The 57671-nt window shown below is 39.0% G+C and carries 61 protein-coding genes and 2 tRNA genes (2 of these 63 cut by a window edge); 46 read left to right on the top strand and 17 right to left on the bottom strand.

The window, feature by feature from the left end:
* Positions 1-401: the final stretch of a putative bifunctional diguanylate cyclase/phosphodiesterase gene (locus BS34_RS0110920; protein ID WP_029408545.1), read on the top strand. It extends 1138 nt beyond the left edge of the window; the window shows 401 of its 1539 coding nt (coding positions 1139-1539); the start codon falls outside the window, past its left edge; the stop codon is at positions 399-401.
* 583 nt (positions 402-984) lie between these two features.
* Positions 985-1596 carry a DUF2238 domain-containing protein gene (locus BS34_RS0110915; protein ID WP_029408544.1) on the top strand — a complete coding sequence of 204 codons (612 nt, stop codon included), beginning with the start codon at positions 985-987 and terminating at the stop codon, positions 1594-1596.
* A gap of 107 nt (positions 1597-1703) precedes the next feature.
* Here BS34_RS0110915 and mtnN read toward each other — a convergent pair whose 3' ends face one another.
* Genes mtnN through BS34_RS0110900 form a run of 3 tightly spaced genes read right to left on the bottom strand, consistent with a single transcriptional unit; the run spans position 1704 to position 3409 of the window.
* The gene (gene mtnN, locus BS34_RS0110910) at positions 1704-2396 is read right to left on the bottom strand and encodes a 5'-methylthioadenosine/S-adenosylhomocysteine nucleosidase (RefSeq protein WP_029408543.1); all 693 of its coding nucleotides are present in this window, start codon (positions 2394-2396) and stop codon (positions 1704-1706) included.
* Between the two features lie 13 nt (positions 2397-2409).
* The gene (luxS, locus tag BS34_RS0110905) at positions 2410-2931 is read right to left on the bottom strand and encodes an S-ribosylhomocysteine lyase (protein ID WP_029408542.1); all 522 of its coding nucleotides are present in this window, start codon (positions 2929-2931) and stop codon (positions 2410-2412) included.
* 13 nt (positions 2932-2944) lie between these two features.
* Positions 2945-3409: a hypothetical protein gene (locus tag BS34_RS0110900; protein ID WP_029408541.1), complete on the bottom strand. Its 465-nt coding sequence runs from the start codon at positions 3407-3409 to the stop codon at positions 2945-2947.
* Between the two features lie 789 nt (positions 3410-4198).
* Here BS34_RS0110900 and BS34_RS0110895 point away from each other — a divergent pair.
* The 6 genes from BS34_RS0110895 (at position 4199) to pgl (ending at position 11915) form a co-directional block, all read left to right on the top strand.
* Entirely contained in the window at positions 4199-5038 is an 840-nt protein-coding gene (locus BS34_RS0110895; RefSeq protein ID WP_029408540.1) for an HAD-IIB family hydrolase, read from the top strand.
* 67 nt (positions 5039-5105) lie between these two features.
* Positions 5106-6344, top strand: a complete 1239-nt coding sequence (locus BS34_RS0110890; RefSeq protein WP_029408539.1) for a glycosyltransferase family protein — start codon at positions 5106-5108, stop codon at positions 6342-6344.
* A gap of 15 nt (positions 6345-6359) precedes the next feature.
* Positions 6360-8114: an alpha-amylase family glycosyl hydrolase gene (locus BS34_RS0110885; protein ID WP_029408538.1), complete on the top strand. Its 1755-nt coding sequence runs from the start codon at positions 6360-6362 to the stop codon at positions 8112-8114.
* A 110-nt stretch (positions 8115-8224) separates the two neighbouring features.
* Positions 8225-9682: a decarboxylating NADP(+)-dependent phosphogluconate dehydrogenase gene (gene gnd / locus BS34_RS0110880; RefSeq protein ID WP_029408537.1), complete on the top strand. Its 1458-nt coding sequence runs from the start codon at positions 8225-8227 to the stop codon at positions 9680-9682.
* Positions 9683-9684: 2 nt separating this feature from the next.
* Positions 9685-11169, top strand: coding sequence for a glucose-6-phosphate dehydrogenase (gene zwf, locus BS34_RS0110875; protein WP_029408536.1), 1485 nt, complete (start codon positions 9685-9687; stop codon positions 11167-11169).
* Positions 11170-11174: 5 nt separating this feature from the next.
* On the top strand, positions 11175-11915 hold the full coding sequence (gene pgl, locus BS34_RS0110870) for a 6-phosphogluconolactonase (protein WP_029408535.1): 741 nt from the start codon (positions 11175-11177) through the stop codon (positions 11913-11915).
* 288 nt (positions 11916-12203) lie between these two features.
* On the opposite strand, the gene BS34_RS0110865 is transcribed toward pgl, so the two are convergent.
* Positions 12204-12287 (bottom strand) — tRNA-Leu (locus BS34_RS0110865).
* A 40-nt stretch (positions 12288-12327) separates the two neighbouring features.
* A tRNA-Phe gene (locus BS34_RS0110860) sits at positions 12328-12403 on the bottom strand.
* A gap of 341 nt (positions 12404-12744) precedes the next feature.
* Between BS34_RS0110860 and BS34_RS12740 the strand changes: the two genes are divergently transcribed.
* Positions 12745-13692, top strand: a complete 948-nt coding sequence (locus BS34_RS12740; protein WP_051640864.1) for a TraI domain-containing protein — start codon at positions 12745-12747, stop codon at positions 13690-13692.
* Between the two features lie 116 nt (positions 13693-13808).
* Positions 13809-14057 (top strand): hypothetical protein, encoded by a 249-nt coding sequence (locus BS34_RS0110850; RefSeq protein ID WP_029408533.1) that lies wholly within the window; start codon positions 13809-13811, stop codon positions 14055-14057.
* 358 nt (positions 14058-14415) lie between these two features.
* Here BS34_RS0110850 and BS34_RS0110845 read toward each other — a convergent pair whose 3' ends face one another.
* The gene (locus BS34_RS0110845) at positions 14416-14892 is read right to left on the bottom strand and encodes an arsenate reductase ArsC (RefSeq protein WP_029408532.1); all 477 of its coding nucleotides are present in this window, start codon (positions 14890-14892) and stop codon (positions 14416-14418) included.
* A 67-nt stretch (positions 14893-14959) separates the two neighbouring features.
* Complete coding sequence (locus tag BS34_RS0110840) at positions 14960-15976, bottom strand: ArsJ-associated glyceraldehyde-3-phosphate dehydrogenase (protein WP_029408531.1); 1017 nt, start codon at positions 15974-15976, stop codon at positions 14960-14962.
* A gap of 92 nt (positions 15977-16068) precedes the next feature.
* Here BS34_RS0110840 and BS34_RS0110835 point away from each other — a divergent pair, with 92 nt between their 5' ends.
* The 15 genes from BS34_RS0110835 to BS34_RS0110770 all read left to right on the top strand — a co-directional run bounded on the left by BS34_RS0110835 (position 16069) and on the right by BS34_RS0110770 (position 26324).
* Complete coding sequence (locus BS34_RS0110835; RefSeq protein ID WP_051640863.1) at positions 16069-16452, top strand: ArsR/SmtB family transcription factor; 384 nt, start codon at positions 16069-16071, stop codon at positions 16450-16452.
* Positions 16453-16579: 127 nt separating this feature from the next.
* On the top strand, positions 16580-17551 hold the full coding sequence (locus BS34_RS0110830) for a permease (RefSeq protein ID WP_199774100.1): 972 nt from the start codon (positions 16580-16582) through the stop codon (positions 17549-17551).
* A 19-nt stretch (positions 17552-17570) separates the two neighbouring features.
* Entirely contained in the window at positions 17571-18185 is a 615-nt protein-coding gene (locus tag BS34_RS12895) for a thioredoxin family protein (RefSeq protein WP_084151647.1), read from the top strand.
* A gap of 144 nt (positions 18186-18329) precedes the next feature.
* On the top strand, positions 18330-19304 hold the full coding sequence (locus tag BS34_RS0110820; protein WP_029408527.1) for a hypothetical protein: 975 nt from the start codon (positions 18330-18332) through the stop codon (positions 19302-19304).
* A gap of 133 nt (positions 19305-19437) precedes the next feature.
* Positions 19438-20145, top strand: coding sequence for a hypothetical protein (locus BS34_RS0110815; RefSeq protein ID WP_029408526.1), 708 nt, complete (start codon positions 19438-19440; stop codon positions 20143-20145).
* A 138-nt stretch (positions 20146-20283) separates the two neighbouring features.
* Positions 20284-20610, top strand: coding sequence for a hypothetical protein (locus BS34_RS0110810; RefSeq protein WP_029408525.1), 327 nt, complete (start codon positions 20284-20286; stop codon positions 20608-20610).
* Positions 20611-20640: 30 nt separating this feature from the next.
* Positions 20641-21018 (top strand): carboxymuconolactone decarboxylase family protein, encoded by a 378-nt coding sequence (locus BS34_RS0110805; RefSeq protein WP_029408524.1) that lies wholly within the window; start codon positions 20641-20643, stop codon positions 21016-21018.
* Between the two features lies 1 nt (position 21019).
* The gene (locus BS34_RS0110800) at positions 21020-21715 is read left to right on the top strand and encodes a VIT1/CCC1 transporter family protein (RefSeq protein ID WP_029408523.1); all 696 of its coding nucleotides are present in this window, start codon (positions 21020-21022) and stop codon (positions 21713-21715) included.
* A gap of 169 nt (positions 21716-21884) precedes the next feature.
* Positions 21885-22889: an IS4 family transposase gene (locus BS34_RS12380; RefSeq protein ID WP_051640615.1), complete on the top strand. Its 1005-nt coding sequence runs from the start codon at positions 21885-21887 to the stop codon at positions 22887-22889.
* A 336-nt stretch (positions 22890-23225) separates the two neighbouring features.
* Positions 23226-24413, top strand: a complete 1188-nt coding sequence (locus tag BS34_RS0110790; protein WP_051640862.1) for a cation diffusion facilitator family transporter — start codon at positions 23226-23228, stop codon at positions 24411-24413.
* Positions 24414-24566: 153 nt separating this feature from the next.
* Positions 24567-25220: a ferritin family protein gene (locus BS34_RS0110785; RefSeq protein WP_029408521.1), complete on the top strand. Its 654-nt coding sequence runs from the start codon at positions 24567-24569 to the stop codon at positions 25218-25220.
* A 5-nt stretch (positions 25221-25225) separates the two neighbouring features.
* The gene (locus tag BS34_RS0110780; RefSeq protein ID WP_038126705.1) at positions 25226-25543 is read left to right on the top strand and encodes a hypothetical protein; all 318 of its coding nucleotides are present in this window, start codon (positions 25226-25228) and stop codon (positions 25541-25543) included.
* Between the two features lie 48 nt (positions 25544-25591).
* A complete protein-coding gene (locus tag BS34_RS13255; RefSeq protein WP_199774102.1) occupies positions 25592-25717 on the top strand; it encodes a cation efflux transmembrane domain-containing protein in 126 nt (41 codons plus the stop codon).
* Between the two features lie 24 nt (positions 25718-25741).
* On the top strand, positions 25742-25870 hold the full coding sequence (locus BS34_RS13170; RefSeq protein WP_255327161.1) for a hypothetical protein: 129 nt from the start codon (positions 25742-25744) through the stop codon (positions 25868-25870).
* A gap of 49 nt (positions 25871-25919) precedes the next feature.
* Entirely contained in the window at positions 25920-26324 is a 405-nt protein-coding gene (locus BS34_RS0110770) for an OsmC family protein (RefSeq protein ID WP_029408519.1), read from the top strand.
* Positions 26325-26548: 224 nt separating this feature from the next.
* Here BS34_RS0110770 and BS34_RS0110765 read toward each other — a convergent pair whose 3' ends face one another.
* The 6 genes from BS34_RS0110765 to BS34_RS0110740 form a co-directional block, all read right to left on the bottom strand.
* The gene (locus tag BS34_RS0110765; protein WP_029408518.1) at positions 26549-27526 is read right to left on the bottom strand and encodes a sulfurtransferase; all 978 of its coding nucleotides are present in this window, start codon (positions 27524-27526) and stop codon (positions 26549-26551) included.
* A 267-nt stretch (positions 27527-27793) separates the two neighbouring features.
* Complete coding sequence (locus BS34_RS0110760) at positions 27794-28030, bottom strand: hypothetical protein (RefSeq protein ID WP_029408517.1); 237 nt, start codon at positions 28028-28030, stop codon at positions 27794-27796.
* A 1-nt stretch (position 28031) separates the two neighbouring features.
* Complete coding sequence (locus BS34_RS0110755) at positions 28032-28784, bottom strand: sulfite exporter TauE/SafE family protein (protein ID WP_029408516.1); 753 nt, start codon at positions 28782-28784, stop codon at positions 28032-28034.
* 2 nt (positions 28785-28786) lie between these two features.
* Complete coding sequence (locus tag BS34_RS0110750) at positions 28787-29149, bottom strand: rhodanese-like domain-containing protein (RefSeq protein WP_029408515.1); 363 nt, start codon at positions 29147-29149, stop codon at positions 28787-28789.
* Positions 29150-29153: 4 nt separating this feature from the next.
* Complete coding sequence (locus BS34_RS0110745; RefSeq protein ID WP_029408514.1) at positions 29154-29543, bottom strand: rhodanese-like domain-containing protein; 390 nt, start codon at positions 29541-29543, stop codon at positions 29154-29156.
* 452 nt (positions 29544-29995) lie between these two features.
* Entirely contained in the window at positions 29996-30868 is an 873-nt protein-coding gene (locus BS34_RS0110740; protein WP_051640861.1) for a phosphate/phosphite/phosphonate ABC transporter substrate-binding protein, read from the bottom strand.
* Positions 30869-31418: 550 nt separating this feature from the next.
* Here BS34_RS0110740 and BS34_RS0110735 point away from each other — a divergent pair.
* The 6 genes from BS34_RS0110735 to BS34_RS0110710 all read left to right on the top strand — a co-directional run bounded on the left by BS34_RS0110735 (position 31419) and on the right by BS34_RS0110710 (position 38467).
* Positions 31419-32507, top strand: coding sequence for a porin (locus tag BS34_RS0110735; RefSeq protein WP_029408512.1), 1089 nt, complete (start codon positions 31419-31421; stop codon positions 32505-32507).
* 228 nt (positions 32508-32735) lie between these two features.
* Positions 32736-34172, top strand: a complete 1437-nt coding sequence (locus BS34_RS0110730) for a sensor histidine kinase (protein WP_029408511.1) — start codon at positions 32736-32738, stop codon at positions 34170-34172.
* Positions 34165-35529 (top strand): sigma-54-dependent transcriptional regulator, encoded by a 1365-nt coding sequence (locus BS34_RS0110725; protein WP_029408510.1) that lies wholly within the window; start codon positions 34165-34167, stop codon positions 35527-35529. Before BS34_RS0110730 ends, BS34_RS0110725 begins: the two co-directional genes overlap by 8 nt.
* Positions 35530-35844: 315 nt before the next feature.
* Positions 35845-36639: a sulfur oxidation c-type cytochrome SoxA gene (soxA, locus tag BS34_RS0110720; RefSeq protein ID WP_029408509.1), complete on the top strand. Its 795-nt coding sequence runs from the start codon at positions 35845-35847 to the stop codon at positions 36637-36639.
* Positions 36640-36662: 23 nt separating this feature from the next.
* Positions 36663-37328 (top strand): sulfur oxidation c-type cytochrome SoxX, encoded by a 666-nt coding sequence (gene soxX, locus BS34_RS0110715; RefSeq protein WP_029408508.1) that lies wholly within the window; start codon positions 36663-36665, stop codon positions 37326-37328.
* Positions 37329-37537: 209 nt separating this feature from the next.
* Positions 37538-38467 carry an MBL fold metallo-hydrolase gene (locus BS34_RS0110710; RefSeq protein WP_029408507.1) on the top strand — a complete coding sequence of 310 codons (930 nt, stop codon included), beginning with the start codon at positions 37538-37540 and terminating at the stop codon, positions 38465-38467.
* Between the two features lie 377 nt (positions 38468-38844).
* Here the strand turns inward: BS34_RS0110710 and BS34_RS0110705 are convergent, their stop codons facing one another.
* Positions 38845-39153: a hypothetical protein gene (locus BS34_RS0110705; protein ID WP_029408506.1), complete on the bottom strand. Its 309-nt coding sequence runs from the start codon at positions 39151-39153 to the stop codon at positions 38845-38847.
* 471 nt (positions 39154-39624) lie between these two features.
* On the opposite strand from BS34_RS0110705, the gene BS34_RS0110700 reads away from it, so the two are divergent.
* From BS34_RS0110700 to BS34_RS0110665, 8 genes are all read left to right on the top strand, one after another.
* Positions 39625-40344, top strand: coding sequence for a histidine phosphatase family protein (locus tag BS34_RS0110700; RefSeq protein ID WP_029408505.1), 720 nt, complete (start codon positions 39625-39627; stop codon positions 40342-40344).
* Positions 40345-40356: 12 nt separating this feature from the next.
* Positions 40357-41577: a hypothetical protein gene (locus BS34_RS0110695; protein ID WP_038126700.1), complete on the top strand. Its 1221-nt coding sequence runs from the start codon at positions 40357-40359 to the stop codon at positions 41575-41577.
* Between the two features lie 46 nt (positions 41578-41623).
* Positions 41624-41917, top strand: a complete 294-nt coding sequence (locus BS34_RS0110690; RefSeq protein ID WP_029408503.1) for an amphi-Trp domain-containing protein — start codon at positions 41624-41626, stop codon at positions 41915-41917.
* A gap of 9 nt (positions 41918-41926) precedes the next feature.
* Positions 41927-43570 carry an aminoglycoside phosphotransferase family protein gene (locus BS34_RS0110685; RefSeq protein WP_029408502.1) on the top strand — a complete coding sequence of 548 codons (1644 nt, stop codon included), beginning with the start codon at positions 41927-41929 and terminating at the stop codon, positions 43568-43570.
* Positions 43563-44462, top strand: coding sequence for a GAK system ATP-grasp enzyme (locus BS34_RS0110680; RefSeq protein WP_038126698.1), 900 nt, complete (start codon positions 43563-43565; stop codon positions 44460-44462). The genes BS34_RS0110685 and BS34_RS0110680 overlap by 8 nt, the downstream gene beginning before the upstream one ends.
* Before the next feature lie 8 nt (positions 44463-44470).
* The gene (locus BS34_RS0110675; RefSeq protein ID WP_051640860.1) at positions 44471-45580 is read left to right on the top strand and encodes an HprK-related kinase B; all 1110 of its coding nucleotides are present in this window, start codon (positions 44471-44473) and stop codon (positions 45578-45580) included.
* Between the two features lie 82 nt (positions 45581-45662).
* The gene (locus BS34_RS0110670) at positions 45663-47042 is read left to right on the top strand and encodes a phosphomannomutase/phosphoglucomutase (RefSeq protein ID WP_029408499.1); all 1380 of its coding nucleotides are present in this window, start codon (positions 45663-45665) and stop codon (positions 47040-47042) included.
* Positions 47043-47228: 186 nt separating this feature from the next.
* On the top strand, positions 47229-48218 hold the full coding sequence (locus tag BS34_RS0110665; RefSeq protein WP_051640859.1) for a LysR family transcriptional regulator: 990 nt from the start codon (positions 47229-47231) through the stop codon (positions 48216-48218).
* Between the two features lie 70 nt (positions 48219-48288).
* Here the strand turns inward: BS34_RS0110665 and BS34_RS0110660 are convergent, their stop codons facing one another.
* The 3 genes from BS34_RS0110660 to BS34_RS0110650 all read right to left on the bottom strand — a co-directional run bounded on the left by BS34_RS0110660 (position 48289) and on the right by BS34_RS0110650 (position 50840).
* Positions 48289-49551: an MFS transporter gene (locus BS34_RS0110660; RefSeq protein ID WP_051640858.1), complete on the bottom strand. Its 1263-nt coding sequence runs from the start codon at positions 49549-49551 to the stop codon at positions 48289-48291.
* Positions 49552-49615: 64 nt separating this feature from the next.
* Positions 49616-50044: a nuclear transport factor 2 family protein gene (locus BS34_RS0110655; RefSeq protein WP_029408496.1), complete on the bottom strand. Its 429-nt coding sequence runs from the start codon at positions 50042-50044 to the stop codon at positions 49616-49618.
* Positions 50034-50840 (bottom strand): SDR family NAD(P)-dependent oxidoreductase, encoded by an 807-nt coding sequence (locus BS34_RS0110650; protein WP_029408495.1) that lies wholly within the window; start codon positions 50838-50840, stop codon positions 50034-50036. Before BS34_RS0110650 ends, BS34_RS0110655 begins: the two co-directional genes overlap by 11 nt.
* Positions 50841-50950: 110 nt before the next feature.
* On the opposite strand from BS34_RS0110650, the gene BS34_RS0110645 reads away from it, so the two are divergent.
* The 7 genes from BS34_RS0110645 to BS34_RS12735 form a co-directional block, all read left to right on the top strand.
* Positions 50951-52429 (top strand): NAD(P)/FAD-dependent oxidoreductase, encoded by a 1479-nt coding sequence (locus tag BS34_RS0110645; RefSeq protein WP_084151644.1) that lies wholly within the window; start codon positions 50951-50953, stop codon positions 52427-52429.
* The gene (locus BS34_RS0110640; protein WP_029408493.1) at positions 52422-53207 is read left to right on the top strand and encodes a DUF1365 domain-containing protein; all 786 of its coding nucleotides are present in this window, start codon (positions 52422-52424) and stop codon (positions 53205-53207) included. The genes BS34_RS0110645 and BS34_RS0110640 overlap by 8 nt, the downstream gene beginning before the upstream one ends.
* Positions 53201-54433 (top strand): SAM-dependent methyltransferase, encoded by a 1233-nt coding sequence (locus BS34_RS0110635; RefSeq protein WP_029408492.1) that lies wholly within the window; start codon positions 53201-53203, stop codon positions 54431-54433. Before BS34_RS0110640 ends, BS34_RS0110635 begins: the two co-directional genes overlap by 7 nt.
* An 8-nt stretch (positions 54434-54441) precedes the next feature.
* Positions 54442-54987, top strand: coding sequence for a DUF3833 domain-containing protein (locus tag BS34_RS0110630; protein WP_029408491.1), 546 nt, complete (start codon positions 54442-54444; stop codon positions 54985-54987).
* Between the two features lie 48 nt (positions 54988-55035).
* On the top strand, positions 55036-55587 hold the full coding sequence (locus tag BS34_RS0110625; RefSeq protein ID WP_158661012.1) for a chalcone isomerase family protein: 552 nt from the start codon (positions 55036-55038) through the stop codon (positions 55585-55587).
* Positions 55588-57066 (top strand): cryptochrome/photolyase family protein, encoded by a 1479-nt coding sequence (locus tag BS34_RS0110620; RefSeq protein WP_051640856.1) that lies wholly within the window; start codon positions 55588-55590, stop codon positions 57064-57066. It begins immediately after the preceding gene.
* A gap of 127 nt (positions 57067-57193) precedes the next feature.
* On the top strand, positions 57194-57671 hold the 5' portion of the coding sequence (locus BS34_RS12735) for a MerR family transcriptional regulator (protein ID WP_051640855.1). 362 nt of this gene lie beyond the right edge of the window; 478 of the gene's 840 nt are visible here — the first part of the coding sequence; the start codon lies at positions 57194-57196; its stop codon lies beyond the right edge, outside the window.

The raw sequence follows: 57671 nt of genomic DNA, 5'->3' as shown, positions 1-57671 counted from the left end.
TAGAGTTTGCCGTTCCTTCATTAAATGAGAATAATGCATTACAAGCCGTTTTAAATGGTTTAACCGAATCCGGTTATCAAGTGACCTTAAGTGAAGTAGGTAAATGCCCACTAGATTTAGCCTCGCTTCCCCAGTTAAATTTGCAAGAGCTTAAATTAAACCGTGACTGGTTATTGAGCAATATGAATAATGCAAAAGGAAAAAAATGGGTGCAAGCTTTAGTACAAATGGCCAAAACATTAGACGTTTGTGTGATTGCTACCGGAGTAGAAACTCCAGAGCAAGCGGCTGAATATAAAGCGATGGGTTGTTCAATGGCTCAAGGTAATCATTGGTCAGCACCTATAGATGCTGAGACCTTTAAGCAACAAATTCAACAACAGCTTCCCGTGATTGCTTAATCTTAAAGCACTCTAGTCAGTGTAGCATGTCATCAATAAACCCCGTTTACGGGGTTTTTTATTTGAAAAAAATTGAACTTAATCTGACAGGACAACAGTTAATTACGATTCTAATTTAATAACCAATTAAAATGAGATAAGAGTTTTCTTAACTTTTTTGATGATTAATATTGAAGCGTGGACAAACGCCTTAAGTCCCCTTGTTATAAATGGTGCAAGGTTCTTAGCGTAGAGAACGGTAAAAAAACGCTGCTGTTTGAGCGAAGCGAGTTCAGCGTTTTCAGTTCACAAGCTTAGAACTTGCCCATTTCTGGAGTGGGGTTTGTTTTTTGGTTACTTTTTTGCCAAATTGCAAAAAGTAACGGGAAGCCTGCGTGACAAAATTTAAGGCAAAGGCTCAATATTTAAAAAGGCTTTTCAATCATTGTACTGTCTGATTAAATCCAAACTTTTATATTTTATTAACTAGCTTCAACTTATACCGTTCGACTATAGGTTTAAATTTACCGTATTTTCATTGACCAGGCCTGGTGTAATCGGTAGGATTTAAGTTCTGTTTTATGGGGTAACTAGAGATAAAGCCATGTTAAACCAATTTAAGCTTAATCATGCTTTATGGCTAGCCACTTTTTTTGTGGTATTTGTTTGGTCTGCAATCGCTCCTAAAGACATGTTTACTTGGTTTTTAGAAGTTGTACCTGCGATGATTGGTATTGTTTTACTGGCTTTTACCTTTCGCAGTTTTCATTTAACCTCACTCTTATATTCTCTAATTTTAATTCACTGCATTATTCTTATGGTGGGTGGACATTACACTTACGCTGAAGTGCCCATGTTTGATTGGCTTAAATTAGAGTTTGACTGGTCACGAAATAACTACGATAAATTGGGACACTTTGCGCAGGGCTTTGTTCCAGTATTAATAGCAAGAGAAATTCTAATACGTAAACAGGTGGTAAATGGGATAGGCTGGACAAACTTTTTTAGTATTTCTATTACCTTAGCATTCAGTGCTTTTTATGAGCTAATTGAATGGTGGGTTGCCTTAGGTTCTGACGAGGCAGCCGATGCTTTTTTAGGCACACAAGGTTATATATGGGATACGCAGTCGGATATGGGGTGGGCGTTTTTTGGGGCGATTTCAGCGATTCTATTTTTATCTAGATGGCATAATCGCCAAATAAAAGCCTTATAAATCTAACCACCTAACTAATCACAGAGCTACCAGGCCTGGTAACTTATAGAATTTAAAACAAAACACCGGCATTTGCCGGCGTTTTGTTTGGTTAGAGCTTGTTTGCTTTAAATACGATCTAACATACCTAAAATAACTTTAGCCGAATGGGTCGCAGCTTGTTCTAGGTATTGCTCAAAAGTTTTGGCATTTTCTTTGCCCGCAATATCCGATAAAGAACGAATAATCACAAATGGCTTTTCAAAGGTATGGCAAGCTTGTGCAACGGCAGCCGCTTCCATTTCACAGGCAATCATTTCTGGGAAATTATTGCGTGTGTTAGTCACATCTGTAGGTTGATGCATAAAGCGATCACCCGTGGCAATTAATCCGTGCATATGAGCCACTTCTTGAAGTGATTCAATGCTGCTTTGAGCCGCTTTTACTAAATTTTTATCCGGTAAAAAACAAGCTGGCAGGCCTGGTACTTGTCCAAGATCATAACCAAACGGAGTGACATCTACATCGTGATGACAAACCGAACTACTAATCACGATATCGCCTACATTTAAGTTAGTATGAAAACCACCTGCAGAGCCAGTGTTAATGACGTAGTCTGGGTTATAAAGGTTAAGTAAAATGGTGGTGCTAATCGCGGCATTTACTTTGCCAATTCCTGAGCGCAACAGTACGATGTCTGACCCATTAATTTGCCCTTGATAATATTCAAACCCCGCATGAATCTCGGTGGTTTGATTCTCCAGTTTGCTGCGTAGAAGAGAGACTTCTTCTTCCATTGCTCCAATAATGGCTACTTTCATGGAATCTTCCTGCTTAAACTTCGTTACCAAGTGACTTTAAGGTCTCTTCACTTAACGCGATGTCCTCATTTTTATTAACGCCTACACCCTGGTCAATGATGTTTTGTGCAATCGCTTTGGCTTCTTCTAAAGAGTGCATAACAAAGGTTCCACACTGATATTCGTTTAACTCCGGAATATCTTCCATTCGTTGAACATTTAATACATCTTTCATTGCACCGATCCAGGCAGTTGCTACGCGATCTTCTGTTGGAGAGCCTAATAGGCTCATGTAGAAACCGGTACGGCAACCCATTGGCGAAATATCAATGATTTCAACGCCATCACCATTTAGATGATTACGCATAAAACCTGCAAACAAATGCTCAAGGGTATGAATCCCTTTTTCACTCATCATGTCTTCATTTGGTTTATTAAAACGTAAGTCAAAAACCGTAATGGTATCTCCTGATGGAGATGTCATGGTTTTGGCAACACGCACTGCTGGCGCATTCATAATGGTGTGGTCAACGGTAAAGCTGTCTAATAATGGCATGGTTTAGGTCCTTTTATAGTTGGTCTTCAGGCTTGAGCTCATTTTTGAGCTGCCAGCCATTGTCAGTTTTAATAAAGAGATAGTTTTTTTCAAATTCAATTTGGTCACCGGCTTCAAAATCGGGCATGGTCATTTTTAGTAACCCTACCGCCATACTATTGGTGATTTTTTCTAGACTTGATAGAGAAGAATCGTTCATGATGCTTTTTGCATAACTGTCTAAGTCTTGCTGTGCGGTTCCAGTAATGGTGAGTTCGGCTACATAATGAGTTTCGTTTTGTTTATATCCGTTTTTCTTAATAACATTGCTGGTGATAAATAATCCACTGTACTGGTTATCAAAATATTGAGCAGCCATTGATTTTATATCACTTTCTGAAGGTTGTGAATCACCTATGCAGGCGGTAAGTGAAAATGTCATGAAAAGCAGTAATGCAATAAAAGGGAATTTTAAAATAGAGTGTTTAATCTGAATCATTTGATTTCCTAGTCTGCACTTAACAGAAAAATTGAAGGTGTTTACTTTAAAAACCTTACGGATTAAGCGAGTAATGAGAGTGAGGCCTTTGCACGAGACCATGAACACATAAAAACAGCTATAATTCTCTATCTTCAAGCCAAAAAATCCGCCCAATAACTAGTTATTATGCGTATTTTTTAGCCTAAATCTAAAGAATTCTATCTTGTTTTTCTTGTGCCCCTGTCTCATGCAAAGGTCTCAGAGTGTAATTTAAAAATCAAAGGATAACATAAAACTAACCAGGCCTGGTTGGTTTGCATAACAGCTTATAACTAACGGGATTTATTGTTTTTGCACCAAAATAAGACTTTTTTTATATGGGTAATGAATTCTTGCAAGAAAGGTTTTAAATCTATTATTTAAGTCATATTTATATAACTTATTGTTTAATATCTATAAATTATAATTCTTTAAAGAGTGATAAATAGGGATGATGTGCTTGGCACGTTACTTGCAAAATAAACTTTGCGAGTGAGACGTTATGCATCTAAATAGTGCAGCAATAATTTTTTATAGGAGACCTTTGCACGAGATAGGGGCGAAAGAAAAATGAGGAAAAATTTGCCTGATTGCGGCCGAAAACGCAGGGAATAGCTAGCTATTCGCAAGTTGTCGCCCAACCGAAGTACCCTTGGGGTACAACAAAAATCAGGTGAATTTTAACCATTTTTACTCACGCATACTCTTGTGCAAAGGTCTCTATAGGTTTGTTTCTCGAGGAGCCAGACTCTCAAAAATAGGAATGATGTGAAAAAAATAATATTTACGGATTTAGATGGCTCGTTACTCGATCACCATGATTACAGTTATACGCCAGCACTGCCTGCAATAAAGGCCTTAAATGCTCAAGCTATTCCATGGCTATTAACCACCAGTAAAACTGCAGCTGAGGTTATTGATCTTAAAGCCGAGTTAGCGAATTCTTACCCATTTATTGTTGAAAATGGAGCGGGTATTTTTTGGAATAAAGGTTCTCTCAATAAGGATTTATTAAAACGCAACTCTGTTATTGATAATCCCGTTATTCAGTCTTGGGGTGATGATTTTGAATACATGAGTTTAAGTCCTGTTTTATTACCTCAAATACTGCAAATTTCACAAAACTATAAAACTCAACATCAGTTATCTTTTATAGGGTTTTCAGAGATGAGTGCCGAGCAAGTAGTTGAATTTACAGGGTTGCCCCTAAATAGTGCAGTTAAAGCAAAGCAACGTAATTTTTCAGAACCTTTGCTCTGGCAAGACAGTGAACAAGCGTTAACCGAGTTTAGTCAGGCTATGAGTCAGCGTGGTTTGCAGGTTATTAAAGGGGGGCGATTTGTGCATTTAATGGGGTTAAGTAATAAAGGTTTAGCCCTAAAGTGTTTAACAAATTATTACCACCAGGCCTGGCAAGATCAAGTGCAAACCATGGCTTTAGGGGATGGCAATAATGATGTTCCGTTATTAGAAGCGAGTGATTATCCGGTGATTATTTGTTCGCCGGTTAACCCTCCTCCCAAGGTGAATCATCCTAAAGTGGTCACTACCAAAGCATTTGGTCCAGAAGGTTGGAATCAAGCTGTATTAAGTTGGCTTGAAGCTTGATAGAGGCATTTACTAACACTTAAGAATCACAAGATATCTAAACTCCCAATGATGGGAAGGAGCAAGTATGGATTTTTATCAGAACGGCATTATTACCACTTTACATAATTTAGTGGATAGACCTATTGAAGAGATGGAGGCAGATTTACTTAAATACAGTAAACAGCGACCGCTAGGTTTAATCTTGCCTAGTTTGTATTCAGAATTGCAAACTCCTGCTTTGGCAACCATTGTTGAAGAACTTAAGTCGGTACCCTATTTAGAAGAGATTGTCGTGGGCTTGGATAGAGCAAATGAGGCGGAATATCGTCATGCCTTGGAGTATTTTTCAGTCTTACCACAAAACGTAAAAGTGATTTGGAATGATGGTCCAAGAATGCAAGCCATTCATAAAAAGCTGGTAAGTGAAGGTATTGCACCAGAAGCACCCGGTAAAGGGCGAAATGTTTGGTATATGACCGGTTATGTTTTGGGTTCAAATAAGGTTGAATCTGTTGCCTTACATGACTGCGATATTGTTACTTATGACCGATCCTTATTAGCACGACTAATTTATCCGGTAGCCAATCCTCAATTTAACTATGCCTTTGCAAAAGGTTTTTATACTCGTATTGCTAACGGCACAATGAATGGCCGAGTAACCCGTTTATTAGTTACTCCACTCATTAGAGCACTCCAAAAAACAGCAGGTGAGCAAAATGAAAGAGCGAGTGAGTATCTAGATCACATTGACTCTTATCGTTACCCTTTAGCGGGTGAATTTGCTTTTAGAACCGGGGTTATTTCAGATTTACGAATTCCTTCAGATTGGGGTTTAGAGATTGGTGTACTTTCTGAAATGAAACGTAATATCAGCTCAAACCGAATATGTCAGGTGGATATTGCTGATATTTATGATCATAAACATCAAGACTTATCCGCTGAAGATGCCCAGAAAGGGCTTTCTAAAATGTCGATAGATATTGCCAAGGCGTTTTATCGTAAATTAGCCGCTGAAGGTGTGACGTTTACAACAGAAGGTTTTAGAACGCTTAAAGCGACCTATTACCGTATTGCATTAGATTTGATTGAGTCTTATCGCAATGATGCCATGATGAATGGATTAAACCTTGATGTGCATAAGGAAGAAATTGCGGTAGAGATGTTTTGCGAAAACATTATTAAAGCCGGTAAACACTTTTTAGATGCACCGATGGAAACGCCATTTATTCCTTCATGGAACAGAGTTTCATCGGCTTTTCCGGATATATTGCAAGAAATTACGGCAGCAGTAGATGCGGATATGGAAGAGTATAAAGCGAAATAATTAAGAGGTTTTACCATGCATACTATTACATCTCAACAAGCTTATGATGCATTAATAGAGCGTATTTCGCCGCTTATTCAATCACTGTTTCCTAGCGAGAATACCCATGAACTTGCTGAGCAGTTTATTGAAAAAACCGGGATTGATAAAACGCAATGTGAAATGCCTTTATCGCACCAATCTCATTGGAATGAAAAAGATGTCATGGTTATCACTTATGGCGATTCCATTGTTAACGTTAATGAGCAGCCACTTGCTACCTTAAAAAAGGTATTGGATAAGTTCTTAAAAGAGACTGTTTCTATGGTGCATATTCTGCCATATTATCCTTATACCTCGGATGGAGGGTTTGCCGTTTCTGACTATGAAAACATTAATCCCGATTTAGGTGATTGGTCAGACGTAACTGAAATTAGCCAAGATTACCGAATTATGGCGGATTTAGTTGTAAACCATTGTTCAAGTGAACATGCCTGGTTTAAAGAATTTACTAAGGGAAACCCAAAGTACCAAAACTATTTTGTACAAGCCAGTTTAGAAGATGACTTGTCTAAGGTTGTACGACCACGAACGACGCCTTTGCTGAGACCTACCATGACCCCGCAAGGCGAAAAGTATGTTTGGTGCACGTTTAGTCATGATCAAATAGATTTAAACTTCTCTAACCCAGAGGTGTTTCTAGAGATTATGCGCCTTATTTCAATGTATATAGATAAGGGTGCCAGCATTTTCCGCTTAGATGCCATCGGTTTTTTATGGAAAATTATTGGTACCAGTTGTATGCATCTGCCAGAGACACATCAGGCTATTCAATTAATGCGAGCCTTAATTGAATATCGTCTGTCTAATGCCATTATCATTACAGAAACGAATGTACCTAAACGTGAGAATTTGACCTATTTTGGTAATGCCAATGAAGCCCATATGGTTTATAACTTCTCATTACCTCCATTGCTTATTAATTCATTGCTTACAGGGTCTGCCAAACACCTAAAAACATGGTTAATGTCTATGCCGCCAGCGCAAATGGGGACGACCTATTTAAACTTTATTGCCAGCCACGATGGCATTGGCGTTCGTCCTGCCGAAGGTCTTCTTGATCCAGAAGAATTGCAAAATATGATTCATGTATTACAATCCTTTGGTGCAAAAGTTTCTTGGCGTACTGGACTAAATGGTGAAAAAAATCCTTATGAGATTAATATCGCCCTTATCGATGCCTTTAAAGGGACTTGTGAAGGTGAAGATGAATATCAGGTACAACGCATGTTATGCGCGCATGCGATTGCGATTGCTTTAGAAGGTGTGCCAGCGATTTACATTCATTCTTTTTTTGCAACCGAAAATGATTATGAAAGTTTGCATAAAACGGAGCATAATCGAGATATAAATCGTCATCAATGGCAAGAGAGTGAGTTAACCCCTCTTTTGGAAGATACAAATTCCAAACATTATGCGGTATTAAAGGGTTTAAACCACTTAATTGCGCTGCGTAAAGAACAAGCGGCATTTCATCCAAATGCAACCCAATTTACATTGCATTTAGAGGATACATTGTTTGGATTTTGGCGCCAAAGTTTGATGCGTGATCAAAGTGTTTTTGTGGTTAATAATGTCACGAATCAATCACAAACTCTAAATTTAGCCCAGTTAAACTTAATTGATATGGACGAGTGGCGAGAAATTATTAGTGGTCAGATGATTACTGATTTATATGGTGAAATGACCTTAGCGCCTTATCAAACCGTATGGATAACTAATCGATGGTAATATAAAACGCATTTAAAGCGTTTTGCTCAAAAGGGCTTGTTTAAAGCTCTTAAAGTCTTACATGAATTACATGAATTACATGAATTACATGAATTAAATAAGGAATAAATATGTCAGCTGCAGATATTGGTTTAATTGGCCTTGCCGTTATGGGGCAAAATTTAGTTTTGAATATGGCGGAACACGGTTTTCATGTTAGTGTTTATAACCGTTCGGAACAAAAAACCAATGACTTTATACAGAACCGTGCTCAAGGTTTTCCAATTAGCGCGGCATACTCTTTAAAAGAGTTAGTGGATTCTCTTGCCGCGCCTCGTAAGGTGATGTTAATGGTTAAAGCTGGCGAAGTTGTGGATGCGTTTATTGAACAGCTCGTTCCTCTGCTTGATGAAGGCGACATTATTATTGATGGCGGTAACTCACTTTATATTGATTCAAATCGCAGAACAAAAGAGCTAGCAGAAAAAGGTATTTTGTTTATTGGGTCAGGAGTTTCTGGGGGTGAAGAGGGTGCACGTTTTGGGCCATCGATTATGCCTGGTGGAAACAAAAAGGCCTGGGAAAGTGTTAAACCTATTTTTCAATCTATTGCAGCTAAGTCAGGTGATGAGGCTTGTTGTGACTGGGTAGGTGATGACGGTGCCGGGCACTATGTGAAGATGGTTCATAATGGTATTGAATACGGTGATATGCAATTGATTTCAGAAGCCTATCAGCTAATGCGTGAAGGTTTAGGTATGAGTGCTGACGAATGCCAAACCGTGTTTTCTGAGTGGAATAAAGGCGTTTTAGATTCCTATTTAATTGAAATTACTGCGGAGATTTTAAGTTTTAAAGATACTGATGGAGAGCCATTAGTTGATAAGATTTTAGATGCCGCAGGCCAAAAAGGCACAGGAAAATGGACAGGGATTAGTTCATTAGAGCTTGGAATTCCGGTTACTTTGATTACCGAATCGGTTTACGCACGTTGTTTATCGGCCTTAAAGTCTGAGCGTGTAGAAGCCTCAAAAATTTATCCACGAAAAGCATCCGCTAAAAATTATTCTGAAGAAGAGAAACAAGCCATTATTGCATCTATTCATGATGCGTTATATGCCTCAAAAATTGTCTCTTACGCACAAGGTTATATGCTAATGGCTGAAGCGGCTAAAGCTTATTCTTGGGACTTAAACTACGGTGGAATTGCCCTAATGTGGCGTGGTGGTTGTATTATTCGTAGTCGCTTCTTAGGTGAAATTAAACAAGCTTATGAAAAACAACCAGGCCTGGCTAATTTACTGCAAGCTACTTTCTTTGAAAAAGCAATTAAAGGCGCTGAACCACAATGGCGAAAAGCCATTATTTTTGGGATAGAACAGCAAATTCCAACACCAACCTTAAGCTCTGCTCTGGCATTTTTTGATGGCTATCGTAGTGAAGTGGTTCCTGCTAATTTATTACAAGCTCAACGTGATTACTTTGGCGCTCATACCTATGAACGTGTTGATGCTCCACGTGGAGAGTTTTTCCATACTGATTGGATTCAGTCAGGCGGTAATATAAGCTCTACAACGTATGAGGTTTAATCATGGTTGAAGCCAATACTTATGTGGTATTTGGTGCGACAGGTAATTTGTCGCTAACTAAATTAATGCCTGCTTTTTACCATTTAGAATGCGTTGGTCGCTTGCCTGAAGATATGCGAATCGTGGCGATTGGTCGTCGTGATTGGCAGCAAGCGGATTGGCAAGCAGAAATTCAAAAGTACATTGAACCGATTGCCCGTGGTGGATTTGATCGCCAAGTTTTTGATGCCTTTGTAAAGCGTATGGATTATGTACAAATGGACATCTCTCAGCCAGAGGCCTACGAGATGTTGGCTGAAACACTAGCGGATGCCAAATACTCTTCTAAAATCGCTTTTTATCTCTCTTTAGGCCCCGACTTATTTGGCCAAGTGACTGCCGAATTAAAGGCGCATGGTTTATTGGATGAAACTAAAGGTTGGCGCCGTGTCGTGCTAGAAAAACCCTTTGGTTACGATGTTGAAAGTGCGGCTGCCTTACAAAATAAAATCTCTCAAGCGCTAACCGAAGAACAGACTTATCGTATTGATCATTACTTAGGTAAAGGGATGGTTCAAAATGTCATGGTTTTTCGTTTTGCCAATGCCTTGATGGAGCCATTGTGGAACCGCAATACCATTGACCATATTCAAATTACTCATGCAGAAGATAAACCTGTGGGTACGCGGGCGGGTTACTATGATCAAAGTGGGGCTTTACGTGACATGATTCAAAGTCATTTATTGCAGCTATTAGCCTTAGTCGCTATGGAGCCGCCTGCTTCAATGGGTGCGGAGTCGCTGCGAGATGAAAAGGTTAAACTCCTTAAATCTATTCGACCAATTCAAAAGAAACAAGTTAAAGGCCATGCATATCGTGCTCAATATTCCGAAGGCTTTGTGCATGATAACCCGGTGCATAGCTATTTAGATGAGCCAAGTGTTGCAACAGATTCCGTTACCGAAACCTATGCCGCTTTAAAACTATATATTGATAACTGGCGTTGGGAAGGCGTGCCGTTTTATATCCAAACGGGTAAAAACATGAAAGAGTCCAAAACCCTGGTCTCCATCTGTTTTAAGCACCCTCCAAAACAGTTTTTCCGCGACTCTCAAGTGAAAAAGATGGAACCAAACTGGATTATATTTGGTATTCAACCTGATGAATCCATTAAAATTGAGATGATAGCCAAGCAACCTGGCCTAGAGATTAATACCGAGCAAATCAGTTTAGATGCGGCAATGAAATACGATAAAAACTCCAAAATAGATGCCTATGAAGAACTTTTATTAGATGTCATTAAAGGTGACCGTTCGCTATTCTTACGTTTTGATGAAGTAAAAGCAGCCTGGAATGTTGTTGACCCAATATTAACCGAATGGGCAAGCCAAACAGACTATATTGATACCTATCCATCCGGAAGTTGGGGCCCTGAAGGTTCACAAAAACTGTTTGAACATCCTGAACAATACTGGCGTACTTATATTAATCAGCATTGTAAAGAGTGACTCTAGTGACGACATCCACACTTCCTGAAAATTGGTTTGTTTTTAATGAGGCTGAGCAGCTCGCTCAACAACTTACTAAAGAAATATTAGAGCTTGCCAAACAAGCTATTTCCAAGCAGGGTGAGTTTCACTTTATTACCGCAGGTGGTTCCACTCCAAATCGTTGTTACCAGTTGCTTAGTCAAGCTAATGCTGACTGGGCTAACTGGCATATTTATATGGGCGATGAACGGGTTTTACCCTTTGAAGATAATGAACGAAACAGCCAAGCTCTGCTCCAAAACTGGTTAACAAAAGTTTCCATTCCTGAGCAAAACATTCATTTTATGCAAGTTGAAAAAGGCGCAAAATCAGCCGCCAATGACTATGCCTGTTTGTTTGATGAAGTCAAAGCATTTGATGTTTGTTTATTAGGAATGGGTGAAGATGGGCACACAGCAAGCTTATTTCCAGAACATAACGAAGCCCAAAGTGTGCAAACAATTTGCTGTGAAAAGGCTTGTGAAAGCGATTTTATCAGTGCGCCCATTATCATTGAAAACAACTCACCTAAAGCGCCTTTACAGCGTGTTAGTTTAAATTATGTGGCATTTTCTAAAAGTCGCGTATTGATAAAAATCATAACCGGTGCGGGTAAACAACAAGCTGTTTCTGAATGGCTTAACCAAAATCAAGCTTTACCAATAGCTCTCGTCAGTGGTCAACAAACCAAAGTCTATATAGATAAAGCAGCATTAGGAGAATGAGTGTAATAGAGGGAGTTAAGCTAAACCCCTAAACTTCTAAAGCCGCTGTTTGTAAATATGCATTTAAGAAAGAGGTTTTAGAGTATATGTCGTTTTAAGTAATGTCTTTTGAGTATTTTTAAATCATTCAAACCTAAAGTTACCAGGCCTGGTAGCTTCTTAATTAAACAAAATTAAATAAAACAATTACAGGTTTGTTTAGTTAGTGTATTGCCAATATCACGTGAATTTAGGTAAATTTTAGACATAAAAAAACCCCGATTGACGAATCAATCGAGGTTTTTGAATTGGTGCGGAAGGAGAGACTCGAACTCTCACACCAAAGGCACCAGAACCTAAATCTGGCGTGTCTACCAATTCCACCACTCCCGCGAATAAGATGTTTAACTAAATTAAACACCCTATTAAAATATGGTGGCCTGACCTGGAATCGAACCAGGGACACAGGGATTTTCAATCCCTTGCTCTACCGACTGAGCTATCAGGCCAAAATAGAATGGGCGTATTATATGGACGGGCTTCGCGACTGTCAAATTTTATTTTGAAAAAATATGATTTTATTCGCTGTGCCCAGATGGTGCCCATTTTGTGCCCAAGTACTCGTCAATTTTGTTAAATCGACAAAAGGACTAAATTATCTAACTTTACTCTTCTGTATCGGTCTTTTTCTGCATTTGATCTTCTGAAACATATTTAACCAATTCTGAAATCTCATAATCAAAAAAATCGCATAGTTTATTGAGAGTGTCAGTTGAAGTGCTGTAACCAACTTTGATCTTGAACACCTTGTTACACAACTAAAAGAACAGATAACGATGGAGGTCTATCAATGAACCCAATTATGCTTTACAACCAACAAAAACGTCTCCAAGTCGGCAATGGTAAACAGCTTATTGGCTATGCTGGTATTTTTGGACAAGAGTTAGGCTGTTCCGATTACGGTTGGTGTCAGGTGAGTCTAATAGACCAACACTACCTAACTCACTATATCCAAGTCGATAGCGAAGATTACTCTGAAATCAATCAGCGATATGAAAGCCTAAACCTTCAAAATAATGAATCACTCTACCTATGGTTAGAGCAAGGTAATGATGGCTCAGTTCTGAACTGGCGACTTTTTAAAAGCACCTTAACGCTTGAACAACTCTATCCAATCTACCAGGCCTGCTATGATTTTGAATCACTGTATCAGCTGTTTGAGTTGATTGAGACCTTAAGTGTTATTCCGTTGAGAATGTTTGCAAGAGAAGTGTTAATGGATAAACCATTGATGACGGCCTTTGTGAGTATTCCTGCCAGCAAACGTCATCACCATAGTTTTCCAGGAGGATTACTGATGCACTCGTTAGAGTGTGCCTTGATGACCCAACAAACGGTAGAGTCACTTATTGATGTTTCAAGGAAGGAAAAAGAAGTTGCCGTTATTGCGGCAATATTTCATGATGTGGGAAAGGTTAAAACTATTGGACTCAATCAGCATTCCTCAACAGGACGATTGATTGATCATGATCAATTCACGCTTATGCTGCTTGCTGAGCCTATCAATACCTTGAACGAATACTGGAAAGAGGGGGCTGAGACACTGCAATACCTATTGACTTGGACAGAAAAGCAAGGTATCTGTCGTTTTGTGTCAGGTAATGCTATAAAAATGGCAGATAGGCTCAGCACATCAGCATCTTTAAGGAGCATGGCGTTTAAAGATAAGCCGGAATACTTTCACTTTGCTGAACTCAATATTGGAGCCAACAAACATTACCTTAATCGTTTGAATTAATGGCCTCTTTAAATAATAAGCAAAATACCTTTCTCAAGGCTTTCACAGACGTTCAAAATTTGACGGAATCGTCTTCATAGAGAAAGGTTTTATTTAATCATGTAAAGGAGAATGCTATGGCTTATCAAAACCCACAAGAAATCATTTGGATAGAACGAGTATTAAAGACCGTTTTGGTCGGAATATTTATTTGGTCTATTTGGATGATATCTCAATACGCACCAAGCTATTATCAAGAGCAAAAACAAATTGAAGTTAAGCTTGCTGAAACTTACGGAATCTCTTTAGATGTAGCAGAAAGCATCCAATGCTATAAAGGCTATTTGCATTATCCGAATACAGGGGGCACATTTCAGGTTTATTAGCAGTATCACCAGGCATCCAATGCAATCTAGAAACTTTTAAAAAACAAAAAGAGAATCGATATTTATTTGAATATTTTGCGTCTATTTTTATTTCTTTGAGACCTTTGCACGAGAACTTTTTGAAAAGCTAAAAAAATTCTGATAGGCAAAGTCATTAACTCAAACATTACTATTTGGTGTCATATAACTGAAGCGAAAATACACCACATTTATCAAATAGTTTAAACCAGAAACTATACGCCTTGTCACCCAGCCTGATACTGTAATGGTCAAGTATTCTAAGCTGGCCGTTGGTCATTATTAATGTCTATTGATAATGACCTATTTTTGAGTGGAGGTAAGGAGGTAAAAGAGAAAGTTATTGTTTTAGACCAATTTCATCCATTTCTTGCTGAAGTTTCATTCGGCTAAGGTTTTGGTGTTTTAATAGAGTAAATAGTTGAATGCGGGTCGTTAAGATTCTGAGTACGTCCCTATATTCTCTTAAATCGCCATCCTTTTCCTGGGGATCTTCGACTCCCCAATGAGCAGACATGGGTTGACCTGGCCAAACTGGACATAGTTCGCCTTTTGCTTTGTCGCAAACGGTGATTACAAAATCCATTTTTGGCGCATCTTCTTGCCCAAAGACTTCCCAGCTTTTGGGTGTAATATCACTGGGTACCTCTATGCCAGCGGCTTTGATGATTTCAATAGCATTTGGATCCACTTCCTTTTTTGGATGGCTTCCCGCACTAAAAGCCCTAAAGCGATCCTTGCCCCTATTGTTTAAAATGGCTTCGGCCATAATGCTTCTTTTAGAGTTTCCTGTGCACAGAAATAGAACATTAAACATTTTTGTCTCCAGTCAAATTTAGTTAAGTTAAGCAAAGTTAAGTTAAGTTAAGTTAAGTTAAGTTTAGTTAATCTAAGTTTTGATTCGCTTTGCCGACTTTAACGGCCAATTCCATCATACGTTGCATATAGCCAATTTCATTGTCGTACCAAGCTAAGACTTTGACATGAGATTCATTTACAACACGAGTCGATTGAGCATCAATGACAGATGAACAGGTCTCGCCCTCATAGTCCACGGAGACTAATGGCAATTCTTCATAGCCTAAAATGTCTTTTAAATAGGTTTCTGAGGCATCTTTAAAGAGTTGATTGACCTCTTCAATAGAGGTGGGTCTTTGCATTTCCATGACCAAATCTGTTAAAGAGGCATTCATAAATGGCACACGTACTGCAATTCCGTCTAATCGACCATTTAATTCTGGAAAGATGGTGCCTATGGCGGTTGCAGAACCTGTAGAGGTTGGGATTAAAGATTCAAAGCTGGAGCGAGCACGACGCCAATCTTTGTGTCCGTGATCGACTACTTTTTGTGTATTCGTGCGGTCATGCATAGTGGTAATTGAGCCGTGAGAGATGCCAATTTTTTCATGTAATACTTTTATCACAGGCGCAATGCAGTTTGTTGTGCAAGATGCGGCAGTAATTAAGGTGTCTTCACCCGCGACAAAAATATCATCGTTAATGCCCATGACAATGTTTTTTACCCCTTCTTTTAAAGGGGCGGCGACGATCACTTGTTTAACCCCTTGGTCAAAATAAGGTTGGACATCGGCACGAGTACGAAATTTTCCGGTGCATTCTAAAACGATATCGACATTTAGGGAGCCCCAGTCAAAATCTTCAAGGTTTTTCTGTGAGCTGTAACCAATGCGTTGTTCGCCAATGACAATTTGTTCATTTTCTTCAGTGGCTTTATTCTGCCAGCGACCATGTGCTGAATCATAGTTTAAAAGGTGAGCCGATCCTGCGGCATCTGTAGCGATTTCATTGATGTGAACAAACTCAATGCCTTCCCAGTCAAAAGCTTGGCGCAATCCCAAACGTCCCATGCGTCCAAAACCATTAATTGCGATACGAATCATTTTCACTCCTTTAAAAACCAGTTATTGCTTATATCTGTTAATGCGGATATACTATTTAAAATGATTTTAAATTCAATATCAATTAAATTTTTATGACAAACTCTGAAAACATACAAAACTTAAAACCATTAGAAGAATATGCTCAGTTCCATAAGGCTTTAGCTGAACCGGTTAGGCTTAGAATATTAGGCCTGTTGAGTATTGAAGAATCTTTATGTGTTTGTGAGTTTATGGATGTGCTTGATTTATCTCAGAGCACTGTCTCAAGGCATCTGGCTTATTTAAAGAATCAAGGCATTGTTGTCTCTTGGCGTGAGGGAACTTGGATGCATTATGCGGTTGATAAAAATCATCCTGCTTTCGATGTTTTACAAACGAGCTTATCTTTTTTATCAGAACTTGAACAGTCTAAAGAGGATAGAAGCGGATTAAAAGGCTTTGAAAGCATAACAAAACAGTGTCATCCAAAGACCTAAAGCCCGTCTTCTGCTAGACCTCTTATTGCATATCCTATTCATGAAAGACTCGCATACTAAAAAAAATACTTGAATAAATCCGCATATGCGGATATATTAATAAATAAGTTTTTTTAGGAGTTATTTTATGTTCGAAATATTTGAAGTCTTTGGAAATTGGGTTGCGCAAGATGTTTTTCAACTCAGCTTGGAAAGTCAGTTAGGCGCTGCCGTTCAGTTTTTTGTAATGGATACCACTAAAATATTCTTTTTATTGGTGGTGATTATCTATGTCATGGGTCTGCTTAGGGCAATGATTTCAACCGAGCGTGTTAGGCAAATTGTGGCGGGTCGTCCTCAGTGGTTGGCTCGTTCACTTGCAATTACACTGGGTGGCGTTACGCCTTTTTGTTCCTGCTCATCGGTTCCTCTGTTTATTGGTTTTGTAGAGGCAAGAATCCCTATTGGTATTACCTTTGCCTTTTTAATTGCTAGCCCAATGATTAATGAAGTGGCGGTGGTTTTATTAATGACCATTTTAGGTTGGGAAGTTGCCTTGCTGTATGTTTTAGCAGGCCTGGTGGTTGCTTATATTGGTTCTATCGTTATTGAATGGTTTAAACCAGAACGTTGGGTAGAATCGTATGTTTGGGATATTAAAATGCGCCAACAACAAGAGCTAGAAGCCAATAGTGGTGGATTTAATCAACGCCATGAATTTGCTTGGAATGAAGTAAAAGTGATTGTTAAACGTATTTGGCATTGGCTATTTATTGGTATTGCATTAGGGGCGGCTTTTCATGGTTTTGTTCCAGAGGCTTGGGTGAGTACCTATCTAGGTGATTCGTCTAACTGGTGGAGTGTACCTGCCGCTGTTTTAGTGGGCGTACCGCTTTATTCAAATGCCACTGGCGTCATTCCTTTGATTGAAGCGATGATTAATAAAGGAGTTCCCATTGGGACAAGTTTGGCGCTTATGATGAGTATTGCTGCACTCTCTTTACCGGAACTGCTTATTTTACGTAAAGTGATTAAATGGCAGGCTTTAGGAGTTTTTGTGGGTGTACTCACGGTGGCCTTTATATTGGTGGGTTATTTATTTAATTTTTTATATGCATAAATTTTAAGGAGATGGAAGCATGAAAGGTAATTTAATGGTGCGTTTAATGACGCTTTTAATTTTAGTGGCGATTGTTCTCGCACATTTTTCTGGGCAAACAGATTTATTGTCCGCCAACTGGTTATGGTTAGCCATTATGCCTGCGTTTATGGGGTTGCAAGCCACCTATACCGGCTTTTGCCCGTCAGAAATGATTGGCAAACTTTCTAAAACAGGTGAGTGCTGCCCGGGTGGCACTTGTGGGACGGCTAAACCGGAAACAAAAGCCAGCTCATGTTGTGAAAGCAATGACAAAACCTCAACAGAAGCCTCAGCAGAAAATAAAGAATCAAGCTCGTGCTGTGGTGATAATAAAGACGCTAAAGAAAGCGCTTCTTGTTGTGGCGCCAGCGGCGACGATGCTTTGCAGATTAAGGTTTTGGGAACGGGATGTGCTAACTGCAATAACACGGTTAAATTAATCCAAGCCACTGCAGATGAACTCAACGTTGCTGTGAATGTTGTCAAAGTAGAAGACATTGCAGAGATTGCATCTTACGGCATTATGAGCACGCCAGGTGTAGTTATTAATGAGAAAACGGTTCATTCTGGAGGCATTCCATCCAAGAAATTGGTAGCAGAATGGCTTAAATGATATAGGCCGCATAGTGTGGAACGCTTCGTAAAAGTGAAGAATTTACTAAAGTTTTAGGCGTAATTTTTATCACCTCTCCTTTTGATAGGTTTTATTTTTAATTCCATCTCCTATTAAAATGAAGGTAAACCAAAGGAATAAACAATGAATAGAAGAGAATTTTTAGGGTTTACAGGATTACTTGCTAGTGCAGGATTTACCAGTTTAGCCTCTGCAAATGAGGTATTGAATCAACAAGAATCATCCGATTTTTCAGGCGTAGCTTCAGATTATTTTGAGTTTCGTATTGCTGGTCCAGAAATCAAAAACATGATGCATGAACTTAAACTGCTTGAATCAAAACTAAAAGAAAATTCAGGCTTTTTAAGCTTATCTTTAAAACAAATGGTCGGGGATTCGACCATGGTAAAAAACTATCCAAGTGATTTGAAAGGCGTACTTTCATCTGCTTATGAAGATGGTGCTAAGGAGGGTTCTTTACCGTTTTTTTACTCACTTTTTGTTCGCTTTGAATCACAAAAACAATTACAAAAGGCACAAATTGTTAATTGGTTTAATAACAACATTCAACCTCTAATGCATGCCTATAAACCGACAAAAAATGGGCCTGTCAAAACACCTATTGCTATGGCTTACTATCACGGCGTTTTCCAAACCATCTTGGTCGGAAATCGCAAAGGAATCTATGCAGAACAAAATGACATTAAAAACTTTTTGAAATCCGCACAAGATAGCCCAGAAGAGAACAGAATCACTGTAGCGAATCATGTAATGATTCATGACAAGAATTTAGATGCGTTTGAGAAAAGAGTCACTCCTTTGCTAAAGGTTGCTCAGCAGACTTTTCAACCAAAGGACGATGTTAATCAATTAGGCCTGGCGGCAACAAAAGACAATAATTACTATCGCAAAGCGATGACTACAGAAATTATGCGTAAAGCGATACCCGATGGTGATTTAAGAGCGTATTTGATGCATGGTGTGTGGGAATCTGTCTTGGATCATGAAAACTCACATCTCGATAGACGTTTCAAAGAAAGTGCTGGTCCAGTGGGTGCTATGGTGGCGGTTGGCCCAGTTGAGCCTTTTTATAAAACTCGGTATTTAGGCAAAGCCTAAACAAAAATATTTTGCAAGATTTGATAAATAGAGAGCTTTGCAACGTCCTAAAAATGCCTTTGGCCTATTGTTAATAGGCCTTAGCCTAAGGTGACTCATGGCATCTTTCTAACAACTTAATCTGGAATACAAAATGAAACGATCAAACAAAAATCTAACGAATTTATTGGCTTTCAGCCTCTCTTTTGCCTTTTTTTCGGCTCAAGCGGCAACCTGTGAAGTCCCCCACGCTACTTATGGTGCTAAAAAATCCGAATTAGCGGAAAAACACAGTGGCACTTGGGTGTTATTAAAAGACATAAAACTCACTCCCAATACTATTGGGTATGGGCCGGGAGGCAATACCCGTTTTGAAAGCACCTTTTATAATAACCAGGCCTGGTTATCCAGTGCGGATGAGCTTCAACTAAATGGGGTTTTTGCTAGACATCATTATGACAAAGATGTAGGCAATATTTTTGCAGTTACCGCCACAGCAAATAGCTGGAGAGAACCCCAAGTTTTGGATTCTGCAGGTGATGTAGATGAGTTAAATATGTTGCTTGATGAAGCGGTAGAAAATTTGGGCTGTGAAGAAGGCGCTTTATTGCCCTTTAGAATTAAAGGTGTTGCAGACTCTGTAAAATGGAGTATTGAAAGTAACCCTAATAAAAAAGTAGAAACTTATAAAAATGAACCTGTTGAATTAGTGGGGATTTATGCTTCAACCAAACGAGCAGAATTTTTTGCGATGCCTAATTTAAATATTCATCTGCATGTCATTTTCCCTAATCGAAATTTTGCTGCGCATGTTCAACAAATTAGCTTAAAATCCGATTCAAAATTGTTTTTTGGACAATAGGGAACGCTACCAAAAAAGGACCACTCTGCTCAGAAATTTACAGCATTATTGCCACGAGCGTTTTGGAATTGAACACAGCACCATTGAGGTAGAAAGTGCAGCAAGCGAGAATCACTGTCGTCTCAAATGAGCACTTACATGACCACTTACAATAATAGGTTTAGGATGAAAGAAATAAGCACACCCTGTGGCATATCAGCACCGCTCGCAAAGAATGCCCTGATTGTAAAAGGGACTCTTTACGGCTCTAGGAGTGAAGTTACCAAGCTCAAAAAGCGCATTCTTTGTGCGAGCAGACGCTTAGGAATTCACTGGCAGTTCACTATAGAAACTGACTTATTAAAAGCAGCCGATGTTGGAGCTACGAATCTACCGATTTTAGTGGTAAATGATAATATTTTAATTCAAGGTCTTTTAGCGACTGAAGAAATTGAAAGTTTTTTAAAACGCAAACTCATTATATAAATTAAGAATGATTAACCTAAGGAGAATATGATGTCAGAACAGAACCAAATGCCAACCCCTGAAATGGTTGAAGCTATGATGCTTGAAAATTTTGGCAAATTACCAAGTTCAATGGAATCAGTCAAAAAAGTCGATCCAAGTTTTTTTGTAGAACAAGCGATTAGTTCAAAAATGAGCACTAATGCAGAAACCAACCCGTTGGATGCCAAAACCACCACCATGATTTTTCTGGCCGCTGCTTTAGCGTTGGGCGATGAGGATTGCATGGATGTGAATACGGCTGCACTGCTTAAAATGGGGGCAACCAAAGAAGAGCTTTTGTCGATTGTGCGCATAGTGAGACATGCCGCTTCCAGCGGTGTGGTGGGGAATGCCAAAACCATATTCGATCAATTAGCCGAGTCATAATATGTCCTACTTAGAACATGAGGATCACAAAACCCACCGAGTGGGTTGGTTGCGTGCGGCGGTAATGGGTGCCAATGATGGTATCGTATCTACTGCCAGCTTAATTATTGGGGTTGCGGCCGCAGGCAGCTCTCAAGATGCTATTATCGTAGCAGGAGTTGCTGGCCTAGTGGCTGGTGCATTATCTATGGCCGCGGGGGAGTATGTGTCGGTCAGCTCACAAGCCGATACAGAACTAGCCGACTTAAAGATTGAAGCGGTGGCACTAGAAGCCTACCCAGAACAAGAAAAAGCGCAATTAGCTGAAATTTATGAAAATCGTGGGTTAACACCAGAACTTGCAAAAATGGTTGCCGATCAACTGATGCAACATAATGCGCTTGATGCTCATGCTAGAGATGAAATAGGGATTTCAGTCAATGTCAATGCACAACCCCTGCAAGCAGCTCTTACCTCTGCCCTAACCTTTACCGTGGGAGCGGCTTTACCTCTGTTGCTTGCTTGGTTTGCACCATTAGATACGCTGATCTATTGGGTGGGTTTCTTTTGTATAGCTTTACTGGCGATAATGGGCGCTATTGCGGCCTATGCTGGTGGAGCCTCTCTCTTCAAAGGGGCTTTTCGTGTTGGGTTTTGGGGAGCCTTAGCCATGGCATTAACTGCGGTTGTTGGGCAAGTATTTGAAGTTACGGTTTAAAATTTTTTTACTGATTTCATGAGCGCAATGATGCCTATTTTATTAGGGTAATATAAAAGGGGGCAGTACCACTGCTGTCCCACTTAGCTAAAATGAAAAAGCCTGAATCCATACAGATTGTTACAATGTAAGTACCACCAAACATATGTAATAACAGAGGATTCAGACTATGAGCTTTCATAATACAGTATTATCACAAGTCTTAAAAATGTTTCCGAGACTTGAATTTGAAAAGCTTTCAAGCATTCATGATGGGAAAAGACGAAGTGACGCTTTAAGTCGCTGGTCTCAATTTGCAGCCTTGGCGATTGGCCAGATAGGTGCACGCCATAGCCTTCGAGATATTGAAGCCACAATAGAGTCACAACCCCAACAGCAATATCATTTAGGCAGCCAAAAAATAAAACGCACGACATTCAGTCGAGCCAATGAAAAGCTAGATTATCAGTTCTATTCTGACTTGTTTTCTAAGCTTTACAAACAATGCTCTCAGCACTCACCAAAACATAATTTCAGATTCAAATCAAAGCTATTCTCGTTGGATGGTTCTCTTATTGATCTTTCCATGAAGCTTTTTCCATGGGCGGATTACAATAAGAAAAAATCAGCCATGAAACTGCATATTGGACTTGATCATGATGGCCTTATCCCAGCTTTTGCATCCTTAACAGGAGCCAAAGAGTCTGAAATGAAACAAGTTGATTTATGGAAGTTTCCAAAGGGAAGTGTACTCGTTTTTGACAAAGGTTATAACAACTTCAGCTGGCACAAAGCCTTGAGTTCAAAAGGGTTGGTATGGGTAACAAGAATCCGAGGCAATGCAAAGTATAAAGTTGTAAAAACGTTACCGACGACAAAAAACTTAAACATTATTTCTGATCAGATCATTGAATACACTGGACAGAAATCCCTTAGAGAAAACTTACCCGCTATTCGCTTAGTGAATTATTACGACCCCGTCACGCAAAAAGATTATCAGTTTATTACCAATCAAATGAACTGGTCAGCTCAGACAATTGCAGATATATATAAAGAGCGTTGGCAGGTAGAACTCTTCTTTAAATGGATCAAACAAAATCTAAAAATCAAAGCTTTTTTAGGTAACTCTAAAAATGCGGTAATGACTCAAATTCATGGCCGCATTATGTGTTTATTTGATTATCGCTTTTCTTAAGTTTCAATCAGGATCGAAAAAGAGTTTTCAGCAGATTTTAAGATTACTACAAATGAATCTATTTATTAGAAGGCCGTTAATAGAACTTTTGAAGCCACCACCTAATGTAGAAAACGTGAGGCCCCAAATGAGTTTAGGCTTGGTGAGAAATTAAGTGGGACAGCAGTGGGGCAGTACTCTTTAAATATTTTTTAAAGCGAAAAATAATAATTATTCAACAAATTCAATAAGATAATTTAAAGAGTACTGACCCCTTTACTTCTTTACTTATAGAATTTGGCAAATTTTTATCCACATGTTATATTTAAATCCGACTAAATAGAGAAGAAAGCATAAATGTTCAAATATATTCGAAATAGTGATGAAAAACAGCGCTGGCTTTTTGCTTCCGTAATGCTCAATGCGACTTTATCTGTAGCTAAACTAGGGTGGGGGTGGATGATGAGTTCCACCTTAATTATCGCTGATGGTATCCATTCTATCTCTGATGTATTTGGAGCACTGTTAATTTTTTTAGCTCTTCTATTTGCAGGGCATAAATCTAAGCAATTTCCCTACGGTTTGCACAAACTTGAAGATATGGCTGCCCTTCTTGGTGGGATAGGAATATTATTTGCGGGTTATGAAATTATCCACTCTGTTTTTTTTGAAACAGGTGTAATGACCCCAGAAAATATCTGGAGCACAGTTGGCTTTGTCTTGGTTGTGATACTTATTCAGTATATTTTTTATATCTATGAACTTAAAGCAGCAAAGCGATTAAACTCTCCGGGGGTTAAAGCGGATGCTGTTAATTGGTTAGGTGATATTGGTGCAGGTACGATCGTCGTTCTTGGGTTGATAGCTCACCATTACCATGTTGCGTATGCCCAAGAAGTTGCGGTTATTATAATTGTTTTAATGATATTTAAAGGGGCTTACGATGTGCTTAAAGAAGCATTGTTTTCTCTACTAGATGCTGTAGATACCAAACTCGATGCGAGAGCCTATGATATTTTAATTGCAAATCCTGATATAACAGAGATAAAACGCTTAAATATTAGAAAGTCAGGCAGTGTTTATTTTGCCGATATTGAACTAAAAATTCTCAATTTCAATGCAGCAAAAGCTCATAAACGTATTGACCTCTTTGTTGATGAATTACACAATGCTATACCTGAGCTTGAAGCTGCGACTATTCATTATGAGCCGGATCACCCCTCTTACCAAACCATTGTAAGATTACTAGATAGTGATAAAGAGCACCTTAGTAATGAATTTGGTAGATCTCCCTGGCTTGAAATAATTCATGAGGAAAGTTCGGGGGAGGTTCTTAGTCGTGAAATTATTAGTAATCCCACTGCAAATGACAGCAAAGGCAGGGCATTTAAGCTCGTAGCAAAGTTATTATTGCTCAACACTGATAAAGTGATTCTGAGTCACATGGATGCTGATGAAAATATTGTTACACTCTTCGATGCACTCGATATTGAACTTGTTACTCAAACAGAGGAGTCATCTTCAAGAGAAGATATGAGTGAATAGTTTGTATGCGATAAGTTAAAAAGAGTTATGTTACGCCCAATTCTAAGTTAAAAAAACCTTGGCACGATATTCCTCGAAAACAGATTGTTCAGGTTCTAAAACACTAGACACTTTATAGCGATATAATTTAGTGCAAATAATGAGGCTTTAAAAATGAAAAAGTTCGAAAGTTATAGATGTAAGCAATGCGGAAATGTTGTTGAAGTGAGTACTGTCGGTGGAGGCACACTAGTTTGTTGTGGTCAGGAGATGGAGTGTACCACTGAAAATCTTACCTTGGTCAACCTGCTAAAAGCTTTTGCAGGTGAATCAATGGCCAGAAACAAGTATGAGTTTTATGCAAAAATAGCTCAAAAAGAGGGCTTTAGAGATGTTGCAAGGCATTTTCAGCGTGCAGCAAACAATGAAAAAGAGCATGCTAAGTTGGAATTTAAGTTACAGAATATGATTAAAAGCAGTACTGAGTTTGGAGATACTTTGGCAAACTTGCAAGATGCTATTGAAGGGGAGAGTTATGAAAACCTTACTATGTATCCAGAATTTGAGGCCATCGCTAAAGAGGAAGGAAATAACGATGCAGCACGCCTTTTTGGAGCCATTGGTAAAGTAGAGCTTGAACATCAAAAAATGTATAAAGAGTTGCTTGAACGCCTTAAAGTAAAAGAGGAATTTGAAAGCGTAGAGGGAGAAGAAGAGTGGATTTGCGAAGTATGCGGACATGTGCATAGAGGTAAAAAACCGCCAAAAGCGTGCCCAGTCTGTAACCACCCTCAAGAGTATTTTTCTCGATTGCTTACAAAACAGTAGAACACATGATGATGTATGTTTGTAGGGAGATGCAAGCGGGTGAGATACTTAACCCCCACAAAACAGAATCGCCTCTTTTACAAGCCATTCTCTATGGAGATAAAGTAGCAACAAAAAAACTCTCAAAACGCTTAAGCTGTGCTATTAAACGTCTACCTTTAAGGGTGCGGTTTGAGTATGAATACAATGCTGAAAAAGCGATTGAGGCAGGAGTAGAAAAAGATCCTACTCTTGTCCTGGATGGAAATATCTTTTTAGAAGGCCTCCCTCAAGCAGAACAAATCACCGAAGCGTTTGAAAGTTTTTTAGAAACGAGGGACTAAAATGTCTGAACATCATCACCACCATAATGTGAATGGTAAAATCTTTTTATCACGATTATTTTAAATATCATTATTACTCTATCGCAAATTATCGGGGGAATTATTTCAGGGTATCTTGCTCTTTTGAGTGATACTTTGCATAATTTTAGTGATGTACTTGCACTTTGGAATTGAATTCACCTAGCTTTACTGGCGATAATGGGAGCCATTGCGGCCTATGCTGGTGGTGCCTCTCTCTTCAAAGGGGCTTTTTGTGTTGGGTTTTGGGGAGCCTTAGCCATGGCATTAACTGCGGTTGTTGGGCAAGTATTTGAAGTTATGGTCTAATCCGTATATTTGCAAAAAGTTACAAATCAATACGCTATGGAGAATTGTCATGTTAAGTTATCAAGTGAAAGCCAAATGGGTGGATCATCACCACAGTGAAGCCAGCTGCAAACAAGCCAAGCTGACAATAGATTCAGATTTAAGAGGCAATTCAGAAGCCTTTAATCCAGCTGAATTACTCTTAGCTTCATTGGCTGCCTGCATTCTTAAAAATATTGAGCGTGTTGCGCCAATACTTAATTTTAAGTTTGAAGCGATTGAGATTGAGATTACTGGCGAGCGTCAGGACAGTCCACCAAAAATGCAAAAAATAGACTACACCGTGCGTATCAAAACCGAAGAAATCGACAAACGTCTGGCACTGTTGCATACCAATATTGAAAAATACGGTACTATTTATAATACCTTAAAAACTAGTACGGAATTAAGTGGGCGTATTGAAAAGCTACAGTAGTTTTAAACCAAACAGAAAGTTGCGGGGTCAATTTAATGACCTCAAGGCTTTTGACATAGCCAAGGCTTTTTACCCCATCTCCCTATCTCTTTACCTAACATTCGCTTTAGGGTGTTATCTTTATCCAAGTTAGTGTTGCACTTGCAAATTGATTCTAAGCTGCCCCTTTTTCTAGAATTGTGTGGGAGAGAATCGGTCAGGTAACCTGACCGCCCCTATCCCAATTACTTCCCCATGGCAGTCGGCAAGTTCTGTTCGCCCCATACGCGCATGGAACCGGGGAAAAATTTCAGATTGTCCTTTTTCAGAATTTCCCGCCATGCGAAAAACACGCCCGAACTCAAGTGGCCCGTATCACAATACACTATGGCTGCTCTATTCAGGTTCACTCGGTGTGCTCGTGCTGATGATTCGATTTCGTCCCTGTTTTTGAACGTAAAATATTCCTGAAAACCCTTGATCTTGGAGGGGTGTCGGGTGAAAAGCTCTGATGCCGGCCAACTCACCGCACCGGGAATATGTCCATATTTCGGATCGAACGGGGGCTTATCCTGGCCCATGAAAACCTTAGGGGGACGGGCATCAATAAACTCCGTTTTTTGCTTGTCTAAAAGGGTGTAGGCCCAATTGACTCCCACGATAGCAGATACAGCCCTTACTGGCGGTACTCCCTGTTGCAAAGTAGTCGCCACAGGCGTAGGGGCTGCGTCATGACTGATAGGTAATCCCTCGCTGGCCCACTTGCCCGTGCCGCCATCCAAAATGGCAATATCGTTCACGCCGTAGTACCGCAGTGCCCAATAGGCACGCGTGGCGAATGTTACATCTTGGGGCGATCTCCCATTATTGGTGAGAACCACGGCATCGCCGCTTTTTACTCCCAGTTTTCCCAGCAAATCGGCAACGCCCTTGGCTGTGGGCATCACCTGGCCGATGCCTTTGAGGTCAACCAGGTTCTTGGTATTGCTCTTGTCCCATAGGCGAGCCTGCGGAATGTGTCCCCGTTCGAGGTAGTCCTTTCTGTCACTTCGTATATCCAAGATGGCGATATGGGGATCGTTGGCGTGTTGCTTGAGCCAAGCGACCGAAACCAAGGGTCCGATGTCAGCCGCTCTGACCAACGGAACCGATAACAACAATGCCATAGCTAAGGCAGAAGCCCCAATTTGCACTCCATACCGCTTCAGTAATTTTTTTATCATCTTTTCTCTCCCGGGAGAAGCCTCCCATTAGACCGTTCTTTTGTTTATAATTAATTCAAATGATTACGCTTAAGTAAGTACCATTCGGCACGGACTCTTTTCTCCAATAATATTAAATATTTTGAGAAACTTGCAAGATTTGGGTAAATTCAATTCTATAAAAAAGGGGGCAGAATTATTTAACAAATTCAATAAGATAAATTAAAGGGTACTGCCCTCTTTAGTTACCCTAATATTCTGAATACATTTTTCTTGTTAACGGTTTGATTATTTGTGACATTTCTTTTTACGAATCGCCTCAATCTCTTTCACTTGTTTATCAAGTTCTTGAAGCATATCATATTGCTCAGTATCCGTTTTATCATCATTTTTCATTCTATTTTGATGTTCTTCTATGGTCAATCGCCAATCATCGATAATCTCATCAGGAATCCCACAATTTGTTGCCTCTTTTTTTTCATTCTCAATAATCCAATCGGCAATTTTTTTCAAAACATGTATCATGCTAAACTCCTAAAAGGTTATAAATCATTTTAGAGGCAAGTAACAGCAGTACTACAGCGATAAGTTTTTTTACTTGTGCGGCATTGAGGCGATAATGCATTATAAAATCACCTATGTACCCGCCTATAATCGCCGCCACGGTTACCACACCAAGCAAAACCCAATCCATATCAACAAAAGTAAGATAGGTTGTAAAGGCACCCAAACTTGAAAAAGGGATAACAAAACTAATAGCATAAGCTGCTTTTTTTGCCTCAAATCCAAGTAAAATGAGCAATGGCATCATAAGTGCGCCCCCGCCCACTCCAATGGTTCCGGAAATAAGTCCAACCACACCACCAATAAGATAAAGTATCCAGACTTTGTCATAAACAACTTTGGTTTCACGCTTACTAAAAATCAACAACAAGGCACTTACAATCAAGAAAGAAACCAATATCCACTCAACAATTTCTTGTTGTATATATTGACTCATCCAGGCACCAATCGGTGTGGCAATTAAAATGGATATAATAAGTGGCAGTGCAAACTTTATATCTAACACACCGCGAAAAAAGTTCATGAACGACGCAGTAATCGTGGATGCAGAATTGATAAAAAGCCCTATTGCTTTTGCTAAGTTAAGCGGCATTCCCATCATGGAAAATATGGGCACAAGACCAATGGCAGAGCCCACCCCTCCCATCGAAAACAGGGTTGAAAAGCCCAGTGTCAGCAAAAAATATAAGGCGTATTGAAGTAAATCAATACTCATGATTAACCCCGAATCTTTTTGGCATTACCGCCTTTAAGATGATCCATCAATCCAAGCAAGCCACCCATAAGATATTTAACCTCAAAACCTTGCGAAGCAAGCCACATACGAGTCATATTAGATCGATCAGCTTGAGGGCAGGCAACCACAATCAGCTTGTCTTTTGGCAATTCGTTTAAACGTTCAGGCAGTTCAGGTGCTGGAATTTGAAGGCCAAAATTAACTTGCCAGACTTTTGTTTCCATCGCCACACGTACATCAACCAATTCACATTTACCTTCGTTATAAAGTTCAATGAATTCATCAACCCCTATACGCATATTACTCATATTGCTAGGGATAACATTTTTTACAAATGGTTCCATGTTTCTATCCTTTAATTTTTGCCATATAATCTCTTGCCTGATCACCACGAAGATAATTGACAACGCCTAACATACCATCGGTAAGGTAACGTGCTTGATAACCTTTAAGCTTCAAGAAAAGTCTTGCAATTTCCGCTCTATCATAATGTGGGCACATAGTCACAATGGTTTTAGTTTTATCAATTTCATTTAATCTATCAGGCAATTCATTCAGAGGAATATGATCTCCAAACCCGATATTCCAGGCTGAATACTCTTCATTAAAACGAATATCAATCACCTGAGCCTCTCCTTTGGCATAAAGCTCAAAAAGTTCAGGCATTTGAATTTTCATATCAAGTCTTTCTTGATAATCAAAATCTTTTAAATAGGTATCAAAATCTAGTTCTTTCATCTTTTTTATCCTTTAAAAACCTTTATACGATTAATGTGCGAAAGTTCTCATTTAATTAACCAAATGTTTTCACTTGTTTAGCATTTCAAAACTCAACTAGTAACCATTTAAATCTGGTTTTGTTAAATATTTTCAACCATTCCTTATAATTAGTATATACGCATATACATATATAATCAAATGATAATATCATCCCCATAGATACACATCTTTTCATTCTCTATTTACATAACTTGAATTCGCATATTAAGTGCAACTTCATTTAAGCTGCTAATAAATCAATAGCTTTTCCTAAAAATAGCTCAACGGAAGTGCCCTTGGGGTACAACAAGAATTGGGTAAAATTTTTACCCTCAAGGGGCACCTAGAACCATTTTTATTCGCGCATACTCTCGTGTTTATGCCCTTTGGTGTAAAGGTCTCAAAAAAAGCCAAAATTCCTAACCAAACAATTATTGTTCATAAATCTTCATTATTTGTCTAACAGGCTCATAAGCTTGGTTATTAAAAGGTAAAAAGGTTCCGCCGGGGGCAAACATAGTTATGGCCTCTTGGCCTTCAAAACTTGGATTGAGAAAACTATTTTTTAGCTTTGATACCCACTCTTTTGGCATGTATGGCGAAGCTGCAATCATAATGGGTGGCAACTCATCAGTACTGTAAATAGTTTTAATTGAGTAGTTTAACCCTTTTATTCGTCTCACAATGCCTGAAGAAGCTGCCGCAGCATCAAACTCACCATAAACAACCGACATAATTGCCCGTTCGTGCCGTCCTAAAAAGCTGTATAGCTTTAAGTCAGATAGACTTACCCCATTTTTCTTTAATGAGTCTCGAATTTTAAAATGCCCAGCAAAAGATTGGTACGCGCCAAAAGCAATAGTGTGATTTTTTAAATCAGAGATATTTTTAATAGGGCTATCTTTACGAACGACAATGGCTGCTTCATAAGGAATTTCAGTAGCGATAGGTTGAATTTTATTACCCTTAGCTGATTCAAATCGGTCATAAGCTCGTACAAAGCTTGAAGGCCCTAAATAGGCTAAATCTACTTGCCCTCTTACAATTTTTAAAATTTGCTCTTCATAACTTGTAGCGACATAAAGCTTTACTGGACGGTTTAATGATTTAGATAAAAAAGTTAATAAAGGGGCAAAATGGCGTTGAATTTTGGTGGGCACATCATAAGGCAATACGGCCAATACAAGCACGTTATTTTCTTCAATTGGATTAGCCTCTTGTGCAGTAGGTTCTTCATTTTGGCATGCGGTTAAAAGTAGTATTGACGCTATTAAAAGTAGTAATCGAAAAGTTTGTTTTTTCAATTTATAGCCCCTAGCACATTCATAAAGTGAGACCTTTGCACGAGATAGGTGCGAAAGAAAAATGAGGGAAAATTTGCCCGATTCTCGACTTACCCCTTCGGGCGTCGAGTTCTTCGTTTGCGACGGAAAGCGCAGGGAATAGCTAGCTATTCGCAAGGTTTTCAACAAAAATCAGGTGAATTTTAACCATTTTTACTCGTGCATACTCTCGTGCAAAGGTCTCAAAGTAAAACAACATTACAACAAAACTCCAGAGTTAACGCAAAAATTGCTTGCTGGCTAAATAAAATTTTAATTGAAAGCGATATTACTGTTAGCTAATGTGTATTGCAAAATGCAAGTCTATTTGCAAGTTTCAATACCGCAATAAAATAAAACCTATTTTAAATCAATGAGTTAACTATGGCACGAACCTTTCTATGTAATAAGCGATCTTAAATTAGTTAAAACGCGAGTCGGGTTGGCAGACTTAAAAATAGCCAAAGTGTCATATATATACATAAAAAATGTATATCAATAAAAAATATAAGCTCAAAGTTGAGGATTTACTATGAATAAAATGTTTAATAAAACACTACTTATTTCTGCTATATCAGCCGCATTCGTTGCCCCACAAGTTATGGCTGAAGATGTTATGAAAGTTTACGGACAAGCCAATGTCTCATACGATATTTCAAGTGTTAATTATGGTACGGCAACTACAATGGCAGGCCGCACAGAAGGTGATGAATTCAAAAGTAACGCTTCACGTCTAGGGTTAAAGGGGAGCTTAGACACCACTTTAAGCAATACCGCACTTATCTACCAACTTGAAGCGGCATATAACACTGTTGGTGATAATGGTGATAATTCTGGTGAAAACCAATCGATTTATGTGCGTGAAGCGTATGCTGGTTTAAAGAATAAAGATTACGGTAAGGTTCGAATGGGGCGTTTAACAGTCGGTTATAAAGCAAGTTATACCGCTATTGATCCTTGGACTGACCATGTGCTTCAGGCTCGTCAAAGTGGGCAGCAAGGTGCCTCAAACCTTAACTCTAACTATTTTAATAGCACAATTGAATATGTATCACCTAAGTTTAATGGTTTTGAAGTAAATGCAAACTACTCTGTACTTTCTGACAACAGTACAGGGGTTGATATACATAACTCTGGTAAGTTAGCGGATATGACGGGTGGGTCTGCTTCTGGTTTTGGTGTTAAGTATACGAATGGTGGATTACGTTTAACGGCGGACACTATCACGCTTGATAGTGATAATGATCCTGGTGCAACAGATGCAACCAAAGCAAAAAATGGGTCATCAAATCAATTTACTGCACAGTATAAATTTGGTTCTGGTACAACCGTTGCCGCTTTGTATGAAGATGCTACAGGAATGAATTTAGGTAAAAACACATTTGCTGTCGTGTCACAAAAAGTAGGTAAAAATGGCTTGTTAACGGCTAGTTACGGTATTAATGAAGCAGGTCAGGATAACGCTTATAGCACAACTGATGACGCTACAACAATTGGTTTAGGTGGTAAGTACAAGCTAACCAAAAAATCTGCTATATTTGCTGGTTGGACTCAACATGAACGTGGTTCAGATGATGCGACGACCTTTACCGTAGGTATTGATGCAAAATTTGGTTATTAATAAATAAAAGACCTTTGCGCAAGAGCATGCACTAATAAAAATAGTTCTAGGTACCTATTTTATTTAGCAACTATCTCGTGCAAATGTCACAATAAGCAAATTTTTTTAGTTAATTTCATTTTTTGCCGGCTATATGCCGGCTTTTTTGTGACTAGAGACCGCTATAGAGCTTTAGTTTAACCCAGAAATAAATCATAAATTTTTAGGGACAAAATAAAAGCGAGTGCTATGATTGATAGATTAATCGCAAAATTTAGAAAAATAATGTCTTTTATTCAACCTAAAACATTAATTGGTCGCTTAAATTTTTATTTAGGTACGGGTTTGATTGTGGTCATCCTTTCTTCAGGTGCTGCAGGCTATTACCTTATTTCTCATATTTTGCATGATGCAATTTACCAAAAAGCAGAGGCTTTAGCACAACAGGCGGCGGCAATCTCTTTAGATGCGGTCATGTTACAAGAATACAGTGTAATTGAACGTATGGTGGATGATTTAGTCAACCATAATACTGATTTAATAGGCTTAAAAATAGAAAATGAACGTCATCAAGTGTTAGCCGAAATTGAACCTAAACTTGATTCACAGCATGAAATCTTGCACATTGAAAAACCATTAACTTTTTTTGATCAACCAGCCGGTAAAATTAGTTTGGTTTTTAGTCTGGAGTCCATTGAAAAGCCTCTTAATCAATTATCAGTTATTTTATTTTTAGGGCTGATTATCATTCTATTTGGCCTATTTTATGTGGTCAAAACATTACTTAATAAACACCTTGTTAATCCGATTTCGCAACTGGCGAATGACTTAAATTCAAGTGATAAAATATTTGATGAAATAATAGAGTTCAAAGCGGATTTACCTGATGAACTGAATATTTTGAATCATGCTATTCGTGAGCTACAAGAGGCTTTAAAAGAGCATGTTAAATCACTAGAAGATGCGCATAAATTTACTAATCAAGCAACCCAAAACCTTTGTCACAGCCAGCGCATGGCTACCGTTGGTCAGATGGCAGCAGGTTTAGCACACAATTTAAATACTCCTTTAGCCAATATCATTGGTTATGCACAAATGAGTATGCAACAAACCCAAGATGAAAAACTTAAGAAGCGTTTACAAACCATTGAGCGTCAGGCAAAGACCTGCTCTGAACAGGTTAAAAACTTACTTTCTTCGTCCAAACCACCCGTTTTAGAGTTGCAATCGATTAATTTAATTACGTTCATAAACCAGTTGGTTGCATTAATCCAACCTGTTGCTAAACGAAAAGCCAAAATACAGCTTAATTTAGTCGCTCCACCCAGTCTACGTGCCCAAGTAGATAAAGCTGCTTTAGAGCAAATTCTTTTTAATTTGTTAACTAATAGTATGGAAGCTAAGGCCAGTCATATTAATATTGAGGTGCAAGAGTCATTAACAGATAATCAAATTGAAGTAGTGGTTACCGATAATGGTCAGGGCATAGAACCAGAAATGCAACAACGAATCTTTGAACCTTTTTTTACTACCAAAAGCCAATATCAGGGTGATACCAACGGAGGGACAGGTTTGGGGTTATATTTGAATAAAACGCTTATGCAGCAAATGCAAGGTTCTATTGAACTGATAAAAAGCGATTCAAAGGGTACACAAATTATATTAAAGGTAAGAAAAGATGCATGAATTTTCACTTTTGGTGGTTGAAGATGATGTGGATATGGCGCAATTGCTTTGCGAACTCGCCACTGAACAAGGCTTTAGTGCAAGCCATTGCCAGCAGGTGCACACGGGTATTAACCAGCTTAGGCATCTTAGCCCTGACGTGGTCCTAACTGATTTACGCCTGCCAGACGGTAATGGAAATGAGGTGGTGGTTGCAGCAAAAAGTTTGCACCCAGAAACAGAGGTGGTGATGATTACTGGCTACGCCAGTGTACAAGATGCCGTTGATGGATTTAAGCATGGGTTGTTTGATTTAATTACTAAACCGTTTGAAACCGAGTTAATTAAAAATCTATTGAGCCGATTGCGTAAATTGCTAGAACATCGTTTGCGAATGCGACAAATTGAGACCCGGCTCAATCAACTTGAACGAGAGCCAATGGCGCCAGTTGTTCATTCACCCATTATGCAACAGGTAATGCAACAAATAGACCAGGTGGCCCCATTAGATGTTTCAGTACTGATTAATGGTGAAACAGGAGTGGGTAAAGGGGTTATGGCTAAAACAATTCATGCCATGGGAGCCAATCCTCGTGGGCCTTACTTTGAGCTTAATTGTGCCGCGGTGCCCGAAAACTTGGTAGAGTCCGAGCTATTTGGTTACGAAAAAGGCGCCTTTACAGGGGCTTTAAATCGTAAATTAGGGTTGCTAGAACTCGCTAATAATGGCACTTTACTGTTAGATGAAATTAACAGTACACGACTCGATATTCAGGCAAAACTGTTACATTTTTTACAAAATCAAACTTTGGTGAGAGTAGGTGGTAGTAAAGCTATTCAAGTTCATGTACGAATCTTATTTGCCACCAACCAGCCCTTAAAGGAATTGGTTGATCAAGGGTTATTTAGAGAAGATTTGTATTACCGTATTAATGTCTTTCCAATTGATTTACCGCCATTGAGAGAGCGCAAGGAAGATTTAGCAGGACTGGCCGAATTTTTTGTTTCTTATTATGCTCAAAAGTTTAATAAAAAAATCTATTCTCTTTCAAATAAAGCGCTAGAGGCACTTAGCCGTTACAGCTGGCCTGGTAACATTAGAGAGCTTGAGAATGTTATGCAAAGAGCGGTTGTTTTAGCTAGAAATGATACCATTGAGCTAGCCTACCTACCTAATGAATTGCATGAAACCAAAGTGCCTTCTATCTCTAATCAAAATGTACTTTTTCCTGAAGACGCCACATTGGCTCAAATAGAGTCGTTATGGATAGATCATGTGTTGAATGCCTGTCAGGGTAATAAAAGCCAAGCTGCGCAAAAGCTCGGTATCGATCCCTCTACGTTGTACCGCAAACTGCAACAACAAAAGAGTGAATAATTTCTGTCGTGTTTGTTGTTGTTTTGTTGGTCAATAAGCCAGTCTAGGTAAACTTCTTTTACCGCCCACTGTTGGGCGCGGCGCTTTAGTTCTTTTCTATTGCGTTTTGCAATACTATTTGCAAACAGCCATGTCGTAATTTCACCTCTTAAAATAATACTCTTTATATTCAACAGGTTAACATCGTTGTTCGTTGGCATGCGAATTTCTATATATGAGATGGGCACCTCGAATAATTCTTGCAAGATTAAACCAGGGATTAATCGAGGTGCTCAATCGCTATATGTGAAAAATATAATCAATTGAGGTGTGCAAATGAATAAATTACTAAAGTTAGTAACACTGGGGGTGCTGGGTTCTAGTTTAACAATATCGGCCCATGCTGAAGAAGCGAGTGTTAAGGACTATAGAGCTATGTTAGAGGATAGCCCAGGTGAATTTTGGGTGGATGATGGTGAAGAATTATTTCATGCTAAAGCAGGTCCTAAAAATGTTAGTTTAGAAAAGTGCGATTTAGGTAAAGGCCCTGGTGTGGTTGAAGGGGTTTATGCTGAACTGCCTAAATACTTTAAAGATACAGATAAAGTCATGGACTTAGAGTCTCGTTTGATGCATTGCATGATTACTCTACAGGGTAAAGATAAAGATACGATTATTAAAAATGCCTTTTCCAATCCTAAAAAAGGTAAAGATTCTGAGATGGAAAAGATTGTTGCTTATGTGGCGGCTCAGTCTAATGGAGATAAGTTTAATTTAACCCTTTCACACCCAAAAGAAATGGCCTCGTATAAAACTGGTGAGGCATTGTTTTGGCGTCGCTCAGGCAGCATGGATTTTTCATGTGCAACTTGTCATGCTGCAGATGGCAAACGTATTCGATTACAAACGCTTTACAACGCCTACAATGATAAAACGACCATTCCATCTTGGCCAACTTACCGTGTTTCTAAATCGACTGTAAGAACCATGCAAAACCGTATGTGGGATTGTCATTGGCAGATGCGTTTACCTGATGTCGATTTTGGTTCAAAGGCAACGATTGATTTGATTACCTTCATGACAAAAGAGTCAAATGGTGGCGAGATTCATGTGCCATCAATTAAACGTTAACTGAAATTGTAAAGGAATTGAAGATGAAAAAATCAACAGTTAAAACATGGTTAGCGACCTCCACTACAGTAGCAATGGTTATGTTAAGTGGTATTTCTAGTGGCTATGCAACAGAGATTAAAGGTGCGGCATTCGATGCGGAAACTTTAAAATCAGCAGAGCAGACAGTGAATGAAAGTTGGACACGCTCTACTCCAGAAGAGCGTAAACGTTTAGTTCAAGATTACAGTAATAAAGTCTGTTCAGCCTATAAAAATAAGCCGACTCCTGAACTAGCGGCAAAGATTAAACAATTTAATAAAGAATTAATTAGCTATCCACAAGAAGGCATTCAGCTTGGTGACTGGAAAAACGGCGCAAAACTTGCCAGTAGCGGTTATGGAATGCGTATTGGTAAAATTAAGCCTGATACAGGAAAAAAACCTAACGGTGGTAACTGTTATGCTTGTCATGCTCTTGCCCCAAATGAGCCAGCAGCAGGTAATTTAGGGCCATCACTGACTGGTTATGGTAAACGTGGTACCAGTGATGCCATGGTAAAATATACTTATGAAAAAATTTACAATGCACATGCTTTTTACGCTTGTTCAGGTATGCCGCGTTTTGGGGTACATAATGTCTTAACAAGCAAACAAATTGCTGACATTATGGCCTTTTTAATGGATCCGAAATCACCTGTAAACCAATAATAAGCAGGGGGTTTTTGATAATTGGGGCAGGCTACATTGCCTCAAATTGTACTACTCCTCCGAAAATGATTTAGCCGGCTTGCCGGCTTTTTTCAGTAAAGTAGAAAGTATGATAACTACAGGTTTTCTTAATGATGTTTACATCAACTATAGTAAACTATACATATTAATTATAGTTATTCTTAATGTAATTTTAAAAGGGATATAGGATGAAAAAAAATATAACTTCATTATTCGCTGTGCTGTTGGCATTGGTTGCTTTCAACAGTTATGCAATGGAATTTAAAACGAAAAAGGTCGCAGACCATGTTTATGCCTACATAGGGCCACTTACTGACAGAACGCCTGAAAATCTTGGACTTAATAATAATATAGGGTTTATTGATACGGCTGATGGCTGGGTTTTAGTTGATTCAGGTGCGGGGGATGTTGCGGCTAAAAAGCTAGAATCGCTCGCTAAAAAGATTAAAGACCAACCCATCGTAGCGGTAATTAATCTTGGAAGCCAAGATCACCGTTGGTTAGGTAATGATTATTTTTCAAAACATGGCGCTAAAATTTACGCTTATAAAGGAACGGTTAAAACGCAAACTGCAATGTTTAACCAGCTAGTCGATCATCTTGTTACAAAAGTACCTGCTGCAAAGGGGGTTAAAATGAAAACAGCTGATGTTGTCCTTGAAAAGACTTCTAATAACATGACCATTGGTGGTGTAGAGATGCAGTTAAATTTCTATGGTGACGCCCATTTTCCAGGCGATTCAGCTTTATGGTTACCAAAACAAAAAGTGTTGTTCACTGGTGATATGGTGTATTTAGATCGTATGCTTGGTGTGCACCCTTGGTCTAATACAATTACCTGGAATGAAGCCTATAAAGCCATGCGTAAACTGCCTGCAGAGCACATTGTGCCCGGTCATGGAAACGTATCAGACTGGAAACAGGCCGATGCTGAGACGGGTAACTATCTTAACAAGCTAATTAACAAATTAAGCCCTGCTGCTGAAGATTTTGCAGGTGTTGATAGTGCTGTTGCAGATAACAAAGATTGGCCAGAATTTAGCCATTTGAAACATTATGACTCATGGCATAAGCAAAATTTAAATCGTACTTATTTAAGACTAGAGTCTTCAATGTAGGAATACAAAATTGTTTTGACCCTGTAAATAATTTTGTGTAAATACTCACCGTTAAAAAATTAAACTAGCTCCCTTTAGGAAAATCTTTTAAACAGTATTTCCTGAAGGGTTTCGAAGTTCGCAAGCACAGTTTTTCAATTGGGTTTGCTCAACTACAAACTCTCTAGTTTTTGGGTTATCTAAATAGTCATTTTTAGACACTCCAAAACAATAGCATATCAAGTCATCATTATTATCTGCTTTCGCATTCTTGAACAGGCTTCGAATATATGTTTTTTTTGAAAAAATGTGTTTTTATTCGTTGTGCCTAATAGGTAATAAATAAACGCTAATAAATTAAGACAATTTATCAATTTATTTATTGTGTTATTGATTACTTATGCCACCAAATAATCCATCAACATGAGATAAAGCCTTTCGAGTGTTTTGATATTTTCTTGAGTCTTTTCTTTATTACACTCTGGGTGATTTAAGGCTTCTTTGTTCATGTGCCATAATCTTTTACAGGTTGCAATAGTGGTGCTTAATTCATATGGCGTAGGATTTCCTTGACGTTTCCATTGAGCGGGCATCATGTTTACTTCTTTTGCTACAAAATTTACAACCTTAGCTTTTGAATTTTGTTTGTGTGCAGTTTGTTTAATTAGTGCCTTATTTTGTTGTTTTGAAGACAATTGAATAGCCATGATTGGTGCCTCTTAATCGATTGAAGATGACTCGATTATAAGTACCCAGTAAAAAACTCAGAAATTGAAGGTTTCTATATATAACTACGAAGATTGTCTATACGATTAAAATTTAGTTGTATCGAGAGAGACCTAAAGTCGCCTTTTTAGAGAAACCAATTTTAAGCTTTTCAATAGAGACCTTTGCACGAGACAGGGGCGCAAGAAAAACAAGATAGAATTCTTTAGATTTGGGCTAAAAAATACGCATAATAACTAGTTATTGGGCGGATTTTTTAGTTTGAAGATAGAGAATTATAGCTGTTTTTATGTGTTCATGGTCTCGTGCAAAGGTCTCCAATAGTAGGATTAAATCAAAACAGTGAAGCATGATCTGTTTCTACGCGTTCTTAAGATGCTATGACAACCGACTGCTTTTGCTTTCATTAAACTGTCATATTTATCCCACGTCTTTGCTCTAAGATTTCGTTTATGAATATCCCAACCATTACCCTCGTTTTTGTCCGTCATGGCGAATATCAACAAAAACCAAAAACACCGAGTGCCTTCCAACCTTTTGGTTTAACGGATAAAGGTCAGCAACAATCTGTAGCCACGGCAAAGATTATTGAACAATTTGCTGAAGCTCATAACTTAAAGATACATTCTGCGATTCATTCCTCCAATTTATTACGAGCTTGGCAGACAGCTAAAATTATCAAAGAAAATATAAATTACGACTTTGATATTGAGACGAGTTCACAGCTTAATGAGCGTTCTGTGGGTGCAGTGGCTAATTTGACTGTTACTGAAATTGAAGGATTGTTGAAAGAAGATCCGCGCTACGAATGTCCGGACTTTAATTGGAAATCAGATTCTTATTACTGCTTGCCATTTGATGGTGCAGAATCGTTGATGGACTCAGGCGAGCGTTTGGCCAAGTTTATTCGCAAAGAATGTGTGAAACTGAGAAAGTCTGTTAAAAAGAACACGCTGATGATTGTCGTTGGGCATGGCGCCTCTTTTCGTCATGCGGCTTATCTATTAGGGATATTAGAGTTTGAAGACATTGCTAAATATTCCATGTATCACGCTGCCCCACTTTTTTTTGAATATACCGAAGCTAAAAATCAACCGGACAGGTCTTTTGTCAAAATACATGGCGAATGGAAAGTGCGCGCTGTTGATAAAACTGAACTCATGATAGATTAAGGAGTCTATAAAATGACTAAGCCATTTACCTCTCAAATTACCCATGCATGGCAGCCGGAAAATCCGGTTCAATTTCCATCAAATGCCTGGTTGATGCCGGATAAAGAAACCTATTTTTTCTGCGATTTACATGCCGATGCGGAAGCCTTTTTGCGTTCTTTAAAATTGAGCCAACTTGTGACAGAAGAGAGCAGTCTGGAAGAAATCCAGTTAACCGATAAAGGTTTGCAAGGGCAAATTATGATTGGTGGCGATTGTTTTGATAAAGGGCCAAGTAACTTACAGCTTTTTCATCTGTTACACCAGTTAAAGCAACAACAAGTCGATTTGGTTTTATTAGCGGGTAATCACGATATTCGAGTTTATGCTGGACTGCTGGCCCTTAATTTTATGGATGATTTGCGTCAGTCCCATTTTTTTGTTCGTATGGGCAGAAAAGTGGCTTCCTTTCTGGCAGAAGTTTATGAAACCTATTGCTTAAATGAGCCAACGCCGACTTTAACTGAAAGCACCATTCTCAAAGAACTCATGCCTCAAGACGATTGGTTTGAACGGTTCCCCGAATATGCTGCAGATTTTATGACCCCATCCCAGATTGACAAAGAAATCCGTCAGATTAAACACAAAAATGTTGACCTGTTAAAGGCCTGTGCTGATTTTGGATTAGAACTCAACCAAGTCTATCAAGCCGCACATAAAGCGAAACAACTTTTTATCGACGAGGGTGGCGAGTTTAATTGGTTCTTCCGCGAATTGGTTTTAATGCACCGCAGCGGCAGTTATCTGTTTAGTCATGCAGGGCTTGACGATCATATCGCCGAACAAATTTTGGAACAAGGCGTGGAAAAACTCAATATGGATTTTAAACATGCCATGTCGAAGGGCTTAATTTTTCAAATGTATTACAGTGCCTACGGTAATGTTTTCCGAACTAAGTATCGAGAAAAAGATTTTCCACTCACAGAAGTGGGCAGTCGCATACTGAAATCACAAAGAATATTTGCATTGGTGAATGGTCACCGAAGTCATTTAAACGGTCAGCAGCTTTTTGTCCGCCAGGGGTTACTGAATTTTGAATGCGACACTCAGCTGAACGCTAATTGCCGCAAACAATCTCAAATGAACACGCCAGGTGAAGCTGTTACAATATTCAGCATAAACGGGATAGTTTCTGCTCTGTGCAGCGAACTTAGCCATCCGAAACAATTCCATCCAGAAATGATTAGTGCATAGGACGATTTTTGAATCGTAACGACAATGCTTCAGTCAAGAGGTGTATATGACAAAACACACAAATAACTTTGAACATGAATCCTTACAGGATAAAGAAGCCATTGTCAGCTATTTAAAAGCCCTGACAAAAGGAATAGAAAAAGGCGAGGTCTTATTTTCTGATGACGAAGAGTCTTTGCTACTTCGCCCTAATAAAATTAGTCGTTTACGCATTCGAGCCAGTCAAAGCAAAAAAGAACAAAGCTTACGAATTAAATTAAGTTGGCTTTCTGATGAGCAAGACTCTTCTGACAATTCGCCCTTATTTATCAAACCGAAAAAAAACAAACAAAGCGATTAAAGCATTCAGATGAAAATAATGTCTTCTCTGTATGAATCATTGCAATTTCTATTGCTTGACGTTCAAAAACAGCTGCAAAATATTGAAGATGCACTGGACCACCAGGATCCAGCTTTTATCGAAAAAAGTCTAAATTTGATGGACTATATCGATATCGCCCATCTCAATTTACTGCAAAGAGCTCGCCATGAATATCAAAGCTTAATGCATGATTCTTCTCGTGAATCACAACTGATTGTTCAATCTTATGAACATGTGGGGCATGCTCTTAAGGCACTTGCTAAGCAATTGTTTGATATGGCTGTTCAGCTTAAAAAAATCTGCGGTTCAAATCTCCTGCATAAACATAATGTATTTTCTGCATTTTCGGACTTAAGTAAAGGTCTGTCATTGGTTCTGCCTGCAATTGATTCCGACAGTCTTGGTTTATCAATCGATATTTGCCGTTTGCAAAATAGAATTCACCAGGCCTGCCAGCTGCAGATTGAAAAATACAAAAAACAACTGCGTACCGGACAACAAACCGATGCATTGCTTAAGGCCAGTTTTATTCTAAAAGATATCGACATTATGGGTGATGCACTTTTACGCGTTGGAGAAGGCATTATTTCGGCTAATCTCGGGCAGTTTATTCAAATAGACCGCTATCATGCCCTTGAGGCAAGCATTAATGATTTAAAACAGGATATTTCTTTGCCCGACCTCAGAATTCATTCTATGGGCGAAACCAAATCGGGTTGTACTATTTCTGGTGTACGTTCTTCCAAAGAAACCGAAGGGGAAATTCTGGCAATTTTTAAAGAAGGTAAAAAACAAAAATTGCTAGAAGAAAAGAAAGGGATTGATAGCTGGAATAAGAAATTTCCAGGCATCGCACCAGAAGTCTATTCTTACCAAAAGACCGGAGATAAAGCCGCTCTTTTATTTGAATACCTGACGGGAAAAACTTTTGACAAGCTGTTGTTGCAAAAAGAGCGTAAACCCCTCAAGGCAGGTTTGAAAACCCTATTCGTTACCTTGGAAGATATTTGGCAACAAACCCGTATTGATGAAATTCATCCAGCAAATTATATGCAGCAATTAGAAAAACGCCTGAAAAATATTTATAAGGTGCATCCTGATTTTAACCTCAAGGGTCTTCAAATTGGGGATATGAAACAGGCCACATTAGAAAAACTGGTTAAACAGGCAGCCAAGGTAGAACGTAAGCTAAAGGTGCCGCAAGCCGTTTATATTCATGGAGATTTTAATACCGATAATATTCTCTATGATTCGGTGCAACAACATATCAGTTTTATTGACCTTCATCGTTCTGAGTACTTAGATTATGTGCAAGATTTATCGGTATTAATGGTTTCATTTTATCGTATGACCAATTTTGATCCTGATGTGCGCCAGTTAATCAGGTTGGCTATGGAAGCCATTTACGATTTTGGTCAAAGTTATGCAGAAAAAATTCAAGATGAAGATTACAGTCTTCGCATGGCGCTCGGTTTAGGACGGTCTTTTATTACCTCAACACGCTTTGTTTTTGATAAAGAACATGCAAAATCTATGCATTTTAAAGGTCGCTATTTAATTGAGCAGGTCATACAGCTTGATAAGGCCAACAGAAAAAAATATGAAATTCCAAAGGAAATTTTCCATGACTGATTTAAAAATTGCCGTTGTCGGCATACCTGGTAAATGGTCCACCGAAGTCCTCGCAGACGCCATTGAAGCAAAAACAGGGTTTCGTTTAGTGATTGATATTCAGCAGGTGGTTGCTGACTTAGCCACGCCAGATGTCATGTATAAAAACCATAGCCTATGCCAGCTGGACGGCATTATTATTAAGAAAATTTCGCAAGAGTACAGTCCAACGGTGATTAACCGGTTAGAAATTTTACGCTTTGTTGAAAAATGCGGTGTCAAAATCTATTCCAAACCTTCTGAAATTATTCGCTTGGTTGACCGAATGAGTTGTACCGTTTCCTTGGCTAAGGGCAATATACCTATGCCGCCAACAATGATTACCGAAAATCTTGGCCAGGCATATGAGGCGGTGCAAAAATTTGGCACTGTGGTGCTCAAACCTTTGTTTTCAACGAAAGCACGCGGCATGTTGGTATTAGATGACTCTTTGAGCGAACATAAGTTGAAAAAAAAATTAGAGCAGTATTACCAACAACATGGGTTTTTCTATATACAACAAAAACTTAATTTGCCTGGGCAAGACATGGGGCTGGTTTTCTTAAATGGTGAATATAAAGGCGCTTATGCCCGAGTTGCCAATGGGAATAGCTGGAATACGACGATTCAAGATGGGGGTAAGTATGCCAAAGCCGAACCGTCAGAAGAAATCATTGAAATGGCTCGCCAAGCACAAGCGCAATTTGATTTGACCTATACCACTGTTGATATTGCAGAAACCGAAGAGGGTGCCGTTTGTTTTGAGGTTTCCGCTTTTGGTGGTTTTAAAGGTGCAAAGGAAGGCTTAGGACTGGATATGGCAACCGCCTATGCAGATTTTGTTATTCAACAACTCAGTGCGAATAAACAATGAAATCAACAATGAATTCAACTCAGCAACTCACCTCACAGCTAGAGGCCACAAGAGGCAATACTGTCTGGCAATCGTCCTCATTATTTTTAACCTTAGCAGATCAGGTTTTTGAAATACAGACGAATTCCGCTATTCTTCTAACTGAACTTAAGCGCTATTTTAAAAATGTTGTGACCCATACCCAAGACCCTGATTGCAGGATACAAGCAATCGAATCGGATGAATTTAATTTGGTTGGCAAGGATTGGGCAAACTGGCCTCGTCCATTGAGTAAATCTGGCCGAAAAGACGCAATCCTCGAATCGCCATTGGGTCGTTTTGTTTATAAAGTGAAAACGGGTATGTTGCTTTGGCAGCATTCAGACGTGCCATTGTGCATCGGACCGGTTGAGGCGCACCCAAATCAAGTGATTAACTTTATCTTGACACAATCTCTAAATCATCACCTAAGACAAGGTTGGTTGTTGGGTCATTGTGCCGCTTTAGAAATTCAAGGAAAAGGGCTTGCAATCGCAGGGCTTTCTGGCGGTGGGAAATCGACTTTGATGCTGCATTTAATGGAGATGGGAGAGCATTTTATCAGCAATGATCGCTTGGTCTTTGAAACCCAAAACAGTCAAGTGGTGATGCGCGGTATTCCAAAACACCCTCGTATTAATCCTGGAACCATCGTTCATAATCCAAGATTGCATGGTTTAATTTCTGAACAGCAAAAACAAGACTATTTGGCGATGCCGCAAGAGGCACTTCGTCAACTTGAACATAAATTCGATGCAGATGTGAATGAAATTTATGGTTCTAACTGCTATAAGCCTGAAGCACAATTATCTGCATTGGTCGTCTTAAATTGGCAAGGGAATAGCGAACAAGCAACGGCTCTTCGTCAAACCACTTTGAAAGACTCTCCTGAATTATTGGCGGCAATTATAAAAAGCCCTGGGCCTTTTTATGCAGATGCGGATGGCCGTTTTTTATCCTTTGAGCAGGCGCTGGAAGAAAAACTAGAAACAGCCCCTTATTTTCAAAAATTGGGAGACATTCCATGTTGGGAATTAACCGGTAAAATCGATTTTCACGAAGCCAGCCAGCTTGTGCTCAAGCAACTGGAAAAAGTTTAATACTGCCGCTTCAATTAATGAACACCTAGGGTGTAAAGCTTCCCTTTTGATGTTTTGCACATTATTATTAAAAAGGCTTGCCATGACACAGGTAGTTGAAAGTATTTTCCGTATGTACGACATTCGAGGTGTCGTCGATGATGTCTTGACCGAAGAAACCGTCGAGCTGGTTGGTAAGGCTTTAGGTTCTGCACTTCTGGCAACAGGGCAAGACAAAATTGTGTTGGCGCGCGATGGTCGGTTATCCGGGCCACGTTTTCGTGACCGCATGATTGCGGGGTTAATCTCTACTGGTGTTAATGTAGTTGATATTGGCCAGGTACCGACGCCCATGGCTTATTTTGCCGCGGCGACTTTAGAGGGGGTTAACTCCTGTGTAGTGATTACCGGATCGCATAACCCATCGAATTACAATGGCATAAAAATGGTGGTGGACGGCATCACTTTATATGGCGACTACATCCAAAATCTCCTCAAACGTATTCAAGACAATGACTTTTCTGAAGGATCGGGTTCGGTCATTGAACAGGATATCTTTCAGGCTTATCAATCATACATTGTCAATGATATTCGACTTGCCAAAACTTTGAAAATTGTGGTGGATGGCGGCAATGGGGTCGCGGGTCCTTTCGGTGTAGCTGTGTTTCGCGCCATGGGCTGTGAAGTGATTGAATTATTTTGTGACATTGATGGCACCTTCCCAAATCATCATTCAGATCCAGCCAAACCCCAAAATCTAGCTGATTTAGTGGCGGCGGTTAAAGAAGAGGGCGCTGATTTAGGCATCGCCTTTGATGGAGACGGCGATCGCTGTGGAATTGTCGATAATAGCGGTAACAGTCTCTATGCCGATCGTCAGTTAATGTTGTATGCGCAAGATGTGCTATCTCGCGAGCCTGGCGGTGAAATTATCTATGACATTAAATGCACCTCTTTATTACCAAAAATCATTGAGCAAGCTGGTGGTAAAGCCACTATCTGGAAAACTGGCCACTCTTTTATGAAAGCCAAAATGCGTGAAACAGGTGCCGTTTTAGGGGGTGAAGTTTCAGGGCACATTTTCTGGAAAGAGCGCTGGTTTGGTTTTGATGACGGAATCTATACGGGTGCGCGTATGTGTGAAATAGTCGCGAAATCAGAGCAAACAGCCGCCGATCTGTTTGCAACTTTACCCAATGGCATCAACACCCCAGAACTCGACATGCCTTTTGCAGAAGGCGAGCATTACCAATTTTTTAATAAGTTTAAAGAACTAACCCAATTTACAGAAGGCAAGGTGTTTGATTTAGATGGTTTGCGGGTCGATTTTGCAGATGGATGGGGTTTGATTCGCCCATCCAATACCTCACCCATTGTGACCTTACGATTTGAAGGGGAAACCCAAGCCGCTTTGGATCGAATTAAAGCCTTATTTCGTGAAAAAATTCTCGCAGTCGATTCAAATTTAAAGCTTCCTTTCTAAAATCTGTTTATATCCCAATTGGGAATTTTGAACTTGAATTCATCACGATGAAGTTGGTTTGTCTGATTTAAATTTAGTTTTATCGAGTGTGACCTAAAGTCTTTTTTTGGGTAAGATGAAGCCTGTTGAGAGTTTTGCGCAATTTTTAATCGTGAAAAACTTTTATTTTTAAATTAAGGGCTTTTTATGACTGAACCGACTTTAGAAAATCATCCTGCCAGTTCTAATTTTTTAATTCGTCACGCTTCATTAAGGCAAATTCAAATCTTTGAGTCCTTAGCACGAAATTTAAGTTTTACCCGTACCGCTGAAGAACTGTTTTTAACCCAACCCACTATCTCTGTTCAGGTAAAGAGTTTGGCTGAGGCGATTGATATGCCTTTGTATGAGCAAGTAGGGCGCAAAATTCATCTTACAGAAGTCGGTGAAGAGGTGGCAAGCAGTTGTCGTGATGTCATTAATCAGCTTTCTAATCTAGAAAGTACGCTTGATGAATTTAGAGGGATGAAGCGCGGTAGGTTAAGAATTTCGGTGATTTCAACCGCTAAATATTTTGCGCCATTAGTTTTAGGCCAGTTTTGTAAAGCTTACCCGGATATAGAGTTAGGTCTTGAGATTGTTAATCGAGAGAATATTTTAAAACGTATCAATAATAACTTGGACGATCTCTATATTATGGGGCAAATTCCTCCGCAAGAACTGGATTTAAATGTTACTCCTTTTGCTCCCAATCCTTTGGTGATTATTGCGCCTAAAAATCATGCGTTAGTGGGGCAAAAAGTGAGCCTTAAACGTTTAGCAAAAGAGCCATTTTTAATGCGTGAAGAGGGCTCTGGAATTCGATATGCGGTTGAACGTACTCTTGCTAAGGCGGACTTAAAAGTCAATCAACGTATGGTTTTAGCTTCTAACGAAGCAATTAAACAGTGTGTGGCAGCGGAGCTAGGGATAGCTTGCGTATCTCAGCATGCCTTACAGGTATGTGAGCCTAATAATCAGTTTGAAATTTTAGATGTTGAGAATTTTCCTATTCAAAAACAGTGGAATATTGTCTATCCCAAAAATAAGCAACTCTCAGTCATGGCCAATGAATTTCTCGGTTTTTTATTAGATAAAGGTATGCAATATGTTGCCTTACCTAATCAAGAACTTTCTCATGCAAAAACTTCTAAATAAGGCAAATAACTTAAAATAGAATGCCTCATTAACAAAGTTATTTCAACAAACTACCAGGCCTGGTGACTTCTTAAATTGATTTTTCATTCGATTTTTGAGGAGGTAGTAATTTCCAAGCCATCAGTTTTAGCAGAATTGGCAATCCAGCATATAGCCAAAGTAAAGCGGTGCTTTGTTGTTCTATACTTTCACTCCAATCTAATATGGGAAAAGCCAGCCCAACGGCTAAGGCAAGGGCTAATTTGGTGAGCATGCCCCATAATCCAAATAACAGTCCTGTTGCTTGGGTGTCTTTTTGAGTAACTTCTTGAGTAATATCGCTCTGAATAGACGCTGGCATAGCTACGTCTATGCCTAAGCTAAATCCGGTGAGAATACTTACGATTAAAAACCCGATACTGTTTCCAGGCTGTAAACCAAATACCCCAATAAAACTGACACTTGCGAGTAGCATAGAGATTTTCCAGGTTGTTTGTTTACCTATGCGTTTAGCCAGTTTTATCCATAACGGCAAAGCGACCAGGCCTGCTAAAAAGTAGGTTATTAAAAACAGTCCCGTTTGACTCTCTAATTGTAAATAGTCTGAAACAAAGATTAAAAATAGAGTGGCTGGAAGTGAATTGGCTAAATTGTTTAAAAAATAGCTAGGCATAATGCTAAAACTGCGGGGATGATTTTGTTTAAGGTTTTTTAAAATTATCCAGGGTGCAATAGGTTGGCTGTTCTGGATGGGTAGAGTGGGAATATTAATAAGCCAAAGACTGCCGCTAAATAGCACGATTAAAAACAGAATAAATAAAAGGCTATAAAAGTCGAAACTTTGGGCGCTTAAGCCACTTAAAAGGGGGAGCAATAACACCGTAATGACCCCTACAATGGCAAAACCTTCGCGTGAACCAGAGAGTTGCGTTTTGGTATGGTGGTTTTGACTGATTTCTGCCGCTAAAGCTAAGTAGGGAATACTCATCCATGTCCAGGCAAGGTAGGTAATAAAACTCCAAATAAACAAATAGCCCATACCTAAGGTATTTAAGTCTGGTAACCAAAGTTGATATACGCCAATGGCCAACACCAGGCTAGATAAAGCGATTTGCCAACTACGAGAAATTTTAGCTTGTAAGCGGTCACTCCACCAACCAATTAATGGGTCTGTGATCACATCTAAAGAACGCGCTAATAATAGCGCTGCACCTACGGCGGAATAACTTAAGGCACTTTGTTGTGCGTAATAAGTGGGTAGATAAACATACAGAGGTATACCCAGCATAGCTAAGGCAAAGCCTAACCAACCATAACGAATTAACACGACTTTTGAAATGGGTTGTGAGGTCATAGCTTTTAGAGTCTGCGTTTTAGGGGTTATGATTTATTGACTAGAATTTTTTGCCTAAAATTTATCATGCCGACAATCTTTTTTGCACTTGTTTAATTAACCAACCCAGTATTGGCACTTTGCTGTAAACCTGTTCGCCAGCATCCCAGTGATCGATATGTTCAGTGACTAACCCATTTTTATCAAACCGAACTCGACTCATGCCTTGAATCGATTGTTGGCTTTGGTTAGAGGGCATGACAAAATCAAAGTGCCAATAGAGGAGTCCAATGTCTTGGTGCATGGCGGCATTGATCACTTTAAACTGAGGTCTTTGTGTGGTGGCAAACATATGTTCAAAAATCGCTAAGGTGGCCGCTTTACCTTTAACCTTATTAAAAGGGTCTTTAAAAAACACCTGTTCGCTTAAAAGCTCACCGAGTTCAGGCAGGTTTTTGGGTGTAAGGTTTTGATAGGCTTGAATATAAGCACTTAAATTTGGGTTATCCGTCATCTTTTAACGCCTTTTTAGTTATGGCTAATGCCCAGGATTTTGGTAGCCGTTTTAGCGTAGCCAAAACTAACGATAAATTAAAGGGAAAACGTGTTTCAAAACGATGGTTTTTAAGTGCTTGATGAATTTTTATCGCCGCCTCTTTAGGAGCCATTAACCCAAGCATCGTAAAATCATTTTTGGCGGTTAAACGCGTTTTTACAAAACCATGATTAATCACTTTTAATTCAATGCCCGATTGTTGTAACTCGGGTTGTAATGCCTCGGCTAAGTTTTGTAAGGCGGCTTTGGGTGCTGAATAACCTCCACCATAAGGTAAGCCAAAATCAGAGGCTAGGCTAATATTCCATAACCAAATTGGTTTTTTATGGGATGTTGCTTCTGACATAAAGAGAGGTAAAAGGTGATTCATTAAATACACCGCACCTAAATAATTAACTTGGTTCATGCTTTCAAAGGCTTCAATATCCCATTCTTTTAGCCTCATGGGTTTATAGACACCGGCATTATATATCCAGCTATCTAACCCCTTAAAAACTGACCAGGCCTGGTCAGTTATCTCTTTTAAATTCTGTTTTTGGGTGACATCGCAATTTAATAAGGCGAGCTTGTCAGGGTGCTTTATTTGTAAATCGAGTAAGTTTGTATGGGTTTCTGCATTTCGTGCAGAGACCACTAATTGGTGCTCTTCTGTAAGGAGTTGCTTTACCAGTTCCAAGCCAATGCCTTCTGAAGCGCCTACCACCCAAATTCGTTGTGACTTTTCATTTTGTAAAGTTTCTGTATCACTTTTCATAATAACTCTCACCTTTTGAATTTATTGTATAACTTTTTACTTGCAAAATGTATAGGTTTTGTATAAATTAAAACTATTGATAATAATTGTGACAACGCAATGAGAGCTGTATGACAAATTTAACGATTGCAAAAGACGCTAACCAAGGTGAATCTGAACAAAAAAACCAAAAAAATCAACGAAAAAAGGTTGCGGTAGTCGGCAGTGGTATAAGTGGCATAAGCGCGGCTTGGTTTTTAAGCCAAGAACATGATGTTACCCTGTTTGAAAAAAATGAAAAGTTAGGTGGCCACACCAATACCACTACTTTGGATTTAGATGGCAAGTCTCAGCCTGTAGATACCGGTTTTATTGTCTTTAATACGCCCAACTATCCAAACCTTACCGCCATGTTTAAGCATTTGCAGGTTAAGACTCAAGAAACTGAAATGAGTTTCTCGGTGACGGCTAATCAAGGTGAGTTGGAATATTCTGGTAACAATATTAATACTCTATTTGCTCAACGTCGTAATTTATTTTCAGTTGCTCACTGGAAAATGATTGGTGAAATCTTGCGCTTTAATAAGCAGGCCAAACAAGATTTAGAGGTGAATCATTTTGGAACAGACGCGCCATTGACATTAAGTTTAGGTGATTATTTGGATAACCATGGTTTTAGTCAGCGTATGCGTGATTACTATTTGTTACCTATGGCTGCGGCAATTTGGTCATGCCCGTTAGAAACCATGATGAAATTTCCAGTAGGCAGTTTTTTACAATTTTTTGAAAACCACGGATTACTCAATATTGAAGACCGACCTCAGTGGGAGTCGGTTGTGAATGGTTCTGAGCAATATATTAAAGCCATTATGGCAAATGAACCTTTTGCAGTTCAGTTATCTAGCCCAGTAACAAACGTTTATAAAACCGATTTTGGTATGGCAGTCTGCACACCAAAAGGGCAAGAAATGGTCTTTGATGATGTGGTGTTTGCCTCTCATGCAGACGAAACCTATCAAATATTGGATGATGATTTAAAAACTGACTTTGAACTGCTGTCTAATTTTAAATATCAAGAAAATATCGCCTATTTGCATAGTGATTTAAAACTGATGCCAAAACGTAAATTGGCTTGGGCAGCCTGGAATTATCTTCGCGATACACACTCTGAAGAAAGTCCTGTGGCAGTCACCTATTGGATGAACTTATTACAAAACTTTAAAACCAAAACACCTCTATTAGTCACCTTAAACCCAAGCCAACCTCCGCAAAAATCACTCACTCACCAACGTATTGTTTATCAACATCCTGTATTTGATTCAGATGCGATGACATCACAAAAGTATTTGTCGGATATTCAAGGTAAACACAACCTGTGGTTTTGCGGGAGTTACTTTGGGTATGGTTTTCACGAAGATGGTTTAACCAGTTCGGTGAACCTTGCCAAACTTTGGAATATTGATTTGCCGTGGGATAAAAAGGCTAGCACAAAGCAAACCCCTGAAAAGCCATTAGAGAACTTATCAGAGGACGACCTTAAACCATCTGAACAATCCAATCAAGCCAGCCAATCTAACCAATCTTCTGCTCAGGATCAAAAAAATGCCTAGTCAAATCTATTTAGGCCAAGTGATGCATCAACGATTTTTTCCGATGCAATATCAGTTTCGTTATGGAGTGATGAGCTTGCGTGTTGATATTGATGAGATTGAAGCAGAGGCCAGTGCGCTTAAGTGGTTATCGCTCAATCGTTTTAACTTGTTTAGTTTGCACTTTAAAGATTACGGCGCTCGTAAAACTAACCAGGCCTGGCGGGTTTGGGCGGATAAGTTATTAGCAGAATATGGCTTGCCTGAAGCGGCTCATAAGATTGAATTGGTTTGTTTTCCCCGTTTTATGAATGTCACGTTTAATCCTTTGGCTATGTGGTACGCCTACAATCAACAAGGGCAAATGATTGGCATTATTGGCGAGGTGAGTAACACCTTTGGTCAATGGCATCATTACGTCTTAACCAACCACGGTCAACCTTTGGCTGATAGTGTTAAAGCTCAGGCTAAAAAAGTGTTTCATGTTTCCCCTTTTATTGGCATGGATTGCCAGTATCAGTTTCGTTTTAGTAAGCCTTCTGAACAATACAAAATTGGAATTTATCAAACCGAAAATAATCAACAAGTGCTTATCTCTACTCAAGTGGGTCAAGCACAATCTTTAAGTGATAAAAACCTAATTAAAGCCGCCTTTAAACATCCTTTTAATACCCTTAAAGTTCTCGCCATGATTCATTGGTGGGCACTTAAAATTTGGTTAAAAGGTGGTAAATTTCACAAAACCCCGAAACAGCTCGAAAAAATTGACTACAGTCACACGGAGATGAACCAATGTTAAAAGCCATATCAAATAGCGGATTTACTCTATTAGAAAAGATGGTTACACCTTCTTTTGTTCAAAAAATGATTCTTAACTTGCCATTTAATAAATTAGAGCAGGGAAGCTTAACGTTGAAGTTGTTTGGCGAAACTCATCGTTTTCAAGGATCAAAGGCTGGTCCGCATGCCGAACTGATTTTAAATAATCCCTTTAGAGCTTACTGGTTAATGAAAACACAAGGTGAGCTAGGATTTGCTCAAGCCTATTTTGAAGATGCGGTTGAAACAATTTCTTTATATAACCTAATGAATTTGGTTTACCAAAATAAAGCCGTTTTAGAAGGTTTATTGGGGAAAAAGAGTTTTAATTTATGGCATTTATGGCAACACCGTAAACGTCATAATTCGGTAAAAAATAGCCGCAAGAATATCTCCTATCACTACGATTTAGGCAATGCGTTTTATGAAAAATGGCTAGATAAAACCATGTCTTACTCAAGTGCTATTTTTAGTGATGCTAATATGAGTTTAGAGCAAGCTCAAGATCAAAAGTATCAAAGGTTAATTAATCAAATCAACTTAAAGGCTGGTCAAACAGTACTTGAAATTGGTTGCGGTTGGGGAGGGTTTATGGAAGCCGCTACTCGCCAAGGAGCCAACGTTAAAGGTCTGACCTTGTCAACCGAACAGCAAAAGTTTGCACAAAATCGTTTGGAGGCAATTCCAAATACCGCTCATTATGAAGTTGCTCTGCAAGATTATCGACATGAAACTCAGCAGTACGATCATATTGTAAGTATTGAAATGTTTGAAGCGGTCGGCAAAGAGTATTGGAATGTGTATTTTGAAAAACTGAATGAGTGCTTAAAACCAGACGGCAAAGCTGCATTACAAGTTATTACTATTGATGAAAAAATTGCCGAACACTATCAATCTAATGTGGACTTTATTCAGACTTATATTTTTCCGGGTGGATTATTACCAAGTTTAAGGCAGTTAAAGCATTTAGCTGCAAAACACGGCTTTAGAGTTGAAAATGTCTTTGATTTTGGACAAGATTACGCCAAAACTTGCCAGTTATGGAAACAGGATTTTAATAAACATAGCCAAGTATTATTAGAGCAGGGTTATGGCAAGTCATTCCAAAAAATGTGGAACTACTATTTAGACTACTGCACCGTAGGTTTTGAAACCCAGAACACAAGTGTTGTGCAGTTAACGTTTTCAAAGTTAGAGCAAATTTAGGAGTTGTGATGAAGAATTTTAGATACGTTTTACTCTTAGTCAGTTTTCTCTCAATCACTCTAATATCAGGATGCAGTTCTGTGAAAGTTCAAGATTACCAAAATGAAAAACCGCAACTTAACTTGTTTGATTATTTTAAAGGCAAGACATTTGCACAAGGGCAGTTTCAAGACCGTTCAGGCAAAGTTTTGCGTCGTTTTACGGTGGATATCACCGGAACAATCGAAGGTAATCAGCTGACTTTAGATGAACGTTTTGTTTACAACGATGGTGAAAAACAACAACGCATTTGGCACATTACCAAAACAGCAGAGGGTCAGTTTATAGGTAAGGCTGATGATGTCATTGGTGAAGCCATAGGAGAATCTGCCGGAAATGCTTTAAATTGGCGTTACACTTTAGATTTACCCTATAAAGATAGCACGATTCATGTGCAATTTAATGACTGGATGTTTTTACATACTGACACCACGATGATGAATCGTGCAAGCGTGACTAAATGGGGCTTTAATGTTGGTGAAGTCACACTGTTCTTTAGTAAAAACCCACTATAGTCGAGCTTAAATGAGATTAAATGAGATTAAATGTTATGGGTTTTACCTATGAATCAGCGTTATATGTTTTTAAAATCGATTGTTTTTGCTTTTTTTACCTCACTGTTTTTGCTAACCGCTAATCAGGCATCAGCGGCATCAGCGGCATCAGCGTCTGATAACAAGTGGTTTAAAGTTTCTGAGGGCACCGCAACTTGGTTGTTTTTTGATATTTATCAAGCCAGTTTGTATGTCGATAGCAGCAAAAAATCGTTACCTAACAATTTTTTAGAGGACTCAGAACTCTTAAAACTTAAGCTGTGTTATTTAAAAGAGATTACGCCCGATATTTTTATTGAAGGCGCAAACAAGGTCTTACCTAAAGACATTAGCCCGCAACTAAAAAAAGAAGTTGAGCGATTACACATGGCTTATAAAGCGGTAAAACCTGGTGATTGCTATACATTGAAATATACACCACAAGACGGAACAACATTATTACTTAATGATGTCCCTATTTTTAGCTCATCAGCGCCAGGCTTTAAGGCAGTGTATTTTGGGATTTGGTTGGGTGAAAACCCGCTTTCTGAAGATTTAAAATCGAACTTAATTGGAAATTAAATGGCATTAACGTCAATAAAGCATCACCAAAACGTAAGCTTAGTTTGGTTGCAAAGAGAATTAAGACTCACTGCTTTGCCTGCTTTACAAACGGCATTGGAATCACCAGGCCTGGTCATTGTGGCTTATTTTCATGATTCAAAACAGGTCATTGGTGAAGCTAATCTTGTTTGGTTGGCACAAAGTTTACAAAAACTGCAAGCTGAGATTTCAGCCAAGGGCGGTCAATTGTGGATTATAGACGGTGCGTTTGAGCAACAACTTAAGCAAGTCATTTCAGATTACAAGGTAAATCAGGTTTTATACAGTTACCAAGTGGGGTCGCCTTTTGTTGAGATGCAGCAACAAGCTTTACAAGTTTGTCAGCAATGCAAAATTGCTCTGCAGCCGTTTTATTCAGAGTTTTTAATAGCACCAGAATTGATTCGTAATCAACAGCATAAACCGTATTTAGTGTTTACGCCTTTTTACAAAGCTTTACTGGCTAAGCAAAATTTAATTGAACCTTTGCAAGAAGATTTAAGTCTTGGCAAAGATTTTAGTCAATGTGCGCAATTAACGCCAACCAACCAGGCCTGGTTAAATTTGCCAAAAGACTTACAAACCCTTATTCAAGAGCCTTGGGCTAAAAAGCTAATGACGCATTGGCAAGTTGGAGAAAAAGCCGCTTGGGATAAGTTAAAAACCTTTATTAAAAACGGACTCGCACATTATGATCATGATCGTGATTTTCCGATTTTAGAGGGCACCAGTGGCTTGTCGCCGTATCTGCATTTTGGTGAGATAAACTCAAGAGTCATCTATTTTTACTTTCAAGATTTGATGGCACAAGGTGAGATTAAAACCGATCAAGGCATGCCATGGATAAGGCAGTTAATCTGGAAGGAGTTTGCGCGACATTTACTGGTGCATTTTCCGCAAACTGAAACTGAGCCATTTCAAATCAAATACAAAACCATGTCTTGGCAACAAGACTTGCCAAGTTACCAGGCCTGGCAGAAAGGCTTAACGGGGATTCCAATTATTGATGCTGGAATGAGAGAGCTTTATGAAACAGGCAGCATGCACAACCGCGTGCGAATGTTGGTTGCTTCGTTTTTAACCAAAAACCTAAATCAGCATTGGTTACTGGGTAAGGCTTGGTTTGATAAAACCCTATTCGATGCCGATCCAGCTAATAATTCAATGGGTTGGCAGTGGGTAGCAGGTTGTGGTGTTGATGCCTCACCGTATTACCGATTGTTTAATCCGGTCACTCAAAGTGTAAAGTTTGATGCTAAGGGTGAATACATTCGCAAATGGGTACCTGAGTTAAAAGCGCTATCTAACAAGGCAATTCATGCTCCTTGGGAACATCTTGCTGAATGTAGTTTAAAAGCAATACAGCTAGGTCAAGATTATCCAAAACCGCAGGTGGATTTAAAACAGAGTAGAACAGAACATTTAGAACGTGTCGCAGCAATGAAAACAGCAAGTTAATCTGAGGCGTAAATTATGTTGACCAAAGACTTGATGGAGCAAAATTGCTTTAGTACAAGTTTTTGTCTAACATACGCATAACTATTGGGGGAATTCTCCCAGCATTAAATAAAGAAATTGAACCACTATGAAAAACCAAGAAGCCCTTTATCCAATTAGAGAAGTCTCCAACTTAACAGGAGTCAACTCCATTACTCTAAGAGCCTGGGAAAGACGTTATGGGTTAATTGAACCTGTTCGTACAGAGGGTGGTCATCGTCTTTATACCATGGAGCACATTGAACGCATTAAAGGGGCGGTTAAATTAACTGAACAAGGGATTCCGATTAGTCAGGTTAAAAGCCGACTGACCCAGGTTGCCGTTAAAGAAAAAGAAATGGTTAATCAAGATGATTACGATTACCTTTCCAAATTGAAAGAAGCTTGTACTGCCTTTGATTTAGAGACTTTAAATTTAGAACTCGACCATGCTTTTATGGATGTTAGTGATGCACTTTTATATGGCATATTTATTGAAATTAGTCATCAATTAAAAGGCGATGAAGGCACGGCTAACAATGTTTTATTAGCCTTTTGGGAATCTCAGCTACTGCCAAGGCTTCACA

Source organism: Thiomicrorhabdus sp. Milos-T2, assembly GCF_000702325.1.
In the GTDB taxonomy this organism is placed as follows: Bacteria; Pseudomonadota; Gammaproteobacteria; order Thiomicrospirales; family Thiomicrospiraceae; genus Thiomicrorhabdus.
Note: the sequence above shows the minus strand (reverse complement) of the source record. Positions and strands in the feature narration are given on the sequence as shown.

Excerpts from the sequence above, each read along its gene's own strand:
- BS34_RS0110915 (WP_029408544.1), top strand. The coding sequence starts at position 985 with ATGTTAAACCAATTTAAGCTTAATCATGCTTTATGGCTAGCCACTTTT.
- mtnN (WP_029408543.1), bottom strand. The coding sequence starts at position 2,396 with ATGAAAGTAGCCATTATTGGAGCAATGGAAGAAGAAGTCTCTCTTCTA.
- luxS (WP_029408542.1), bottom strand. The coding sequence starts at position 2,931 with ATGCCATTATTAGACAGCTTTACCGTTGACCACACCATTATGAATGCG.
- BS34_RS0110900 (WP_029408541.1), bottom strand. The coding sequence starts at position 3,409 with ATGATTCAGATTAAACACTCTATTTTAAAATTCCCTTTTATTGCATTA.
- BS34_RS0110890 (WP_029408539.1), top strand. The coding sequence starts at position 5,106 with ATGGATTTTTATCAGAACGGCATTATTACCACTTTACATAATTTAGTG.
- BS34_RS0110885 (WP_029408538.1), top strand. The coding sequence starts at position 6,360 with ATGCATACTATTACATCTCAACAAGCTTATGATGCATTAATAGAGCGT.
- gnd (WP_029408537.1), top strand. The coding sequence starts at position 8,225 with ATGTCAGCTGCAGATATTGGTTTAATTGGCCTTGCCGTTATGGGGCAA.
- zwf (WP_029408536.1), top strand. The coding sequence starts at position 9,685 with ATGGTTGAAGCCAATACTTATGTGGTATTTGGTGCGACAGGTAATTTG.
- BS34_RS12740 (WP_051640864.1), top strand. The coding sequence starts at position 12,745 with ATGAACCCAATTATGCTTTACAACCAACAAAAACGTCTCCAAGTCGGC.
- BS34_RS0110850 (WP_029408533.1), top strand. The coding sequence starts at position 13,809 with ATGGCTTATCAAAACCCACAAGAAATCATTTGGATAGAACGAGTATTA.
- BS34_RS0110845 (WP_029408532.1), bottom strand. The coding sequence starts at position 14,892 with ATGTTTAATGTTCTATTTCTGTGCACAGGAAACTCTAAAAGAAGCATT.
- BS34_RS0110840 (WP_029408531.1), bottom strand. The coding sequence starts at position 15,976 with ATGATTCGTATCGCAATTAATGGTTTTGGACGCATGGGACGTTTGGGA.
- BS34_RS0110835 (WP_051640863.1), top strand. The coding sequence starts at position 16,069 with ATGACAAACTCTGAAAACATACAAAACTTAAAACCATTAGAAGAATAT.
- BS34_RS0110830 (WP_199774100.1), top strand. The coding sequence starts at position 16,580 with ATGTTCGAAATATTTGAAGTCTTTGGAAATTGGGTTGCGCAAGATGTT.
- BS34_RS12895 (WP_084151647.1), top strand. The coding sequence starts at position 17,571 with ATGAAAGGTAATTTAATGGTGCGTTTAATGACGCTTTTAATTTTAGTG.
- BS34_RS0110820 (WP_029408527.1), top strand. The coding sequence starts at position 18,330 with ATGAATAGAAGAGAATTTTTAGGGTTTACAGGATTACTTGCTAGTGCA.
- BS34_RS0110815 (WP_029408526.1), top strand. The coding sequence starts at position 19,438 with ATGAAACGATCAAACAAAAATCTAACGAATTTATTGGCTTTCAGCCTC.
- BS34_RS0110810 (WP_029408525.1), top strand. The coding sequence starts at position 20,284 with ATGACCACTTACAATAATAGGTTTAGGATGAAAGAAATAAGCACACCC.
- BS34_RS0110805 (WP_029408524.1), top strand. The coding sequence starts at position 20,641 with ATGTCAGAACAGAACCAAATGCCAACCCCTGAAATGGTTGAAGCTATG.
- BS34_RS0110800 (WP_029408523.1), top strand. The coding sequence starts at position 21,020 with ATGTCCTACTTAGAACATGAGGATCACAAAACCCACCGAGTGGGTTGG.
- BS34_RS12380 (WP_051640615.1), top strand. The coding sequence starts at position 21,885 with ATGAGCTTTCATAATACAGTATTATCACAAGTCTTAAAAATGTTTCCG.
- BS34_RS0110790 (WP_051640862.1), top strand. The coding sequence starts at position 23,226 with ATGTTCAAATATATTCGAAATAGTGATGAAAAACAGCGCTGGCTTTTT.
- BS34_RS0110785 (WP_029408521.1), top strand. The coding sequence starts at position 24,567 with ATGAAAAAGTTCGAAAGTTATAGATGTAAGCAATGCGGAAATGTTGTT.
- BS34_RS0110780 (WP_038126705.1), top strand. The coding sequence starts at position 25,226 with ATGATGATGTATGTTTGTAGGGAGATGCAAGCGGGTGAGATACTTAAC.
- BS34_RS13170 (WP_255327161.1), top strand. The coding sequence starts at position 25,742 with ATGGGAGCCATTGCGGCCTATGCTGGTGGTGCCTCTCTCTTCAAAGGG.
- BS34_RS0110770 (WP_029408519.1), top strand. The coding sequence starts at position 25,920 with ATGTTAAGTTATCAAGTGAAAGCCAAATGGGTGGATCATCACCACAGT.
- BS34_RS0110765 (WP_029408518.1), bottom strand. The coding sequence starts at position 27,526 with ATGATAAAAAAATTACTGAAGCGGTATGGAGTGCAAATTGGGGCTTCT.
- BS34_RS0110760 (WP_029408517.1), bottom strand. The coding sequence starts at position 28,030 with ATGATACATGTTTTGAAAAAAATTGCCGATTGGATTATTGAGAATGAA.
- BS34_RS0110755 (WP_029408516.1), bottom strand. The coding sequence starts at position 28,784 with ATGAGTATTGATTTACTTCAATACGCCTTATATTTTTTGCTGACACTG.
- BS34_RS0110750 (WP_029408515.1), bottom strand. The coding sequence starts at position 29,149 with ATGGAACCATTTGTAAAAAATGTTATCCCTAGCAATATGAGTAATATG.
- BS34_RS0110745 (WP_029408514.1), bottom strand. The coding sequence starts at position 29,543 with ATGAAAGAACTAGATTTTGATACCTATTTAAAAGATTTTGATTATCAA.
- BS34_RS0110735 (WP_029408512.1), top strand. The coding sequence starts at position 31,419 with ATGAATAAAATGTTTAATAAAACACTACTTATTTCTGCTATATCAGCC.
- BS34_RS0110730 (WP_029408511.1), top strand. The coding sequence starts at position 32,736 with ATGATTGATAGATTAATCGCAAAATTTAGAAAAATAATGTCTTTTATT.
- BS34_RS0110725 (WP_029408510.1), top strand. The coding sequence starts at position 34,165 with ATGCATGAATTTTCACTTTTGGTGGTTGAAGATGATGTGGATATGGCG.
- soxA (WP_029408509.1), top strand. The coding sequence starts at position 35,845 with ATGAATAAATTACTAAAGTTAGTAACACTGGGGGTGCTGGGTTCTAGT.
- soxX (WP_029408508.1), top strand. The coding sequence starts at position 36,663 with ATGAAAAAATCAACAGTTAAAACATGGTTAGCGACCTCCACTACAGTA.
- BS34_RS0110710 (WP_029408507.1), top strand. The coding sequence starts at position 37,538 with ATGAAAAAAAATATAACTTCATTATTCGCTGTGCTGTTGGCATTGGTT.
- BS34_RS0110705 (WP_029408506.1), bottom strand. The coding sequence starts at position 39,153 with ATGGCTATTCAATTGTCTTCAAAACAACAAAATAAGGCACTAATTAAA.
- BS34_RS0110700 (WP_029408505.1), top strand. The coding sequence starts at position 39,625 with ATGAATATCCCAACCATTACCCTCGTTTTTGTCCGTCATGGCGAATAT.
- BS34_RS0110695 (WP_038126700.1), top strand. The coding sequence starts at position 40,357 with ATGACTAAGCCATTTACCTCTCAAATTACCCATGCATGGCAGCCGGAA.
- BS34_RS0110690 (WP_029408503.1), top strand. The coding sequence starts at position 41,624 with ATGACAAAACACACAAATAACTTTGAACATGAATCCTTACAGGATAAA.
- BS34_RS0110685 (WP_029408502.1), top strand. The coding sequence starts at position 41,927 with ATGAAAATAATGTCTTCTCTGTATGAATCATTGCAATTTCTATTGCTT.
- BS34_RS0110680 (WP_038126698.1), top strand. The coding sequence starts at position 43,563 with ATGACTGATTTAAAAATTGCCGTTGTCGGCATACCTGGTAAATGGTCC.
- BS34_RS0110675 (WP_051640860.1), top strand. The coding sequence starts at position 44,471 with ATGAATTCAACTCAGCAACTCACCTCACAGCTAGAGGCCACAAGAGGC.
- BS34_RS0110670 (WP_029408499.1), top strand. The coding sequence starts at position 45,663 with ATGACACAGGTAGTTGAAAGTATTTTCCGTATGTACGACATTCGAGGT.
- BS34_RS0110665 (WP_051640859.1), top strand. The coding sequence starts at position 47,229 with ATGACTGAACCGACTTTAGAAAATCATCCTGCCAGTTCTAATTTTTTA.
- BS34_RS0110660 (WP_051640858.1), bottom strand. The coding sequence starts at position 49,551 with ATGACCTCACAACCCATTTCAAAAGTCGTGTTAATTCGTTATGGTTGG.
- BS34_RS0110655 (WP_029408496.1), bottom strand. The coding sequence starts at position 50,044 with ATGACGGATAACCCAAATTTAAGTGCTTATATTCAAGCCTATCAAAAC.
- BS34_RS0110650 (WP_029408495.1), bottom strand. The coding sequence starts at position 50,840 with ATGAAAAGTGATACAGAAACTTTACAAAATGAAAAGTCACAACGAATT.
- BS34_RS0110645 (WP_084151644.1), top strand. The coding sequence starts at position 50,951 with ATGACAAATTTAACGATTGCAAAAGACGCTAACCAAGGTGAATCTGAA.
- BS34_RS0110640 (WP_029408493.1), top strand. The coding sequence starts at position 52,422 with ATGCCTAGTCAAATCTATTTAGGCCAAGTGATGCATCAACGATTTTTT.
- BS34_RS0110635 (WP_029408492.1), top strand. The coding sequence starts at position 53,201 with ATGTTAAAAGCCATATCAAATAGCGGATTTACTCTATTAGAAAAGATG.
- BS34_RS0110630 (WP_029408491.1), top strand. The coding sequence starts at position 54,442 with ATGAAGAATTTTAGATACGTTTTACTCTTAGTCAGTTTTCTCTCAATC.
- BS34_RS0110625 (WP_158661012.1), top strand. The coding sequence starts at position 55,036 with ATGAATCAGCGTTATATGTTTTTAAAATCGATTGTTTTTGCTTTTTTT.
- BS34_RS0110620 (WP_051640856.1), top strand. The coding sequence starts at position 55,588 with ATGGCATTAACGTCAATAAAGCATCACCAAAACGTAAGCTTAGTTTGG.